Raw genomic sequence first — 57,671 nt, 5'->3', positions numbered from 1 at the left:
TCCGTCGCTAAAGCCGGAGCCGAGTTGTGCGATCGCCGACCGTCGCAGGACTCCAGTCATGACGAGCACCAGAAAGCCGGTTGCCACCATAAACCAGTGTGGGCGTTGGTGGTCGAGGCCAGCGGCTGCGATCAGTCCTGCGAGCGACACCAAGAGCACCAAGCCCTGCATGGCATTGAAACGCGTGGCCAGACGGTCGTTCTCCGTAGAGCCGGTCGATAGCACTCTCGCTGAACTTTGGGCAGCAAGTTCCATCACCACGACCAGCGACAAACCAGCAAGGGCTCCCCAAAACTCCATTCCACGCAACACTTCGCCCCGCGTCACCAAGACGGCTGGGGCTCCCACTAGTATCGCGTTGCAAGCAACCGCCACGGCGGATCGCAAGTACCAGCGGTGCTGCATGTTAACTCTCAACCGAACTGAGGAACTTCTTAATCGCTTTCTTGCGGAAGCCCAGGATGTTTCCAGCGGAGTAGAGCATCTTGATTTCTTCGTCCAGCAACCGGCCATCGGCCGCGGCAACCTGGTGAAGCCCATGAATTACCATGCCACGACCATCGTCGCTCAGCCCGTCGGCCACTGGATGAAGAGTGTTGTCGAGCGAGTCGCCAACGCACTTTTGAACCATGTCGCGAATGTCGTCGGTTTCGAACGCCTTGCCCGACATGTTGGTCATGATATCGGCAATCGTGTCGAGTTCCTGCATGTTCGCCGGACCATCGGCCAGGGCGATCACGATCATCGAGCGGAACATCGCCTGCATGAACGCAGCGTGGAACTTCTCGTTCTCTACTTCAGGATCAAGATAGCGAGCTCCCTCGTCGAATGTGCCCGAGCAGTTTTTGCACTCAAGGTACCGTCCCGCTTCGCCCATCGGAATCAGGGGAATAAAGTAGAGCGTAAAGAAACGACGTACTCGAATAATATCAAATGGCTTATCTCGTCCGCAGCGAGGGCAATGGAAGTGCCCCGATTCGACCTTTGAATTCAGCCCTCTCGTCCCGAAAATAATCATGGAAAGTTTCGACCTCTTGCAGACCATGGCAACTGTAAATGATACGGACATTCATTAACGAATCGTGCGGAATTACACAAGTACAAACAGGTATTTACCCCAATTGGGGAGTTGAGGGTCTCGTTAATTAGAACCGAAAAAGTGAGAGAAAAGTGCTAGTTTTCGGGCAGCAGCGACTCGGTGAAGTTTCAGGGAAAAATGCTTGCAAGTGGCCAGCTCGGCGGGTAGAGTGTACGTGTGTTCATAATTAGCATCTCGAGGGGCACCCATGCTTGCACGTCTGCATACCTTTAGTCTGGTGGGGATCGAAGCACTTCCGGTCGTGGCCGAGGTCGATGTGTCGGGCGCGGCGATGCCGAAGACCATTCTGGTCGGCCTGCCTGAAGCGGCGGTTCGCGAAAGCACGCACCGCATAGAGCGGGCGATGGTGAACAGCGGCTTTGTGCGCCCGCAAGATCGGGTCGTGATCAACCTTGCACCTGCCGAATTGCCAAAACAAGCGGCCTCGTTCGATTTGCCGATCGCCTTGGGCGTGCTGGCCGGCAGCGGGCAGATTGGTTCGGAGCGATTGAGCGAATACGCGGTGGTCGGCGAGTTGGCCCTCGACGGTACCATGCGACCGGTCAAAGGGGTGCTCTCGATGGCCATGGCTGCGGCGAAACTCAAAGGGGTTTGCGGAATCGTGGTGCCGTCGGCCAACGCTCCGGAAGCCGCGGTGGTGGAGGGTTTGGAGGTGATTGCCGTCGATAGCCTTACCCAAGCGGTCGGTTTCTTCAGCGGCAACATCGATATCGAACCGCAACCTTGTCGCATCTACGAGTTGTTCGACGAGCACGGCAGCTACGACATCGACTTCGGCGACGTGCGCGGCCAGGAAATGGCCAAGCGGGCAATCACCATTGCTGCTGCTGGAGGGCATAATTTACTGATGCTTGGACCGCCAGGATCCGGCAAGACAATGCTTGCCAAGCGGGTGCCGACGATTCTGCCCCAGCTCACGCCGGAGGAGTCTGTGGAGACCACCCGCATTTATAGCGCAGTGGGCCGGCTCAAAGCGGGCGAGCCGTTGCTAGCCCGACGACCGTTCCGGTCGCCGCATCACACGATCAGCAACGCAGGCCTGGTAGGGGGAGGTTCAACTCCCGCCCCGGGGGAAATCAGCCTGGCGCACAACGGGGTGCTGTTTCTCGACGAGCTGCCGGAGTTCAATCGTCAAACACTCGAAGTGCTACGCCAGCCGTTGGAAGATGGCTCGGTAACGATCAGCCGAGCGTTGACCTCGACGACGTTTCCTGCCGATTTCATCTTGATCGCTTCGCTCAATCCATGCCCCTGCGGTTTTCGCAACGATCCCCGCCGGGAGTGCCAGTGCACCGTGATGCAGATCGAGCGATACATGGGCAAGATCAGTGGCCCGCTATTGGATCGAATCGACTTGCACATCGAAGTGCCGGCGGTGCCGTTCAAGGAATTGACTTCCAAGCACGATGGGACAACCAGTGCGCATATGCGCGACGAAGTGTCGGCCGCCCGCGAGTTACAGACCGATCGTTTTACCAAGTCGGCGACGCGCACGAACGCTCAAATGACCTCGCGACAGATCCGTCAATGCTGTCCACTCGACGAAGTCTGCACGAATCTGCTGAAGCAGAGCATCAACGAATTGGGGCTCTCCGCCCGCGCGCACGACAAGGTGTTGCGTGTCGCACGTACGATTGCCGATTTGGAGCGAAGCCCCGCGATTCGCCCGGAGCATTTGAGCGAAGCGGTGAACTATCGCATGCTCGATCGAAATTTATGGCGGTGAGCTATCCCACCAAACACGAGCGCGCCGAACGCGAGCGTTAGCCAGCTGGCAGGTTCGGGTACCACGGCCTCGGTGTATCGCCAGTACAGAATGTCGTGATTGGCCCAGTCGGAGCCGGTCCCGCTCGTAAAGCCAACGTACGCCTGATCGCTTCCCCCCAGAATGGAGTTTAAGTCCATGTCAAAACTCAGCATCGGCACGGCCGGCAGTGCCGGCTCGGTCGTGCTATTGTCCTGGGCGATGTAGACATCGATCGTGTTGCCATCGTAAATCACCCACGACCACCAACGGTCGCCATCGTCGAGTTCGGGACCTGGCAAGTCGGTAGTCGCTGCGTTCGAGTCGCCGATGATCGCGGTGGGACCCTGTCCCGCGGCGGCGTGATTCACGTTGCCATTTAAATCGATGCCTATATGGCTCTGGCTTGGATCGTTATTGCCAGCATTGCCCCACGTATCGTATTCCACCCCGATGGAGGTTCCGATATTTGCATAGCCAATTCCTTGTCCCGCGGTGCCAACGGTGTTGGCGATGTTCTGGACCACGAACACAAAACCATCCGCGCCCGACTCGTTGTTGAAGTCGAACACCGGGCCGCCTGGTTCCGTGATGCGAAAACTGAAGATGCTTGAGAACTCAGCGGTCGAAACCTTGTCGAGCGAGAATGCACTCCCAGCCCGATTGCCGATGGCCGGAGTGAGTCGCAGTACCGTGCCGTCAGAAGTGGCTGCGGTACTCGCGGCAGCATTGAGTTGCAGCGAAGAAGTGTCGCTGAAGCCGTTGTAGATCACATCGGCCTGGGCCTGAAGGCATGTGAGCAGCAGCCCTAAGATCATGAAGCACGCCGCAATGGTTTTTGTCATCAGCTTTCTCCCCAGAAGCAATGGAACCGATATCACAGATGTGAGCTGCTTATGTTTTACTAGCGGGTAACAGTGTATCAGTTGTGGCCCGGATGTAAATCAGTGGATGATGTGGACGGCTGAAATCTTAGATCATGTAGCTGATTGATAAAGATCCGCTATCGAATCGCTTGCACGTTTGCGCATCTTGTTGCGTTTAAGTGCCGCTGTCACTCATGAACATGACGAGCGTACGCAACGTGCTGAAGGCTTGCGTTTCTCAGATTCAACACGACAGGTCTCCATTCGACATCTTCAGCTGTAGTTCGCGCCAAGTTTTAGTTTTCAGCCGCTTCGAGAGATTACGCATGTTAAGGTTTTCTGCAGTGCCTAAGTTCGTTGCGCGACTAGCCCGAAGCTGGATGATGCGAAACACTGGACTGGATATCATGCGGTTTGTGGCGGTCGCGCTCGTGCTCGGGCGGCACCTGCACCTGCCCGATCAGCCAAACGTGGTACTGGCCACGTGGTATCGCGGTGGCTGGGTCGGAGTTGACCTGTTCTTTGTGCTCAGCGGTTATTTGATCGCGACGCTACTTTTTAAAGCGTACGAGCGAACCGGCACGATCGATGTTCGCAAATTCTTGATCCAGCGCGGCTTGAAGATCTTTCCCGCGTTCTGGTGTTTTCTGCTCGTGATGCTTTGCGTTCAGGTGTGGTACATCCATCGACCACTGTCGCTATGGCCGATTCTGGGTGAGTTGCTCATGATGCAAAATCATGTCGGTAGAGTATGGAATCACACCTGGTCGCTGGCGGTGGAGATTCACTTTTACCTATTCCTCTCGCTGCTCTTTGCCTTGGCGTGCTACTTGCAACCGAAGCAGCGATTCGGTTTCGTGCCTTACGTGTGCGGAGCCTTGGCGGTGCTGTGCTTAGCTGCGCGGTACTACACGGTCTACGCTTCAGATCTCGACGTGCTGAGCATTCCACTTATGGGGACGCATTGCCGGATCGATTCGTTGTTTTTTGGGGTGTTAGTCGCCTATCTGATTACGTGGAAGCAACTCGATGTCCGCTTGAAGAGTCTGCATACAGAGTGGTTGGTGATTGCTGGATCGATGCTGTTGCTGCCTGCGTTTATCAGTCCTCAAGATAGTTATCGGTGGGTAATCGTGTTCGGAGTGATTCCGTTTTACCTCGGCAGCGGTCTGTTATTGTTGGCCTCGCTTCGATTGGAGACCACCGACTCGAAGCTGCTGTCGGGCATCGCAACTTTGGGGGCAGCCAGCTATTCGATTTACCTGTGGCACATGCCGATCAATCTGTGGGCAATGTACGTGGTTCCTGATCTTCATCAGGTGCACTACTGGCAAGTATATGCCAGCTTGTACTTGGTCGGATCGCTGGTGATTGGATGGTGTTTGAATCGCTGGATCGAGATGCCGGTACTCGCGCTGCGCAACAAAGTGGCTCCCCGCACAGTGACTGTGGTTCCCACTCCGGGCGTGGCCTAACGAGTTGCAAGAGTCACGGTTACTCGTCGTGCTCCAGGAGGCCGCGAGCGCGGGCCTCGGCAAGATGCATGGTGCCGACTTGCGTATCGAAGTGGTTGTCGAAATGGGTGATCTTGCCATCGCGAACCACGTAGCGATGCCAGACCCATACTGACGGGGCTGGCATACCATCGACTGCAGCAATCGCTTCGCCCCAGGCGACAACCTCGTCGCCGGAGGTGGCATAACGAATGCTGTTTAGGAAAGGGTCGTGCTGCGGAGTGAGAATCGAAAAGAAGGTCGTCAAAAATGCATCGAGCCCTTCGTGGCCATGCCAGGTGCCAGCGAAGGGGACTTGCTCGGGCTCACCCGCGCACCATAGCACAAGTTCTTCGCTGATCAGATGTGGAACTTCGGAAACGGTTGCCTGAAAGTACTTGTTAATCGCCTCGATGAACTGCTGAACGATTGAGAGAGGAGTTGCGGTGAGTTCTTGGACGCTCACCAGCGCGCGGTCGGTGCTCAGCGACTTGGCCAGCACATGGATGGTTTCGGGAAGGAGCGTTCCACCCGACTCGGCCTTTTGAATGAGGCGCAGACTGTAGCCAGACCGATTTGCCAATTCTCGCTGAGTCCACCCGCGAGACTGTCGGAGCGAACGTATTGCTTCGCCGTTGCAGGGTCTGAATCGTGGTTGATTGTTCGGTTTCGAGTCCATCCGACCTGCAGCGCGACCGTTAGAGAAGAACAAGAGCTAGATAACAGTTGCCAGAGACGGTCGCCTGAATCGTTTCCGACACGATGAAGTATCAAATCATAGGTACAATCTAGGATAACGACGAGCGATAAACCTGGAGAAATCACACTAACGTTTGTAGATGATCTCTACCAGATACATTAACAACAAAAGTTATGCGGATACCCTCAATCGAGATTCGTTTTCTTGATAACCAATCTCATCTTGCTGTGGAGAGTGCGATGCATATGGGCGGCACTAACAGATTCACTTGCAATCTTCAGAAAATGTGAAAGAAAGTTGTTCAAACTCTATCCATCGAGTATTTGTTGACATGAGCACACGCTACTGGCTACGCTTGGGCACATGAAAGATGCCCCTCCGCCCAGTTTGATGCAACAGTTTGAGAACGCGACCACCATTGCGGTCGATTATGCCTGGGGCATCCCATTAGTCGCGTTGCTCATCGGCGGTGGGCTCGTGTTGACAGTCATGTCACGCGGCATCCCGCTAATGCGGTTCTGGCACGCCATCGCGATCCTGCGAGGCAAATACGACGATCCCGACGATCCCGGCGAAATCAGCCATTTGGCCGCTTTATCGACCGCCCTGGCGGCGACGATCGGCATGGGCAACATTGGCGGCGTTGCCATCGCGATTTCGAAAGGGGGCCCAGGAGCTATCTTCTGGATGTGGGTGGCCGCAGTGGTTGGTATGTCCACCAAGTTCTTCTCTTGCACCTTGGCCTGCATGTACCGCAAGATCGACGCCGACGGCATCGCCCAGGGGGGACCGATGTACTACATCGAACTCGGGCTCGGGCGGGCGGCTAAACCGCTCGCGGTGTTCTTCGCCGTGTGCGGGTTGGTCGGGTGCTTGGGGCTGTTTCAGGCCAATCAACTCTCCGCGATTCTTCTGGAAAGCAGCCAGGTTCCGAATTGGGTGTCGGCCATCGGAATCGTTGTTTGTGTGTCGATTGTTATCCTCGGTGGACTCAAGCGAATCGCACTCTGGAGCGAGAAGTTGGTGCCTGCGATGTGTGTACTTTACGTGCTTGCTTCGCTGGTGATCTTGTTGATGAACGCACCGGAGATTCCCCATCTGCTCTTGAGTATCGTCACCAAAGCATTCGGCTGGAGTGCTGTGGAAGGAGGAGCGATAGGTTCGGTGATTATCATCGGCGTGCAGCGGGCGGCGTTTAGCAACGAAGCCGGCATCGGTACCGCGCCGATGGCTCATGGTGCCGCCAAGACCGACGAGCCAGTCCGCGAAGGCCTGGTTGCCATGCTTGGCCCGATGATCGATACGCTCATTGTTTGCACGATGACCGCGCTGGTGATTCTTTCGAGTGGAGTAAATCTGCAGAACGTGGATGGTGGTTCGAAAGAAGGCGTCATTCTCACTGCCCACGCGTTTGGCACAGTTCTCGGTCCATCGGGGCGATGGATCATCGCAACGACCACCGTGCTGTTTGCGGTATCGACGATGTTCGGCTACGCCTACTATGGGCGTAAGTGTTGTGCTTATCTAGTCGGGCCGCAACGCAGCAAATGGTACAACTATTTCTACATCGTCGCTCTCGGGCTGGCGGCCATTTGGTCGGCCGACATGGTCGTGAACATCCTCGATACGGCCTTCGCCATGATGGCGATTCCCAACATGATCGCCGTGCTGCTGCTATCGCCGCGGGTGATGGCGGCCGTGAAGGACTACTTCGCCCGCTTAGATGCCTAGCGAGGATTAGTCCAAGTGCTCTCTGAACTTAGCTACCCGACGGGAGCTACGTCGACCGAGACGTTGAGCGTGTGATTGCCGCCGCCGACAAACACGCCTTGCACCGGGCAGACGTCGCCGTAGTCGCGTCCGTACGCCACGGTAATATGATCGGTTTCGGGGATCACATTGTTCGTGGGATCGAAGTCGATCCAGGGCTCGTCGCCACTGCAATAAACGGCTAGCCAGGCATGCGAAGCATCGGCGCCTACCAGGCGAGGCTTGCCCGGCGGGGGGATGGTACGCAGGTAGCCGCTCACGTAACGCGCCGCCAGCCCTAAGGAACGCAGGCAGGCGATTTGCAGATGGGCGAAGTCCTGGCACACGCCCTGACGTTTTTCGAAGACCTCGGCCACCTCGGTGTTGACCGTGGTCGACTGTGGACGATACTCGAAATCGTCGTAGATGCGTTTGGTCAAGTCGATGCACGCTTCCACGATCGGTCGCTGTGGTGTAAACGACTGGCGAGCATAGTCGGCCAACACCTTCTCGGCCCGACAGTAGTCCGAGTCGTATGCAAACAGTCGGTTCACCGCTGGCATGACGCTTGCCGGATTACGAAGCATGCTGGCGACTTCTTCCCACGGTTTCGATTTCGCGGGGTCGGCCACTTTGTCGGGAGCGGTTACTTCGACATCACTCGCCGCGGTGACTGATAGGTGCTGGTGCGAATCGATCAACGAGAAGTAATCGACCGCATTACCAAAGTAATCGACCATGATGTCGACCATCGCTGGTTCCGGCAGTACCATCAAGCGATAGTTCTCACAGGTCTGCCAGGCGGTCGTGCGTGGTAGCAGGTGCAGTTTGTTCTGGCAAACCGGTACCGGTTCGGAGTAGCTATACTTCGTGGTGTGGGTAATCCGATACTTCATAGGACGTGTTGAGCAGCACCTTACTCTGATTCATCCGCGGGAGCCGTGGTCGACATTCTTCGCGAGGGCCCCGCGTGCACCAAGTATCGCAGCGATAGTTCTCGCGACAAGCCCTGTAGATCGCGATCGAGGGAATGGATCAACTCAGTAAGTGCTTGACGTTCACCCATCGCAAATGCTTCGCAAACCTGCACCACGTCGAGCATGCGTACGGAGTGCAACATCTTCAATATGAGTCGTTCGTGCGGCAGGTAGCTGGGCTTGCGAACATTGCCCGGCAGTTCTTCCACCTGCTGCTGAAGGGTAACCAACTGGTAAGCGATACTTCGCGGGTTCGATTCGTCGGTCACAAGCAGATCGATCACGGCCGGCAGTTGGACGTTGGCTCGGTAGCGAGCGCGGTACGTCATCAAGCTGTCAGCAATCTCGACCACCGCTTCCATGAGGTCTTGCGTGGGATTCGCTACCTCTACCAGGCAACTATCGAGTAGCTCGGTCGTTTGCAGGCCGCGTTCCAGGCGTCGGCCCAGATCGAGGAACCGATAGACGTGCGAGCGGGTCATGCTCTCGACGCTCAAACCTTGAATGGCGGCCAAGTCGGCCACCAGGCTGTTGAGTAAGTGGAGCATGTCGGTGAGATCCATTGAGCCCGAGGGGTCGGACTCGCAGAACGTTTGGTCGATGTGCACCATGATGCGCCAGGAATCGGTCGACATGCGGTCGCGAACCAGCGACGCGGTGTGCACCATGCTATCGACCTGAGTCCTCAACGAACCTGGTTGCTGGCGATCGAATACCTGACGGGGAAGGGCGGTTTCGATATCGGGCAATCGCCGACGAATGTCGTCGAGAGCGAAGCCTGGCTCGATTTGTCCCTGGGCGGCAAGCGAGCGAAGCAGAAGCCGGGCGGTGGTGTCGGAGCCGACCGACGATTCGCTGGTGAGCCGCAAAATGAACGTTCGCAGCTGGCGAGCAGCAGCATCGATTCGCTCGATGTACCGACCCAGCCAGTAAATGTTGTCGGCCACACGACTCGGCAGGTCGGCCGTGGTGCGGCGAATCACTACCGGCTCTTCGCGGGTTGCCAGCAGCGATACTTGTTCGACCGGTTGGCTGCACTGTACCCAGGCATCTTTGCTGCCGTGCGAAGTGGGAACGGGCAGCAAACCGTCGCCGGTTGGTGCCGATGTGCGTGCCAGTCCACCAGGCAGCACCTGGTAGTTGTTGTCGCTCTCGATGGCGAACGTCCGTAGTACCAAGTGAGCTGGCTTTGCGGTTCCTGCTTCCCATGTGGGGGTAGTCGAAAGCTGCAACTTCTCCTGAGCGACGTACTTTGTGGGATTCGCCTTGATCAGCTCTCGGCGCTTCTCGATGGGGAGTTGGTTGAACTCTCGTTCCTGCCCGTGACCATTGCCACGAGTGCGAAATGCTGAAATCACCACGTATTGATCGAGGTTGGCCAGCACGCGGTCGAGCGACGAAGGTTCACCACACCACCAGCTTGCGACGCCAGGAAGTTGCAGGTCTTGCTTGAGTAAGAAACTGCAAAGCCGGGGCAAAAAGGCCATGAACACCGGCGACTCCACCAGCCCGCTGCCGAGTGGATTGACGACAGCCACTTCGCCGCTACGGGCGGAATGCAACAGCCCGGCGACGCCGAGTTGCGATTCGTCGCTGAACTCCAGTGGATCGCACGATTGGCTGTTTGGCCGGCGAAGCAACACATCGATGCGACGCAGCCCGTCGAGTGTCTTAAGCCATACTGTGTTGTCCCGTACCGCCAGATCGTCCCCTTCTACCAGGTTGTAACCGAGGTAGCGGGCGAGGTAAGCATCTTCGAAGTAATTCTCGTGCTGCGGACCGCGAGTGTAGACAGCGATGCGTGGATTCTCGCGCTCGTGCGGAGCTAGCGATTGCAGTTTCTCTTTGAACTTGATGAAAAACGGAGCCAGGCGTTCGACATTGCAGCCGCGGAATGCCTCGGGCAGCATTCGAGAAATCACCACCCGATTCTCCAAAGCAAAGCCCATGCCCGAGGGGGCTTCGGTGCGGTCGGCCATCACCCACCATCGGCCATCAGGGGCACGCCCTAGATCGACCGCGTAGAAGGGGAGGAACGAACCGTTGGGAGGCGCCTGGCCGTGGAATGGCAAACGGAAGCCGGTGTGGCCAAACAACATGCCAGGGGGGAGCACCCCTTCGGATAGCAGCCGCTGTGGACCAAGCAGATCGGCCAACGTTAGCTGCAGCACCAACGCACGTTGGGCGATGCCGGCCGAGACTTGTTGCCACTCTGGTTCGTCGAGCAGTAGCGGCAGGGCATCCAGGTCCCAAGGGCGAGCGCTGGTGTCGAGATCGCCATACGCACTGTATGAGATGCCGTTCTCGTAAATCAGGCGTTGCGAGTGATTCCAACGCTTGGTGAATTCGCCGCTGGCCAGTGGATTGATGAGCGAGCAGAACTTCGCCCAGGTGGGGCGGACCTCGCCGGACGCTAATAACAGCTCATCGTGCCGGCCCGCGTGAGGCTGGTAGCCTGCAAACAGACCGCCCCGGCCACTCGCAGTGGGTACTGCGGCTGGTTGAGGTCCCGCCATGGACTGTTGTTGACTCTGCATTGTTTTGGGCCGCGCCGGCTGGTGCGGATTAGTTTCGTCCACGTCGCAAGTCGAGGGTCAACGGAAATTCCCTGCTCGGCGACGAAGGCTTTATTGTAGCAGGGCCGGGGGTATGCCCAAAGGCGAAGAATCGAGTCGCCCGGCGGCTCTCAGCTTCTAACGCATTTACCGGGAATGTCGCTGGATTCAAGCCACCAGGGTGTCCCACATGGTACTGGCAACCGCCGATCGAGCGGCCGAGCCACTCGTCGTACAGGTCGAACACCAGGGGGCCGTCGACGCCGAGCGTCGGGTGCAGGCAGCTCGGGGGCTGCCAAGCGCGGAAACGGACTCCCGCAATCGCCTCGCCTTCGGTGCCGGTTGGGTGAAGCGGAACCGTGCGGCCGTTGCAGGTCAGGATGTATCGCGGATCGGTAAGCCCTTGCACCTTCACCTGGATACGCTCAACCGACGAGTCGACGTAACGAGCGGTGTAACCGCCGCCAGGTTCTTCGCCGAGCACGTACCAAGGTTCCATCGCGCGACGAATCTCGATGTCGACGCCGCGTTGGGTGAACGAACCGATGTAGGGATAGCGGAACTCCAAGTGCGAGTCGAACCAATCAGATTCGATCGGGAAGCCTGCTTGGTTCATCTCGTCGATCACGTCGCAGAAGTCTTGCCAAATGAAGTGCGGCAACATCCAGCGGTCGTGAATCGTGGTATTCCAGCTCACCATTTCGTGCGTGTAAGGCTTCTCCCAGAAGCGAGCAACCAGCGCGCGAATGAGCAGTTGCTGAGTAAGGCTCATGCGGGCGTGGGGCGGCATCTCGAACGCGCGGAACTCAACGAGTCCCAAGCGTCCCGAGGTCGAGTCGGGAGAGAACAGCTTGTCGATGCAGAACTCGGAGCGGTGGGTGTTGCCGGTGCCGTCGACCAACAGGTGACGGAACACACGGTCCACCATCCACGGCGGCATCGTCTCGCCCGATTTCACTTGTTCGAACGCAATGTTGAGTTCGTAAATCGCATCCGAGCGGGTTTCGTCCACGCGGGGGGCCTGGCTCGTGGGGCCGATGAACTTACCTGAGAACAGGTAAGACAGCGACGGGTGGTTGTGCCAGAACGCGACGAAGCTCTTGAGCAAGTCGGGACGACGCAGCCAGGGACTGTCGGCCGGCGTGGGGCCACCGAGCACCACGTGGTTGCCGCCACCGGTGCCGGTGTGGGAGCCATCGAGGTCGAACTTCTCGGTGCCCAAGCGGGTTTGACGGGCGTCTTCGTACACGCCGGTGGTGATGTCGACCAGTTCGGTCCAGTCGTTCGCCGGATGAACATTCACTTCGATCACACCTGGATCAGGGGTGACCTTGATGTGCTGGATCCGCGCGTCATGCGGCGGCAAGTAACCCTCGAGCACCACCGGCATCTCAAGTTTCTCGCTGGTGTCTTCGATGGCCGTGATCAATTCGAGAAACACTTCGATGCGATCAATCGGCGGCATGAACACATGCAGTCGGCCCTTACGAGGTTCTACACACAGAGCGGTGCGTACCACGTTGTCCGGATCGTCGTAGCGGATATCGGCCCGATACACCAACGACTCGTCAGGAGTGCTGCTCGACGGATTGTTTTGCCAATCGTGTGGTTGGCCGGAACCGTTGCCCTCGCCATGGCGACCAGCACCACCGCCAGCAGCACCACCTCGGGCGCCGACGCCCGCGTATTGCTGCACCGGCGTTTGCCGGCGTGCGGCTTGTTGTGGGAAGCGGCTGAGCACCGTGGAATTGCCGCGCCAGGTCGACTCGGCAAACTCGGTGTGCTTGGGCAGGGCAGGGCGGGCGACCATGGGGTCGGCCTCGAAGTACTTGGTGGGGTACTCTTTTTCGTCTTCGTACATCAGCGACTGCAGGGGCAACCGGAAGCCCATCGGCGAGTCGCCGGGAATCAGGAACATATCCGCCGAACGAACAACCCATTCGCCGCTTCGCCAGGCAGGTGTGGGATCCCACCAGCAGTACTGCAGCGGTAGCACCATGCCGACCGGAGTGGTGAGGCCTTGCTCGTAGACGCGGGCGAAACGCTCGCGCTCTTCGATTTCTTCGAGCTTCGAATCTCGCAGGTCAACGTTGGCTGGCAGTCGTCGCTCGCGCCAGGCGTAGTACATGGCGTCTTCGTAGCCGGGCACCGCGTGTTCCACGTTCACCGAAAGTCGCTCGGCTAGCGTGCGGGCGAACAGCTGCGCGTCGTCGAACGTGTGACCGTAGTCGGTATCGGTGCGGGCAAACAACTCCTGGTTCTTCCAGATCGGTTCGCCATCCACTCGCCAATAGCAGTGCATCGCCCAGCGGGGGAGCGATTCGCCAGGGTACCATTTGCCCTGACCATGGTGCAGCAGGCCTTGGCTTCCGAAGCGGTTACGGAGTCGCAGCAGCATTTCGCCGGCGAGCTTCTCTTTCGTAGGACCAACCGCCGCGGTTTGCCACTCGTCGCCATCCATATCGTCAATCGATACGAACGTAGGCTCGCCACCCATGGTGAGTCGTACGTCGGCGTCGTGAAGATGGCGATCGACTTCGTGACCTAACGCTTCGATCTTCTGCCATTGCTCTTCGGTGTAAGGCTTGGTGACACGAGGATCCTCGTGAATCCGTTTGATCGACATGTCGAAATCAAACGTCACCTCGCACTTACCGAGGGCACCGGTGATCGGAGCCGCGGAAGTGGGGTGCGGGGTGCAGGCCAGCGGAATGTGTCCCTCGCCGGTCAGCAAGCCCGAAGTCGGGTCGAGACCCACCCAGCCTGCGCCAGGCAGATAGACTTCGGTCCAGGCGTGCAAGTCGGTGAAGTCGGCCTCGGGACCTTCGGGGCCTTCCAGCGGTTTCAGGTCGGCGACCAGTTGAATCAAGTAGCCCGAGACGAATCTCGTGGCAAAACCAAGGTGACGCAAGGTTTGAGCGAGCAACCAAGCCGAGTCGCGGCACGACCCGCTACCGAGCGTCAGGGTTTCTTCGGGCGTTTGCACACCTGGTTCCATACGAACCAAATAGTCGATGTCGTTTTGGAGGCGTTGATTGAGTTCCACCAGGAAGTCGATCGTCTTACGCGGGGTGCGATCGATCGAGGCCAGCAGTTCGTGGAACTTTGCCCCCGCCGGACCCTGGTTGAAGTAGGGCTTCAGGTCGCCGAGCACCTCGGTGGGGTACTCGAAGGGATACTTCTCGGCATCGGGTTCGAGGAAGAAATCGAAGGGATTGATGGAAGCCAGGTTGGCGACCAAATCGATCTCAATGCTCAGCTCTTCCACCGAATTGGGGAAGACGCACCGCGCCAGGTAGTTTCCGAACGGGTCTTGTTGCCAGTTCAGAAAGTGGTCTTCGGGGGTGACCTTCAGCGAATAGCTCTCGATCGGGGTACGACTATGCACCGCCGGGCGGAGTCGGATGACTTGCGGGCCTAGATTGATGCGACGGTCGTAGTGGTAGACGGTCTTATGATTTAACGCGACGCGGATGCTCATGAATGCTCTATCGGGGGTGGAACTTGAGCGCAATCGAGAAACCTAGAAAAGATCGTTTCTCAGTATGCTTTGATCCAACGCAGGGTGCGAAGCACCGCGCGCGAGATCGTTATGAGAGCGCTGATCTTTCCAGGTTTCCAAGACTCACGAGGTCGATTGACTTTGCGTTTGCGTTGGTTCCGCTGATTCGGTGTGCAAGCGAAAGAAATCGTCGTGAATCGCAGAGCCCAAGCCGTTCAGTTGTGATTGAAAACGGTCGATATATTCGTGCATTCCTTCGCGAATGATGTCATCGATGCTGGTGTAGTCTAGTTCCATTCTTAGTCGGCCCATACGCTGTTCCGACTGAAATCTGAAAGTTCCCATCGGACTACCCGTTATCTGACAAAGGGAGTGCTGAGCACGTACCAGGCAGAAGTGCATGGCCCGGGGGAACTCGGCATCCAGAATCAGGAAGCGGGCGACGTTTGTAGGGGTTATGCGGCCGTAGAGTTTACGATACATGGTTAGCGCGCTGGCCGACCGTAACAATGCGGACCACCGGACGACATCAAGCGAACCGCCTATCTCCTCGGCGGTGGGTAACAACAGGTAATACTGAACGTCGACAATGCGCGACGTTTTATCGGCACGCTCCATGAGCATGCCCATGCGGCCAAAGTGCCAAGCCTCGTTTTGCGACATCGTTGCGTCGGTCAGCCCCAGCAAGGTGTGGCTGGCGATCTTCACCGCGTCGCAGAAATCATTGGGATCCGATAGCGGTTGCCCTTGTCGGGCGGCCGAGCGGACTAGCAGGTAAAACGTATTAATCTGTTGCCACATCGGCACCGTGATCGTGTCGCGCACGCTGCGGGCGTTCTCACGGGCGTTGTTCACGCACGAGATAATCGAGTTGGGGTTACGCTGGTCGTAGGTAAGAAACTGCAGCACGCTCTGCCGAGTTGGCTGACCATACAGTTCCTCGAACAAGGCTTCGTCGCCGGTGGTATAAATGAGCGGTGCCCATTGATGCCCCAGGGCAGAGCCTTCGCCCAGCGTGAGGTTGTAGTTGACATCGATAAACCGCGCTACGTTTTCGGCACGCTCGATGTAACGTGCCATCCAATAAACTGCCTCTGCGACCCGACTAAGCATGCTCGCCCCCATAGGCGGCTGCATGATTCATGGACAATTGATGCGCTTCATCAGTCCGCAGAACCCATGTGTCCTTACTGCCACCGCCCTGCGACGAGTTGACGACCATGGAGCCTCGAACTAGCGCGACACGGGTCAACCCGCCCGGCATCACGTAAATGTCTTTGCCACACAGCACGAACGGCCGAAGGTCGACGTGCCTGGGCTCCAGTTGGTTGTCCACCAGCGTGGGAACCGTCGAGAGCTGTAGCATTGGTTGTGCGACGTAGTTTCGCGGGTTGGAGCGAATAAGGTCGACGTACTTGGCCCGTTCCGAGGCCGAAGCCTGAGGGCCCATCAAAATGCCGTATCCGCCCGACTCGTTGGTTGGCTTGACCACCAGCTTGTCGAGATTGGCAATCACGTGTTCGCGTTGCATGTCGTCGGAACACAAGTAGGTCGGCACGTTCGACAGGATGGCATCCTCACCAAGGTAGTACTTAATGATCTGCGGCACGTAGGCGTACACCGCTTTGTCGTCGGCCACCCCGGTTCCAGGGGCATTTGCCAGGGTCACGTTGCCGCGACGGTAGGCGTCGATCAGTCCGGGAACTCCCAAGCAGGAGTCTTTGCGGAAACAGGTGGGATCGAGGAAATCGTCGTCGATCCGGCGGTAAATCACGTCGACACGCTGCACCCCGTGGGTGGTCCGCATGTACACAAAGCCGTTGTCGACCACCAGGTCGGAGCCTTGAACCAGCTCGACACCCATTTGTTGGGCGAGGAACGTGTGTTCGAAGTAGGCCGAATTGTACACGCCAGGCGTCAGCACCACGGCGGTGGGCTCCACCGCATGGGCCGGAGCGCATTCGAGCAGGGTTTGCAGCAGTTGTTCGGGATACTCTTCCACCGGCACTACCGACATGCCTTCGAACACCTGCGAGAAAGCCCGCTTCATCACTTCGCGGTTTTCGAGCACGTACGAAACGCCAGAAGGGCAGCGAAGGTTATCTTCGAGCACGTAGATCGTGCCATCGTCGTGGCGAATCAGATCGACACCCGAAATGTGGCACCACACGCCCTCGGTAGGGGTGAAGCCCTGCATTTGCGGGCGGATGGTCTTCGCCGACTCCAACAGTTCTTTGGGAACCACCCCGTCTTTGAGGATCTTCTGATCGTTGTAAATGTCGGATACAAAAAGATTTAGGGCATGGATTCGCTGTTTCAGCCCTTGTTCCACCCGCTTCCACTCGTCGGCATCGATGATCCGCGGTAGTAGATCGAACGGCCACACCTTCTCGGTGCCATCCTCATGACCATACACGTTGAACGTGATGCCCATGTTTACGAGGTTTAGCTCCGCCGCCTGTTGGCGATCGGTGAGCTCTTGTTCGGGGATTTCTTGCAATCGAGCGACGAACTCCCGACAGGAATCGCGGGGAGTGCCCTCGGAACAGAACATTTCGTCGTAGCCAGCAGGGGCGTAATTCATCGAATAGGGCGTCTGTTTTGCGAAGGAAGACGAGTGGCGAAAGCGATCAATCTCTCCCGACTGCACAGAAACTGCGCACGACGGGGGTATTATCCGGGCAGCTTGTCGCTGGACAAACCATAAACACGGTAATTTTGCAATTTTTTATACAGCTAGCAAACACGGATTAAGCAGTGCAATATGCGTACCGCTCGGCGGTGCAAGCGTAAATGTGGGAGGTGTTTGCGGGTGTTGGCAATCACTATTCCTGGTGACGGATCGACCAATCGACGTTGTTGAAATCATCGATTTTGGGTAGCTTCGGATACCCTAACCAAAAAGGCACTCTCCCCCTTGGTGCCGCCGCCCCGCTGGCGCGACTCGATGTTCGTCTTGCGAACCGAGTTGGCCACTACCCCCGCATGGATGCAAGGGCCCGATTGGGATTTAAGGAAAAGCCCGGCGATGAAGATCCAACACCTCGCCTTCGATCGTTACGAAGGCCAAGACCCCCGTATTGCGCTCGACCTGACCAACGGACTGAACGTGGTCGACGCGCGCCAACCGCTCCTGGCCCGTCAGCTCGCCGATCTCGTCGGCCATGTGCTGTACGGTGCACGTGTTTGCGATCGCGATGCCATCGTGCACGATCACCCAGGCTATGTCGACGTGGATAGTAGTCTGGGACGTTTCCGTATGGAGCGTCACGCCGACCGTGCGAATCGCGGCACTTACACCGAGCCTCGGCTCACCGTGGCCCCGCTCGAAGGTCATCATGCCCAGCCCGGGACCGCTAGGCAGTTGCTCAAGGGCTTGTCGCCTGAAGTGGCTGCTCGCTTGTTGGTGCTGCGACGAAGCGACGACGATCAACTGCAGTGGTTGCTTTCCGAATCACTAGCCACCGAGCTGCATCGGATCGAGCGGGTGCATCCCGAGCACGTGGAGAGTCGTGACATCCCCCACGATGCGAGCGACTTGTTCACCACGCGCGATCGGTTGTCGCATCAGATTGAACTCTTGCTTGCCGAAAAACGGCGCAGCAGCGAGGCCCTCGAGGCGGCCATCAGCGAGTTAAGCCTGGAGTACGATGCTGCCCAGCATCGCCATGCGGAATGCCAGCACGAACTCGACGAAGTACTCGCCCGCCTGGCCGAACTGGAAACCCAACTGAGATACCACGAACTCTCGGAGTTCGTAGGGCGCACCGCCGACGAGGCGTACCATCAAGATCAACAGTCGCTACTGGCCGATCTCGACGAGGAGATTGCCAAGTGGCGTCGCGCCCTGGCCGAGCTTGAAGCTCGCGAAGCCCAGATTCGTCAGCAGCTCTCGCAGCGGCATCCCGATGATTCGTCGCCGCTGTTGCCGTTGGCCGACCAGCGGGCGGCGATCATGGTGGCCCACCGCCTGGTGGCAGATCTCGATAGCGAGGTCGCCCGCTACGCTCGGCCGAGCGATTCACACGCCTGCCTGTGCCGCCATACGCACGCCCGGCTGCATCCGTTGGTCGATACGCTGGGCCAGCAGATCGAGAAACTGGCCGGGCTGGTCGAGCAGTACGAAGCTGCGGTAGCCATGGACCAACTGAAGCTCGAAGCCGCGCATCTCGAGCGTTCGCAACAGGAACTGCGGGCGACGATCGATCACCTGCTCGATCGTCGGCAATCGCGGATGCGGACTTCGCGGGCACGCAACAAGGTCGAGGGTCTCGACGTGCAAGCGTTGCCTAAGGACTGGCAGCGGTTGCGCGAAGATCTGGAGAATCAGCGGGGCGATCTGACCGGGGAGTTGGAGGAAGCCGACCGCCACATCCACTCCCTGTTGTCGCGCCGTGATCGCTTGCATCATGAGCGTGCGGAACTGATGAACGATGCCAACCTGGTGCAACTGCGTCAGGATTTGGACGAAGTTACTCGGCGAATCGAAACTCACGCCCCGCGTTCGGCGTCGACCATCGGTTACTCGGTCGCACCTTGGCGGGCCTCGGACATTCTGGCCAAGCTCAGCGATGGACGGTTGCGTGAAGTTCGTCTCGCCGAAGGTGGCCGGCAGGCCACCGTGCTGAATCGTCACGGCAGCACCATTCGGCAGTCGGATCTGAACGAAGTCGACCGCCGGTTGCTATCGATCAGCCTGCAGCTGGCCGCCGTGGCCGGTGTTGCCCAGTGGGGGCTCCGCCTGCCGCTGGTGGTGGCCGATCCCTTTGCCGAACTCCCCGCAGCGGAATCGGCGATCCTGGCATTGGTGCTGCAGGACCTCGGTCGTGCAGGGCATCAGGTGCTGGTCTCCACCTCGTCGACCGCGGTGGTCGATCGACTCCGCTCGACGGGGCAAGCCATCCTGACCGTTGGTGGTCCGCAAACTCCCTCTACCAGTGAACCGGTGACCACCGGCCTGCGGGCGTTTCAGGCGAAGACCATTACCACGCCGATCGAAGTAGAAGAGGATCAAGAGGACAACGGTTGTGCGCTGTCGCTGGACGACTCCATCGACCGGTTTGCCGTGTTTGGCGAAGACACCAAGCAGCTCTTCAGTGCGATCGGAATTCACGAGATTCGCGACCTGCTCGACGCCGATGCCGACGACGTGTCGCACGCCTTGGATCGCACGGGGATCTCTGGTTCGATCGTCGAGCTGTGGCAAACACACGTGGCGATGCTGGTGTACGTACCCGATCTCACGTTGCACGACGCCCAGTTGCTCACCAGCGCTGGGGTTCGCAATCTGCAGCAACTGGCCGACGCCGATGCGGAAGAGCTACACGAAGCGATGGAAGAGTACCTGGCCAGCCCGCGGGGCGTGCGCTATCGGTCGCGGCAAGGCATGGGCCTTCGCCAAGTGTCTCGTTGGATTGCGAACGCGGGTAGCACCCGCGCACGTTGGGCCAGCACTCCCTATGCGAGTCGCACGGCCAATGGCACCACGCGAAAGGTCAGCCAAGCACCCGCACCGAACGGGCGGCGACGCAGTTCGACCAACGGCACGCGCCGCGCGGTTCCGAGTCGCAAAGAGCGGCCGCTGCGATTCCGATTGTCGCGCAAGAGCCCGGTGGTCGATGCTCCTAGCATCGGTCCCAAGACCGCGAAACGCTTGCAGAAGGTGGGCGTGCAGACGGTTGCCGACCTGTTGTCGGCCGACTGCGATGCCTTGGCCGAATCGCTCGACGTTCGCCATATCAACGCCGAAACATTGGTGACCTGGCAACACCAGGCTCAACTGATGTGCCGAGTGCCCGAGCTTCTGGCTCGCGACGTGCAGGTGATCGTCGGCTGTGGATTCACGACGCCCGAGGGAATTGCCTCGGCGAAAGCCAGCGACCTGCTGGAGTTCGCCAAGTCGTACCTCGCCACGCCCGAAGGAGCCCGTGCTCTTCGCAATGGCGAAGCACCCGACCTCGCACGCGTGAAGAAGTGGATCTACTGGGCGGAGAATCGTCGAGAGTTAGAAGCCGCTTAGCGGGGAGTTATCGGTCGGTGTGCTCACGGGACGATCGATTTCCCTGAGACTCACGCGCAACGAGCCGCTGTTTACTTTCCGCAATCGAACTATGCGACTGCTTCCGCATCGAGCAGGCGGCGCTTGGTCACGAGTCCGCCGGGAGCGGAGTAGCCTCCCAGGTGCCCGCCCGATCCGAGCACGCGGTGGCAAGGTACCACCAGTGGAAGCCGGTTATTGGCCATCACGTTGCCAACCGCCCGTGCTGCACCGGGGCTGCCAGCCTTGGCGGCCAGTTCGGCGTACGAGAGGGTCTCGCCCCAGCTCAACGCACGGCAGGCATCGACCACCGCTTGGCCGAAGCTCGTGAGGTGGTCGGTGTCGACCGGAATGTCGGCAAAGTCGCAAGACTCACCAGCGGCAAACGAGCGTAGCCGGCAACAGAGATCGCCCACCCAGTCGCTGAGCTCGTCCTGGTCGACCAGTTGCATGCGCTCGGCAGATACCACCTCCATCAACGCATCGAACGTCGGTTGCCCGAAGATCACGCGTGATAAGCGGTCGTTCGTCACGCCGACGGCCATCCAGCCCAGTTCGGTCTCGAAGGCAACCGCTTCGCAAAGCGACTGAGAAGTGGATACAGGGGCTTTGGTCTGAGGCACGGTTCGTCTCCACTTACTGGTTCGTCCCGACGAGCGGGAAAGCTACAAGTACGAGTGCGTCGGCCTCAGCAGCCAGGGCTACAGCCCGAGCAGACGATCGACGCTGGCCATCAGCCGATCCATGGGGAACGGTTTGCGGATGTAGTCGTCGACACCCAGCATCTCGGCATAAGCCTTATGGCGACTGCCTTCGTTGGCCGTGATCATAATGATGCGAGGCGGGTTTTCGCGGGTGCGGCGAAGCTTCTCGAGCACCAGGAAACCACTCCGCTTCGGCATCATCATGTCGAGGATCACCAGGTCGGGATCTTCGCGCTCGGTGATGGCCAAGCCTTGGTTGCCATCGCGGGCGACCAAGATCTCGTGCCCCTTGGCCTGCAGGGCCAGACGCAGCGATTCTATGATTTCGGCGTCGTCATCCACCAAAAGGATGCGCTTCTTCTTGTCGGATTCCGCCTTGGTGTCTTTCGCCATTTCGATTTCAACGGTTACGATTGCGGGAGTGCCGGCTGGTGTCGTGCGACCAATCCGTCCGGCGAGGATCAAACAACCATGTATATCCGTTATGGGCCCATTTGGAAACGCCCTACCGGTCTCCGTGGAAAACCGCCGAATCATTAGCCAGCCTCTGCGATTTGCAGCTTTTGCGCAATTTCACACGTAAAACCATGTGCGATTCCTCCAAAACACCTCCTCAATCGGCAGCCGCCAGTCCGCTCGAAGCACTGCAGTTGCCCTATCGACCCCAGGATCCGCAGTGTTATCGGCCTGGAATCGCACTCGTCGGCTGCGGCGGCATCACCCGGCACCACTTGCAGGCGTATTGTGACGCTGGTTATCCAGTTCGCGGATTCTTCGACATCGACCGCTCCCGGGCGACGGATCGCCGTGACCAATTTTTTCCTCAGGCGATCGTTTACGACTGCCTGGAAGACCTGCTCGCGAATCCGGATATCGAGGTGGTCGATATTGCGACCCACCCAAGTGAGCGGGTGCCGTTGATGGAATCCGCCTTGCGGGCCGGCAAGCACGTGCTCAGCCAGAAGCCGTTTGTCACCGATCTCGACGCGGGGGAACGACTCGCCCAGATTGCCGACGAGCATGGCTTGCAACTCGCGGTGAACCAGAACGCCCGCTGGGCTCCGCACTTCAGCTACATCCGGCAAGTGGTCCGCACGGGGTGGATCGGTCCCGTCGTCGCGGTGCACTTTGCGATTCATTGGAATCATGGTTGGGTGAAAGGAAGCCCGTTCGAGCAGATTCCTCACTTGGTGCTCTACGACTACGCGATCCACTGGTTCGACATGCTGGCCACGCTGATGGGGGACGAAGGTCCGGTGCGAGTGTTTGCGTCGGTGGCCTGCAGCACCGAGCAGCAGGTGCAAACTCCACTGCTAGGGCAGGTGCTGGTAGAGTACGAGCACGCCCAGGCGACGCTTGTGTTCGACGGCTGCAACCCCGGCAAGAGCCTCGATACTACCTACGTGCTCGGGGCCACCGGCAACGTCCGTTCCGAGGGCATCGACGACAACCACCAACAGGTGATCGTTGCGAACTCCCTCGGGGAGTGGCGTCCCGTTACCGAAGGGCAGTGGTTCAACGATGGATTCCACGGCACCATGGGCGAACTACTGCTAGCCATCGAGCAGCAGCGCACGCCCGAGAATCACGCACGACAAAACCTGCGCGGCCTCGCACTTTGCTACGCAGCCATCCATAGCGCTAACACCCACGAGCCAGTCGTGCCTGGCACGATCCGGCGCCTGCCGGAGTAGGCTCGCGAGTTGGCCAGTGCGTTCTTAGGCAGCCGCTTCGCCAGTATCGTCGCCCTGGATGTAGGTAGTGCCTTTGTAGGTCTGTGACCAGAACACGTAGACCACCGCGGTTACTAACATCATCACCGTGAAGAACCAGTAGTAGGTAGCTCCCGGAAGCTTGTTGGTGCCATCGCCGTTCTGGATCACCAGATTTACCACTCCGGTAAAGATGTTTCCGATCGACACCGACAGCATGCAGAACGCCATGATGAGCGACTTCATGCGTTTGGGAGCTTGCGTGTAGAAGAACTCCAGCATCGTGATCGATACCATGATCTCAGCAGAGGTTAGCACAACGTAGGCCAGAATCTGCCAGATGATATGAGGCGATTCTCCCGCGACAATTCGCGATTCAATCCATCCCGAGATGGAGAAAGCGAGCACGGTCACGAACAACCCGATACCGATCTTACGCAATGGGGTCACTTCGAAGCTCTTACCCATGACCGGATAGATCACGTAGGAAAAAACTGGGATGAGCATCATCACGAATAAGGGGTTCACCGCTTGCAGTTGCGAAGGAAGCAATTCGAGGCTAACGGCGTTGCCTCCCCAATTGATGGTGCCGAAGCTGCGATTCATGTTTTCGGCTTGTAGCACCCAGGCCGAGGCCGTTTGATCAAAGAGCGACCAGAACATAGCCACCAGTAGCAGCAGCGGGGCGAGATTCAACATGGCTTTGATGCCATCGCTGCCGAAGGTCTCGGTGAAGAAGGTATTGCCACCAGCAGGGACGTGGACGAATCGGTTGCGACCAAGCCAGAACACAAACGTCGCCAAAGCCATCAGAATGCCCGGTACACCAAACGCCCACCCCGGTCCGTATTTGACCAGCAAGATGGGAGTCAGCAGAGTCGATACCGTAGAACCCAAGTTGATGGAGAAGTAGAACCAGCTATACACGCGGGCGAGCAGATGCTGGTTGCGCGTGCCGAACTGATCGCCCACGTGGGCGGAGACACAAGGTTTGATGCCCCCTGCGCCGAGGGCGATGAGTCCAAGTCCTACGAACAAGATCCAGCGCATTGGAATCGCGGACTGAGGAATATCCATCGTCGCCAGAACGCCGTGCCCAGCACAGTACAGGAGCGATAGGTACAGAATGGTGTTGTATTTGCCCCAGAGCCAGTCGGAGATGATGGCTCCAAGGAATGGCGTAAAGTAGACAGCCGCGGTAAAAAACGAAACGCTCGCTTTGGCCGCCTCTGGGCTCATGGGATCGAGTACCCCGGTCGTATCGAGGAGGTACTTGGTCATAAAGACCGTGAGGATGGCTTTCATGCCATAAAAGCTGAATCGCTCGGCCGCTTCGTTGCCAATGATAAAGGGGATGCCAGGGGGCATCGTCTCGATATCAAATGGCGTCGTCTGTTGGTGTCCACCTTTGAGTTCAGGTGCGGTTTCGGGGCTCGTGTATGGAGAGTCAGACATCCAAAAAGGCCTACGGTGGAAGGGGCGGACGGGGGGCGGCGGCAAGGCCCCAGTGTAACCTAAACGCGACCCAAATTCCCAGGGCGCCGATCTTCGTACTCCCCGTGCAAGGTGTGGTTGAGCCACCCGTGAAACGCCGCGCAGAAGCGTCGCCGCATGAGGGACACCGTGCGATCATTCGGCGGTATTTCCCCCTCCCTTTGTCCAGGACGATCGTCCCTCGCTACGTCGAGGTGAGGAACTGGCTGCCTGGTTGGTTGGCTGGCAAGTTCAGGACAGCGGGGAAGGAGTTGGCCCCCGCCTGCACTCCAGGGGGTGAGGTGACTCGCAAATAGCCCAATTTTCACTGGAAATTGGCCACCAGTGGTGTTCTAATGAATAGGTGGTTGTGGCTGTCGGCTTTCCGCCTTCGGCTGTTGGCATTGTGATGAGAGGAGGTTTGCAACATGTGATGTTTCCGATCAACTCGAACCTTTAGCGATGCGCAGGCGAACGGTTGCTGGCGCCCGGGGTCACTGCTGCGCGGTTGGTAAAGCGGTCGTGGGGCACTCGTTGATAGCGCGTTCGAAGTGACCGGCTGAGATCTTTCAGTCGCTGGAAGCTCCCTCAAGATGACATCCCCTGCCCCCTGACCCCCGAATCCTGACTCCTCCCAAAATAGTTTCCCATGGGTGGGAATCTATTATCCAACCGATGGGGTTAGAACCCTCGCCTTCAGGCGAAACCTTCAGGTTCATATACTACTGGGATGGATAGTTACCGGACTGGAGCACATAGCCGCTTTGATTTGAAATACCATTTCGTGTGGGTCACGAAGTACCGCAAGGCGATCCTGAGAGGTGACGTCGGGGTACGGGTGCGTGAAATCGTGCGTGAGGTGTGTCGGACGAACGATATTGAGATACTGCAGGGGGCGGTCTCGGCCGATCATGTGCATGTTTTGTTGTCATGCCCTCCGAATCTCTCGCCCAGCAAGATCATGCAGTATCTCAAGGGCAAGAGTTCGCGAAAGCTTCTGATGGAGTTCCAGCATCTGCAAAAGCAGTACTGGGGGCGTCATTTGTGGGCCCGCGGGTATTTTGTGGCGTCTAGCGGAAGTGTGACTGAGGAAGCGATCACCGCGTATATCCAGGGGCAGCGGGGAACGGAGCCCAGCGACGGGGAAGATAACTTCCGCGTAACGCCTTCGTGAGTGAAGGACTTCAGTCCGTAGCTCACGAACTCTTCCCAAACCTACCGGCTTCCAGCCGGTAGTAGTTCAGTTTGGGCACATTCCGTGGAGGTGTTGATGCAACCTATTACCTCTCAACGACTTGCGACCGCCAACCACCGCAGAAATAGATTCCCACTCGATGCGTTTTGGGAAATGGGAATCTATTCGGTCGCTAAAACCACTGGTTTTACAGCGTGCGTGCAGATTCAATTTTCCCATCGGTGGGTAAATTGGGAATCTATTCGTGGGCGGTGGGAATCTATTTCGTCCGGTCGGGAAGATCGCCCTCTGCGGGGAGCTGCAGACTGGGACCGACTAGAGAACAGCTGGGGAGGGAAGCTCATGACCGGATGCCGAACCCCGACTGGTTCTCGAGTTGACTTCGTGTCGACGGCACGAACCGGACCCAGAGGAACGATTACCTACGGATTACCCTCGGACTCGTCGCCGGCGAAATGCAGTCGGAACTCATGGTCCAACCGAGAAGCTCGGAAGGTTACACCGCTTTGGCTAAGGCGAGAGTTCTCGCGCCTTTTCGGCCGCCTGCTGGGTGACGAGCGGGGCCGCATCAAGGTCGGTAGTCGGTTCGCTGGGATGCCAGAAGAGGGAGAGCAATCCGATGCCGATCAGCAGCAGAGCGATCGGCGCGAGCCAGGGCAAGTTGCGTTCGACCCGAGTTGGTTGCTTGGGGATCGAAGGAATCAGCGTGGTAGCCAAGCCAGGGCGAATCACGCCGAGTTGATCGGACAGATTGAGCAGCGCGGTGGTAAGGTCGGCCGGCGTTTGGTATCGCTGCTCCGGGCGCTTGGCAAGCATCCGCCCGACCACCGCTGCGAGCGGGGCGGGCACATCGGGACGCAGTTCGGCCAGCATCGGTGGAGGATCGCCTTGGTGGCTGAGCAACTTCTGAAGCGGAGTCCCCCCAGGGAATGGCGGCCGCCCGGTAAGCATGTAATACATGGTGCAGCCGAGCGAGTAGATATCGCTCCGCGTGTCGGCATCGCGAGGGCTTCGCGCTTGTTCGGGGGCAATGTAGTCGAACGTGCCGATCGTCATGCCGGTTGCGGTGAGGTCTTCGTCCGCGTTGGCCGGAGCGGTTGCGCCGACCTCGTGCATGCGTGCGAGCCCCATGTCAACGAGCTTCGCTTGACCATCGGCGGTGATCAAAATGTTCGACGGTTTAATGTCGCGATGCACGACGCTCCGCTGCCAGGCGTGGGTCAGTGCGTCGGCAATTTGGAGCGAGTAGCTTACCGTGTCGGAAATCGAAAGCGGGCCGCTCTGGGCAACCAGATCGCGAACGTTGATGCCCTCGATGTACTCGAAGATGATGTAGCGGAGGCCACGGTTCTCGCCTACGTAGTACACGCGAGCGATGCAAGGGTGATCGAGACGTGCAGCAGAGCGGGCTTCCATTTGGAACCGCTTGGCGGTCTCTTCGTCGCCCGCCTGATGGGTCGAAAGCACCTTGACCGCCACCGTGCGATGGAGCACGGTGTCGCGCCCGCGAAGCACCGCGCCCATTCCGCCACCGCCGACGAACTCTTCGAGCACCACATCGTCGAGCTGATGGCCGACCAGTGCTCGACCCAAGTCGTAAGGCTTCAGGCCGGAGAATGGGGTCTGGTAGTCGATCGGCGGCGACATCGAAATGGTCGTCAGATCGTCGTCGTGGCCAAAGTCTTCGGAAAAGCTCGCCGTGGGATCGTTGTCCGACCGCGCACCCTGACCGGCGACTGTGGCGTCGTCGGCCGGTGGATGCGATTCAGGAGTGGGTGTTTTGTCGGTCATTTTACGGTCGGCAGGAGACCCTGCTTGGCGGTACTTTGGGGGGCAGGTGTTCGCTCCCCTTCCATCATACTAGCCAATCGGGTCGATCGAGGCCAAATCTCCGTTGCTCCCGGTGAGAGAGATGATTTTCAGTTGGATTTTGCTGATTAAATTCGAGCATTGCATCAGGAAAATCGAAAACGCCTGGTCGGCATAGAGTTCTTCGTCGGTGAGTTCCTGCAGGGCGCGAAGCTTGATGTTGGTGACTTCATCGAGCATTTTGCGCAACTGCTTCGGATCGGTGGTCCGCATCTGCGCCCGCTCGATGTCGAGGGTTTTTTGCAGCAGCAGGTCGAGCCGATCCTTCTCAGCCTGGAGTTTTTTGTTGTGATCACGTTTGCGAATGCGCTCGGTCCGCCGCCAGAGCAGAAAGAGTCCTGCACCCAGTGCGAATAGTAGTTCCTTGGTAGCAGCCATCGACTCCATCATCGCCGCGATGGAGCTAAGCCGATCGACAGGGTTGAAATAGCCCCGCGATACTTCATGCGGTTCGATGGGGCACCAATCGAGCGCCTGCGAGCGGGGAATCAGGTTGGCAAACTTCGTTCGCAAACCATGTTCGTAGAACACTTCGAGCATCGCATTGACGAGCGTGTTCGACGCTTTGTCGGTGACCACTACCAAGCCGGCGGTGGCTAGTGTTTCCACCGGCTGCGCAGGTGTAGTAGGTGCACCGGAGAAGTACCCGGTGGGAATCGTATACGATTGCCATTGAATACTACGGTCGGCGTAACCTTGTGATTCGGGGATCGATACCAAATCGAACTTGCCCGAGTCGAGCAGACTGTTCACATCACGATTCTGTAATCCGGTGACGACAATCGCTGCGTCGACGACTCCCGATTCGAGCGGGCTGAGGAAACTATCGTGCGGAGTGTCGTCGATCGGTTCCACGACATGCACATGAAAGTGAGAGAAGAGTTCTTGGGCCGAGAGTCGCGAGCCCGAGTTAGCAGGCCCGAGATAAACCGGCGAACCTTCCAGCTGCCGGATCGACTCGATCGGAGTGCCGCGGGGAGCAACCACCAGCAACGGTTCAGGGTAGAGCGGAGCGACGATCTCCAGCGTGGCGTCGTGTTCCAGTTGGCCACCGAGGAGCTGATCGCCTTGCATCATGGCGATGTCGACTTCGCCAGCGGCAAGCAGCTGACGATTCACGACCGAGCCGGTGGTGGTTCGCAGTTCCACCTCGCGCCCGAGTTCTTCCTCGAGCAGTGGCTTGATGGCCAGCCACACCTGGTGGTACAGGCCATGCTCCTCGCCGGTGGCTACGCGTATGGTACTGGGGAGCCGGTCGCGACGCATCAGCCCGACCACGGCCGAGGTGATGACCAGCAGCACGAAGCCCCACACCAGCGCAAAGCGTAAAGTACGATTGGCGGATATCTTCACGGCGAAAACCGAAATGGATGGCAGGTGACAAAAAAGGGGCTCGATTCCAAAGTTGGATTCGAGCCCCTTTATATTAGGTCACCGATCGATGTGGCACAAACTGCCACCCTAGGTTTCGCTGGTTAGAAGACAGTTTCAAGTTCTTCAAGGGCGAGAACCAAGGCTTCGTCGGTGGAAGCTTCACGAGAGTCGAGGAAGCCGTCGACCAGCAGGTCGTTGTCAGCTTCCGGCTGAGCAAAGGCCAAATCAACCACGTTGGGCGTGCTGCCATTCACTTCCACGTCGTTCTGGGGAAGTTGGGCAACTGGCTTGCCGCTCTTAGCGAGCTTGCCAGCGGTGCGATCAACCAAGTTGCCATCGACCGTGGAGATCATGCCCGGCAGCTTCGTTTCCTGCGAGCGGCTCGTCAGCGGAGTCGCCATGGAATCAATCTGCTGGAAGACAGGACCGTACACATCGGTTACCACGGTGACTTCACTGGAAGCAACCACGTCGTCCTGCGTATCGGTATGGTGGACGATGGCAATATCGTCGAGCGTGGCCGATTCGCTGGTGTCAGCCACAGCGGTCGAAGCGTCGCCCGCACTGACTTCAGGCTGCTCTGTTTCGCTGGTACTGGCTGCAGCCACGGCAGCGTTGCCAGCGTCTTCCGACGCAGGGGTATCGCTGTCACTGGAAGTGGTGCTCGATAACGAAGCGACCACTTCAGGTTCCAAGCCTTGGTCTTCAGCATCTGCTTTGCTGCTTGCCAAAGCTGCCGGCGAGGCGTAGATCGTCTGCACTGGCAGTGATACCGATCCGAGGTTGTCACGCCAGATGGTGTAATCGGCGAGGTTCACGGTGCCATCGCCGTTGCCATCGGCTCGCAGATCCACGGTGGAACCTACCGATTGTTTCCAAACGGTGTAGTCGTCCATCGTCACCCGGTTGTCGCCGGAGTAGTCGCCTGCGAGTTGCTCGAAGAACGAGGTGGAGACGGTCGATCCCAAGATGTAGTCTTCGACTTCACCGATTAGAGCTTCGCCAGTGGGTTGGTTGAACTGCGAGTAACCACCTTCGCCATAGCGGAAGCGGGCGGCTAGGTTCTCAGCAGCTACTTCATTGGGTACTACGAAGGTAAGCTCGTTGAGTCCTTCAGAGAGTTGCAGTTGCCGCGAATTCGGCAGTGTGATTCCGGCCGCATTGCCAAACGACAGATGCTCGCCCAGGTCGTCGAAATCGCCATCGTTGTTGAAGTCGATCCAACCTTGCAGGAATAGGGCGTCGGAGCTCGCGATCACATTGATACTGATGGTCTCACCAGCCACAATGGTCTCAAGTACTTGAACACCGTCGTCAAGCGAGTCGAGATCAGCGCCCGCACTTGGCTGTCCATCGACCTCGGAAGACACACCACTGCCGAGGAAGAATCCATCGACGATCGCGTGACTAGCACCGCCAGACGTAGCAAGCGTTTGGTAAGTGTCGTCCAGATCGCCATAGTCGCGAGCAATGCTCGTGGCCGCTGCTGGATCGTAGAAACCAAAGTCGTACAGGCCGTTGTTGCCAGCGGAGTTGCCACTTTGGACCACTACATGCGGGTACTGACCAGCGATTGGCCCGGTGCCATCTTCCTCGGCATAGCCGGAAGGTGGAACCACGTGAATGGCGTAGGTGCCAGCCGCTAGTCCCTCGAATAGATAGCTACCGTTGTCACCAGTAACTACCGACAAGTCGCCGGCCGAGAGGTCGCCAGAGGCATCCATATCGAGGTAGACCGTTGCACCAGCCAAACCACCTTCGCCAGCGTTGCGTGTGCCATTCTGGTTGAGGTCGTTATAAACAAAGCCCGATATCGTGGCGTTGTCTTCGGGCGTCACTCCGAAGTCGAGGCCGGTCGAGATGGTTTCGCCCGGTTCTACGTTAATGCTGTAGAACGCTAAGCTCGGCGAGAAGGTGCCGTTTAGAGAGCCAGCAAATCCTTCTGCAGTCAGAGGATCCTTCGTGGGAATCCAGCCATCGACGTGGTCGAGCATTACTGTGTAACGACCAGCACCGGTGTAGTAAGCAAACTCCTGTGGATTGCCGAAAATATCGGTGTCGGAGTTAATGTCGGTCGAAAGCACAACACTGTACGAACCATCGGGCTGGGTGATGGTCATCGGCTCGAGTGCCTCATCGATGCCGTTGTCAAAAATACGGTTACCGTTGTAGTCGAGGTAGTCGAGTACGCCGTTCTGGTTGACATCGATGAACACCCGGAGTTGCTCGATGGTCGACTCTTGAGCATCTTGGATGTTGCTCCAGTTGAAATCGGCATACACGTTACCTTCGAGAGTGACATCGTGCGGTTGCAGGATGAAGTTGCTCTCGATGTAGTAGTTCTGCACGCTCATGTCATCTTGAATACCAACACGGTATTCATGCATGTCGTCACCGACTACGTCGTACCCTTCGGGCAGTTCGAATCGAATCTGGTAGTCATAGAGGGGAGAGTTGGTATCGGTGGTGTAATTCCAACCGACATCAAAGTAATAATTGCCATCGGCTGTGGTGTAGGTGTAGTCTTCGTCTGCGTCCCACTCGCCGTTTTCATTGCGATCGATATAGACCTTGATGCCTGAAACTGGCCGTTCGTTGTCGGTCAATAAGAACGAGTCGCCAGTTGGCATCGCGGCGCTGTTGGCAATGGCGATTTCATCGACTCCATCGAGGCCGGTCACAATCGCTTCTTCGGCATGAACACCTATGAAGTCATAATCGCCATCGGCGTTGGAATCTAAACCAATAGTGCCCTTAATTCGGCCGCCCAGGGTATTTGGACCAACCGTATTGGCAACGTGGAAATCAACACTGCCATTGAGTGTCGTGCCACTCTCCGACCAGTTTTCGATCACTAATTGCCAATTACCGCTAGTTGCGACCCCATTGCCGTCGAGATTGGCGTTGGCGGCAATTACCTCACCTGTGATGGGATCGATGGTTCCGTTGCCTTCGGTACGCTCACCCCAGTGGCGATTCGTCGTAAAGGTATAGGTCACCTGACCTGTGTCGGTGAGGCCACCATTCGTGGCTACTTTCTCCCAGTTGGTAAGTTCTGAGTAGGTGCCGTCGGGAGAGACCAAGGTCATCCGAAGCATTTCTGTAGCTTCGGAATCCATCGCGAAATCCATGGTGACTTCCACGTACTCCACGGTATAGTTCGCAGGGACGACAATCGGAATTGCTTGTCCACCCCGGGAGTTAACCGGCAATGGATCGGGAAGTTCATCTGGTGGATCGAACATCAGGTCGGCCCACAGTTGATAATACTCACCAAAGCCAGGTTGTCCGCCGACACCGCCTGGCACAGTAAACGTGTTACCAGCACCGGTGTAAGTCTCAGCCGCGGGTACAGTAATGTTAGTAAAACTTGAGCTGATGATGCTCGAGTTCGTTTGCCCTCCCAGAGTTCTCCAATTGCTGGCAAGCTCTACTGCCAGTTTGGCGTCCACCGCTCCGTGTCCATAACCATAGCTGAAGCCATCGTGCACCGTGTATCCAGCACCATTCGCTGGCAATGCAAACTGGAAATCGGTCGACTCAGGCACACCACTTAGTGCCGGTTTATTTGGATCGCTGGCGTAGGTGGGATCTATAGCTCCCTGTGGTAACCCCATCACGTCGCGGGGATCGGTAAAGATGGGGCGAGAGTTCACCTGCCAACCACCTGCATCATCACCACCGGTATCTGTAGCGTCGACTTGGTAGGCGGATCTCACCAAAATTTCCTGCACGTCGCGGAGCGTGAGATCTACACCATTGTCTTTGGCGGCTTCTACCATCAAGGCCACGACACCTGCTACCATGGGGGCAGCCGCAGAGGTGCCATTAAATTCCGAAGTGTAGTCAAGATCTGGGAACGGATCTCCATCAGAGTTCAGGCCCGAGTTCGAATTGTTGTAACCATTCTCGCCCGGTAGGTCGGTGGTCAGAATCTCATCAGTGGGAGCGGTCACTAGGATCGAAGGCCCACCTTCGGTGTAGCTGGCCGTGGTGCCGCTGTAGTTCAATCCCGAGACATTGACGACGTAAGGAGAGCCAGTAAATGCCTCGTTGGCGGCGGTATCTCCGGTTTCAGCATCGTTGCCGGAAGCAATCACGTGAATCACACCCAGGTTGCCGCGACTGTCAAATACCGAGTCGATGATACCTTGGGCTTGTCCAGGCGACATTGGTGCGAGTAGTCGGCTTGGATCCCCCTCGCCCCAACTGTGGTTGTAGATCTCAATGTCTTCATTGTTGAGTGTGAAGAGCTGGTAGATGTCGTCATCGTCAATGGTGACACCAAGCAGATCGGTGCCGAGGAACCGGAAGTCGGCCAAGTTCGCGTCGTAGGCGACGCCGACGGTGCCGATGCCATTGTTGCCATCGGCAGCAATAATGCCAGCTACCGCAGTGCCATGGAAGTCGCCCTCGAGATCGAGAATCGGGCTATTGGTCCCTTGGTTAAAGTTGAAGCTTAGCGCAGTATTGACGTTGTTAACTAGGTCGGGATGCAACTGGTAGAAACCGGAGTCTACCACGGCGACCGTTACCCCTTCGCCGGTGGCAATTTCCCAAGCGTCTTCGATGTTGAGGTCGTAGCCCCAAACGGTATACTCATTGAACTCGTTGGGATCACTTACTTCTTGACCCGTATTCAAGATGTACCACTGGGAATCGTAGTATGGGTCGTTGGTGACATTTCTGGTCGAAATGTTGGCTTCCACACTAGGGTAGAAGTACTCGATGTTCGAATTCGACTCCAGCAGGCTGATAATCGAACTACTCGAGAGATTGCCAGCCGCAGCGTAATAGGTATTGTCGAGCGCAGTCGATGCCTTCAGCATCGGCATACCGGTTTGCGACAGAAAGTTGGAGGCATTCACCGTGCCGTCAGTCTTCACTACCCACTGTGTGGCACTCTCCAACTGCGTACTGCTGTAGTTCGCTAAGTTCGAAGCGTTCGTAAACGCAACGGTAAGCATCCGCTCGGTTATGTATTCTTGTGCGTTGCTGACGACTTCCGCGTAGATCGGATCCGCCGACATCACGATACGATCTTCCAATCGTTCGAGCGAACGCAGTTTCTTGTCTCGGTTAATCCGACTCTTCTTCCACCACGATCGCTTGGATTTCTTACCCATTTGGTAGCAGCCTTCTTGATGCCTGGAAGCTAGATAGCCTCTGTAACGTTTGTCTGTTCCTGTACTTCCGATCGGAGACCGTCCTTGGTCTTTGCGCCTTCACGAGAGCTTTTGTGTACCGATCGCTGCAGAGCGAGAGCCAAAAGAAGGGAAGGATGGGTTCCGTGCGGTTATTCCATTCCTATTGATAGTAACAACAGTGAAAAAACGTGTCAAACTAAAGTGGGTAAACGGGTTAGAACGTGTAAGCGTCTCGAAAGTAGGCATGAAATCGGTTCTAATATATTGTGCCGGGTGACTCTTCCTATTTTGCCACACGCCAGGAGATGATCATGGCCTATTCGCCGCGTGAGCCAATCGAGCTAAACGAAGAGGAGCAGCGGACTTACGAGCTTCTAAAGGAGGCTTGCGACGATGACATTCGTCGCATGGCCAAGTTGTTGCACGACAAGGACGACTCGAATCTGTTTGGGCAAACGGAGTTCGACCTCCGCGACCGAGTGCATGCACTCGGAGCCAAGGCCTTGGAAACAGTCGCCAACGAGCGACAAAAAAAGGGACGGGTACGAGAAAGCTAGCTGCGTCTGCCCGACCTGCAATGGCGACGCCCGCTGCGTGAACGTTCGCTCGCGGTGGGTCGATAGCCTGCTCGGCCCACTGCAAGTGAGGCGTCACTACTACCACTGCCGCCGGTGCCGTCACGGATTGTTTCCGCGGGACAAAACGTTGGGACTCGGCAAGCGAAAGTTTAGTCCGGCCGCGGCCCAAGTGGTGAGCATCACCGGCGTGCAAACGAGCTTCGCTCAGTCGAGCGAAGTGACACTTCGTAAACTGTGTGGACTGAAGGTCAGCGAGTCGACCGTCGAGCGAGTCACCGAAGACGCTGGCGAGCGTCTCCAAACGTTACTCGCCGCAGGCGAGACGTTTGGCAACACAGAGCCGTTCGCCTGGCAACGCGACGCGCATGGCAAGACGTGCGCGTACGTGAGTCTCGACGCCACAGGCGTGCGACAGCAAGGCCCTCGTGGCGCGCAGGCCGAGGGCCGCATGGCGTACGTCGGCATGATTTACAACATAAACAGCGAGCAGGATGCTCGCTCGCCCGACCCGCATTCGGTGCGGTATTTATCGGGGTTTTATGAACTCCCGGAACTTGGGCGGCAACTGCGTCGCCAAGCCGCCGCGGTTGGGTGGGACGAGGCAGAGCAGCAGATCGCGATCTCGGATGGCGGTGCTGGTTTAGAAGAGTTCTTGCGAGTGCACTTCCCGCGTGCGGAGCGGATCCTCGACTTCTGGCACGCGAGTGAGTACCTGGTGGAATTAAGCCAGTCGCTCTATCCGGACGACGAGGAGCATCGCACTGCTCAGTTGGCATCGTGGTGTCACCGGCTGAAGCACCAAGGAGGCTTGAGCATCGTGTGGATGTTGCAGTCGCTGGAGAAGACCAACTGGTCTTCCGCTCAACGCGAAGCTTATACGACCTGCCTGCGATACTTCCAAAACCACCAGCACAAGATGAACTACCCCCGCTACGTGGCCCACGGCTGGCAGATCGGCAGCGGCCCGGTCGAGAGCGCGTGCAAAACCGTCGTGGCGGGGCGCTTGAAGCAAAGCGGCATGCGCTGGAGCCAGCACGGCTCAAACGCCGTGTGCCACCTCCGCGCCCTCTACCTCAGCCAACGCGGCTGCTGGGAAGACTACTGGCAAAAGTACGCAGCTTAAGCAAACTGCCCACAATTGTGACGCTTACACGGTTAGAACGATTTTTCGCTTCGCAATCGTCCCATTTTCTCTTCGTTGAACTCCACCAAGCTGATAGCAGACCGCGGAATGGCGCGAAACTGTGCCAATTAAAAAAACATTGACGGTTTTGAGGAGAAATATGCTTTTTCGGGTTCAATCGGTCCGATAGATCTTGCAGCTATCCTTCTCGCCACAGGGGACCGAGGAGGAGGCCCATTTAGAGGACTCCAAACAAGTGGAAGTCCAGCACGATTCATTGCATGGTAACTGGCCAGAGGTACTGGCCGTTGGCCAGCTTCGAGGGGGGAAACTTGATGAACTCGGCACCTTTTTACGGACGTCGCGCCGCCTGGGCTCTTGCCGTGGCTCTTATCCTGCAGGCTGCTGCTCACGCACAGGTGCGGCAAGCCATTTACAACGGAGGCGATCAAGCCCAACCGGCTGCTCGCCAGGCGAATCAACTACAGCAGAGTAACGACAGTTGGGTCGACGCTTACGGGAATCCCGTGATCGTCCCTGCGTCGTACTGCGGACAAGGCTGTGCCCCGATGGCATGCCCTCCGGGCGGCGGGCCTGGCATGTTTGCTGGCGGGTTGCCGTGTGGTAATCCCGGCGGTGGACCTTACGGACCTGGTGGCCCATTTTGTGCGGGTATGGGAATGGATCCCTACGCCGCAGGTGGAGTGAACCTCGGCATCGACCAATGCGGACCGCACTACTTCGACTTCTCGGCCGAAGCGGTCTATTGGAAGAAGGAACGATCTTCGGACCCTACGGTCAATTTTGCCACGATTGGTATTAATGACATCAGCGCTGGTGTGGCTGACGACCTGTTGCTCAACACCGACGATCTCGACTTCGACTGGGAACCAGGTATGCGACTGACTGGTCGTTACGACCTGGGGGCCATGTCGATGCTCGAAGTGCAGTACTCGGGGCTTTATGAATGGGGAGCCATTGCTGGACTCTCCGGTTCCGACGATATCTACTCGGCTTTCAGCAACTTCGGTATCGGTATCGATACCACCGGCGATGGCAATCCCGACCAGGCGGTTGGTGGTGTCGGTCTGTCGTCCACCGAGCAAGCCTCGGCGGTTGAGCTGGAACTGCTGAACGAACTGCACAACGCCGAAATCAGCATTCGTCGCTACTGGGTTGGTGCCAGCCCGCGGGTCACTGGTACCTGGATGGCTGGTTTCCGCTACACCCGTTTGACCGAAGACCTGAACTACGGCACCAGCGGCACCAGCGGCAATGCCTTCTTCGCGACTGGAACCACGAACGATTTGTGTGGTTTCCAAGCGGGTGGCGACATGTGGATGACCATTCGCCAGGGCTTCCGAGTCGGTGCCCAGGGTAAGGCTGGTATTTACAACAACCGCATGGAAAGCTTTGCGACCATCACCTCCACTCAGTTGGCCCAACCGCTGGTCGAGCGAGTGAAAGGGGATCGTGCCGCCTTTATCACCGAAGGTAACGTGAGTGTGGTCTTCGATGTGATGCCGAACATGTCGCTGCGGGCTGGTTACGACGTGTTGTTCCTCAACACCGTAGCCTTGGCTGCAAACAACTTCAACTTCGACAATGCACCGCTGCTGGGTGGCACTCGCACTCCAGTGCTCATCGAAGAAAGCTCTTCGCTCTATCACGGTGCGAACGTTGGTTTGGAATACGTATGGTAACCACAGCTTCGGTGCTCCGGCACTAGCGGTTACCCTTTGCTGACTGCGGCAAAATTGTCAGCAAATTGATATCGGGGGGAGGGACGCGCGAACCCATGGCGGCGAGTTCGGTCTTATAGCCGGATTCGCCGCCTCGCGCCATTTCTACAGGGCACCAGTGGCAGCGTTTCGTTCCAAGACCACTGATATTGGGTGCCACTTCGCAGTTTTTGTGCCTTTCCTGCAGCGGAAATATCGACTGTAGGCAGCTACGGATTGCGAGGTATAATAGAGGTAGAGGGGTACAAGGCCCTCGCGGCGCACCTTGCTTTTGCAACCAGCCTACTACCTTCCCTACGCCCATCCGTATAGGAGCTACCACCTTTTGCCAACTGACATCGATCGTAAACAAGGAGTTGACAGCGAAACTGCCGTCCTCGTTGGCGTCGAGCTTCCTGGAAACAACCTCACGGAAGAGCCTCTTGAAGAACTTTCTGGCCTGGCCGAGACCGCAGGCGCCGAAGTCGTCGCACGACTCACGCAGCGCCGCGAGACACCTGATAAGACTACTTATCTCGGCAAGGGCAAGCTGGATCAACTCACGCAGTTGGTCAAAGCTACCGATGCAGACGTTGTGATCTTCGACAACGATCTGTCGCCCGCCCAGGTTCGCAATCTCGAGCAGGCTTTGGGAGTGAAAGTACTGGATCGCACCGAGCTGATCCTCGACATCTTCAGCACCCGCGCTCAAACCCACGAAGCCCGCCTGGCGGTAGAGCTAGCTCAGCTAGAATACGCGCTGCCACGGTTGAAGCGGATGTGGACCCACTTGTCGCGTATGAAGATGGGTGTCGGCATGCGTGGCCCGGGTGAAAAGCAATTGGAGACCGACCGCCGGTTGGTCGAAAAGCGAATCGTCGACCTGCGTCGCGATCTCGATAAGATTCATCGTCGCCGAGAACGCGAAGTCGATGGCCGTAGCGACCATATGACTGTCTCGCTGGTCGGCTACACGAATGCTGGCAAGAGCACGTTGATGAACCGCATCACCGGCGCCGGAGTGCTTGCTCAAGACAAGCTGTTCGCAACGCTCGACACTCGCACTCGCCGGTGGACGTTGCCGGGCTGGGGACCGGTGCTGCTCAGCGATACGGTGGGGTTCATCCGCGAGTTGCCTCACCGGTTGATTGCTAGCTTCAAGGCAACGCTCGAAGAAGCTCACCAGGCCGACCTGCTGTTGCACGTGGCCGATGCCAGCAATCCTTCGGTGCTCGACCAGATTTCAGCAGTCTACGCAGTGCTTGCCGAGCTAGGTATCGAGCAAAAAGATACGCTGCTGGTGCTCAACAAGGTCGACCGTATGGAAGATCCGGCCGAGCTGACCAAGTTGCTCGATCGCTATCCTTCGGCCATTACCGTCAGCGCGGTCACCGGCGAGGGCGTGGAGCAACTTACCAAAGGGGTGAGCGACGCGTTGAGTGCAGGCTTTGTGGATGCCGATATCACTTTTCCGGTGCAGAATGGCCGCCTGGCAGCCTTTATTGCCAAGAACGGCGAGATCCTCAGTCGTACCCACACGAACGAGGAGACCACCATTCATTGCCGAATGCCGCGAAAGTACATCGGCCGCATTGATGCCGCCGAGGCGACGATCCAAGAACGCAAGCCGACGATCTCCGTAGGCGACCGCGGTAATACAACCCTTGGTCGCGAATCGGAATCTGTGGACGAAGTAGCCTAATGGCACGACGCGATCCTGGCAGTTTGAGAGCCCTTGTGACCGGAGCTTCGGGAGGAATCGGCCGGGCGTTGGCCATCGAACTCGCTCGTCGCGGCGCGCGGTTGCTCCTGATGGCTCGCAATGCCGAGCGACTCGCCGAAGTCGCGGCCGAATGTCAGACAGCCGGCGGCGAAGCCCATATCGTCGCGGGCGATGTCACGCAGTCCAGCGATCGGTTGGCCGCGCTTGCTGCAGCGACCGAACACTATGGCGGGCTCGACCTGTTGGTCAACAACGCTGGCGTCACCAGCAGCGGCGACTTCGCAGGCAGCTCGCCCGAGATCATGCGGTCGATCTTCGAGGTCAACTACTTTGCGGCCACGGAACTCACGCGCGAAGCGATTCCTCTGCTGCGCGAAGGCAACACGCCGATGATTGTGAATATCGGTTCGATTCTCGGCCACCGTGCGATCCCCCTGACCGGCGAGTACTGCGCGAGCAAGTTTGCCCTCACCGGGTGGACCCAGTCGCTGCGGGCGGAGCTTGCCAGCCAAGGAATCGACGTGCTACTCGTCTCGCCCGGAACGACGAACACCGAGTTTCATCAGAACGTCGTGAAGGGACGCAGCAAGCTGCCATGGGCCGGCATGAAAGGCGTATCGGCCGAGCACGTCGCTCGCGCAGCGGTGCAGGCCATCGCTCGCGGCAAACACGAGATCGTCCCCAACTGGCGCGGCTGGTGGATGCTGGTAGCGCACCGCCTGGCTCCGACGCTGCTCGACCACGTGATGGCTGCCATTGCACGGAAGGCAAAGTGATTCATGGCTCTCGCTGTTCTTTACGACGATGGTCCCGTGTTGGTGGTCAACAAGCCGCCTGGGCTGCTCACCCAAGCACCGATTGGCATCGATAGCCTGGAGCTCGAGGTCAAAGAGTTCTATCGCGAGCGCGAAGGCAAGTCGCCCAGCGAGAACATCTACCTGGGCATCATCCATCGACTCGACCGCCCTGTGACCGGAGCCATTGCTTTTGGACGACACGTTCGGGCGACGCGCCGCATGGCGGCGCAGTTTCAGGAGCGAACGGTCAGCAAAACGTATTGGGCGCTCGTCGAAGGCGACGTCACTCCCGACGAAGGAACTTGGGTCGACTACCTGCATAAACGCCATGGCATGGCCCAGGCCATCGTGGTGCCGGAAGACGATCCTCGCGGCAAGAAGGCCATTTTGCATTATCGCGTCCGTGGTCAAATCGACGGAGCGACGTGGCTGGAGATTGAACTCGAAACCGGGCGGACCCATCAAATTCGCGTACAGAGTTCTTCTCGCGGGCATGCGGTGATCGGCGACACGCAGTACGGAGCGACCACTCCGTTCGGCCCCGCGTACGAGGACCAGCGCGATCAAGCCATCGGGCTGCACGCCCGCACGCTCGGCTTTCGCCATCCGATGCGCGACGAGCAGGTAACCGTCGAAGCCCCGCTACCTGACTATTGGCCAGCGATTCTGTAAGCAACAGCCAACGGGTTCGTTGGCGTGCAGCGTGCTTATTGCCAGTCGGTGTGAATCCCGCTACCGCTCAGTAGCCGAGCGTCTTCGCTAGGGTGATCGTGGTCCCAATCGTACTCGATGGCACCCTCGCCCGAGGGAATCTCGTAGTCGTACTCCACGACTTCTTCCACCTGCTCGACGATCTTCTTCTTCGGGGCAGGGCGGGGGGCGATGGTCGCCGAGTAGTAGAGGTCGGGCTCAGGCTCGGGGTCTGGTTCGGGCTCCGGCTCTTCGGCTATCTCTTCGACCACCGGTTCAGGCTCGGGCTCAGCGACCTCTTCGATCGCTTCTTCCACGACTTCCTCCTCCAGCACTTCTTCTTCCACTGGCTCGTCGTCGAAGATCTCGCCAAAGCGGCTTGGCAACCGGCGGCAATCGGCCGACAGCTTCTTGAAGATGTTCAGGATGTGCTCATGGCAGGTGAACACCAGCAGTTGATGACCCGCAGCGGCGAACTCGGTAATCACCTTCGCGGCCACCGCGGCCCGGCGTTCGTCGTAGTTCACTAGAACGTCGTCGAGAATCATCGGCAACTGAATGCCCCGGCGGGCGAACATGGCGACCAGTGCCATGCGAACGCTGAGGAACAACTGCTCGCGGGTGCCTCGGCTCAGCGACTCGACCGCTAGCGAGGAGCCATCTTCGCGATCGACGAACAAGATGTCGTTCGCCAGCGGAGTCCAAACTCGAGTGTACATGCCGCCGGTGAGTTCGCGGAAGTACTCCGTGGCTTCTTGCAGTGTTTCTGGCTGGCGGTGCAGTTCGTACTCGTGCCGCACGCGTTCGAGCATCTGGCTCACCACCGCCCGTTCGCGCCACGACTCTTGGGCGCGGGCCAGGTTGGCTTCGACGATGCCAAGCTCGATTTGCTTTTCGGTAAGCGTGGTGTCGTCGGCCAGCAACCGTTGCTGCTCCTTCAACTGCGCCCGCTGCTTTAGTAGGTCGTCGAGTTGCTTCTCTGAGGCTTCGTGCTCGCTGGCCAGTTGTTCCCACTGCTTGTCGAGCGTGTGGACCACTTCGGGAGCGAACAGCGGGGCGAAGTCTTCTTCGCTGCCGAGCTTGCCGATGGCCGCGACGATCTCCCGAGTCAGGGCCTTCTTCTGCTGCTCCAGGCGTTCCACTTCTTCCAGGTCGGCCGCAATCTGGCGATACGCGGTTTCGTGATCCACGCCGGCCTTCTCGAAGATCGACGAACGCTTGCGAGTAAGCGAAATGGCCGTCCGGGCGTGCTTGCCTTCTTCGGCCTTCAGCTCCTTGGCTCGTTCGCGAAGCTTCTCGCGATGCTCAATGCGAGCTTTCTGTAGGCGGCTTTCCTGCAGCAGGTGTTCCAGTTGATCGAGCGGCTCGGCATCTTCCACGATCAGGCCCGACTCTTCGGCCAGTCGCTGAATTCGGGCGACCACGCGGTCGAACTCCCGCTGGCGGCGAGCCATGTCGTCGGCGCGGCTCAAAGCCTTTTGCTCGAGCTGGGCCAGTTGTTCGTACTGACCTGCGAGCAGGTTCAGTTCCTTGGGCGAAAGCTCTTCGGGCAGGCCGAGGGCCTTGAGTGCCCCGCGCCATTGCTTCTTGCTCGTCTCTACGCGAGCCTTGGCCGACTGGTAGGCCGACTCGGCCGCCCGGCTCGCTTCGGTCGCACGGCGGCGTTCCGACTCCACCGGCAGCAAGTCTTCCAGTTCGGCCAGGTGCTTCTCGGCAGTTTGCAGACGCAGCACGATCGAGCCTTCGGCCACCGGCAGGTCGGACTCTAGCGACTCTCGCTCGGCCCGAGCTGTTTCAAGCTGACGATGTAGATCTTCCAGTTGACGATAGATTCCGTCGAGGTCGTCGGAGGTTTGATTCTCCCGCGCCCAACGTAGCGCGGGGATCAAACCACTGACGATGGCGAGCAACAGACTCGCCTGACCAAATTGCGGTCGGCCCTCGGTCATCTGCCAGATGACGAAGGCCGCCACGGCTCCAAACACACACGCGCCCCAGGCCACGTACAGGCGCAGGGGCATTACTTGTCCATCCAGCAACTCGCGAGCTTGACCCTCAAGCTCAATCGCACTCCTTCTTGTTTGTTCGATCTTCTGCTCGACGTTCAGTCGGCGTCGCAGGCTGGCAACCAGTTCCCCAGCGTCCTGCAAGTTGGTCGGCAGGCCCATCCGCTCGCCGGCCGTGTTGGCCACGGCCAGTTGCGAGGCAAACTTCTCTTCCTCGCCGCGATAGGCTTCGTACTCCAGTTCGGCTTCTTCCAACTGCTTTTCGGCCGCTTCCATGGCCGCGTGTTGGGGAGCCAGCTCCTTGATTTGCTCGCTGGTTAGTTCCAAGCGACGATTGCTGTCGCCGAACCACTGCTTCGCCAGGCGGCTGGTTTCGCTTTCGAACCGGGCGGCCAGTTTGTCGGCTTCGGCTTCGAATTCCGCACTCTGAGCCGCCAGCGATTCGAGCCACTCTTGCTGCTCGGCCAGGCCTTCGACCCGGCAGCAGTTCGCAGCCAGCACTTCGTTGATGCCAAGCTCTTCGGCTTCGTCGCGAAGTTGATGACGCTGCCCCTTGAGGATGTCGCGTTGCCGTTCGTGCTCTTCGATGCGATCGTTTAGCTCGTCGAGTTCGGCAATCGCGTTCCGCTCCAGCGGATACAACCCCGCCATCGAGGCAATGCGGGCTTCGGTCTCGACGCGTTTGCCCCACTGCTCGCGAATGCCCATCGCGACTTCCACCCGGCGGGCGCGGTGTTCGCGCTCGCGGACTTCGTTTCGCACCGTGGCTACCTGCTGGTCGATCTCCTCGATCTCCAGCCCGCGCTGGCACCACACCCGCGTTTGTCCGGCCAGTTCGGCGATTTCGCCTTCGAGCCGCTCTTTGTCTTCGAGTAGCGTAGCGCACTTCGATTTGCCATCGGCCGAGTCGAGCAGCTTTTTCTGCGACGCCCGCAAGCCGACGATCACGTCGTACAGCATGATGCGGTCGAGGCCCGAAGTCAGGCGGTAAATCCACTGCGCGGCGGCGCTGCCACCCAAGGTACCGAGGTGTTGGATCTCGTCGAGGCCGAGTGCGAAGACGTTGTTGAACGTCGCTTCGTCGACATGTTCAATCGCTTCCCGCAGCAGGCGATCGCCTTGCTGGTCGCCATCGGGCATTTCGATAATCACCCGGCCCGTGTCGCTCTCGCTACGATCGGCGTAGCGGCTCACGCGGAACGGGCCATCGTCGGTCACCACGCCGAGCGCACCGCCGGCACGACCGCCGTTGACCGGGGGCAGATACACCGACCGGCGCTCGGGCGACACCCCGTAAATGACCGACCGCAGGAATTGCATCAGCGTGGTTTTACCCGCTTCGTTCCAGCCGTGCAGCACGGTGACTTCGGGCGACAGACGACGCAAGTCAAGGTCGTGCCATACACCGAAGCCATCGACGTTGATGTCTGTGATACGCATGAAATTAAAACTCAGCAGTGCGGGGGAGTAGTCGGAGGGCGGCTTGGTTGTGGGTTACGCGTTGGCCGATTCCAAAGTGTTTGTCGCAGCGGGCGAGGTCAGTAGGTCGATGCCCAGCTTCTTGGCGTTTTCGAGTACCAGGCTGCGGTGGTCGTTTTTTTCGAACTTGGCGGTCGCTTTTAGCGAGTCGTTGGCCAGCGGCAATGGCAGCAATCGTTCGAGTTCCAGCGACTTGCGACCATCCTTTTCGTATTCCGCATGCTGACGCAGGAAGTCGCCGAGAATCGTCTCTTGGTCGTACCACTCTTCGGGCACGGTCGCGGGGGCCAGGCAGCCGATGCGAACCACCCAGCAAAGGGGCGACCGTTTTGCGGTTCGCTTGCGAAGCCGTTCGACCAGCGCGTCGCATTCGGTTCCCGGACGCAATGTGGTGATCAGCGGGCCGGTGCCGCGGACGTGGAACGAGACCAGCAGGTCGGTGCCTTGCGACTTTTGACGCAGCTTGTCGAGCCGTTCGTCCATGCGTTCTTCGAGTTGCTCGAGCGTCGTGCTGGCGGTCACCTCTACCGACTCGTCGACCCAACGAATGATGTCGGTCGAAATGAACTTGGTGCTCGCTTTGCCATCCACCACGTGAATCAGTGTGCAGCCGCAGGGGCCCGACTCGCTCGGCGAGCGACCTTGAGGCGTACCGGAATAGTGGGCGATGCCCGGTTCGTTATCCACCGTGGCTCGACGGTGACGACCACCTAAGGCCATGTAGTGCACGCGGTCGCCTTCTTTGCCGGGCGAGTCGTTGGTGCTGTAGGCCACGCCGGCCGTGAATAAGCCGCCCGCGTCGCGGTGAAAGCCACTCGCGTCTACCTTGCCATCATCCTGACTGCTGATGCCTTGGATGCGGGCGATTGTCTTGCCGTCGCGTTTGAGTTCGAGTTGTTCCACGCGGCTGGTGCCGAAGCGATGGACGTTCTCGGGCAGCTTGGCCACCAGGGGCCATTCGTCGGGGCCGTCGGTCACGCCGCCAGCCCAGTAGACTTGCACGTTGCGAGCGTTGAGTCGCTCGAATTGTTCCTGCAGGAAGACGATCGCCCGCGGGCCACTACGCTCGAGGTCGACAATGTCGCCAGAGAGCAGCAGGGCGTCGGCCCCTTCGACTAGCGTGGTTTCCACCACTTGTTGGGCCGCAAGATAGGCCGCGTCGCGAGCCAATTCGCGCAGGTCGTCTGTCACACTGGGGAGCCCGGCCAGGGGGGCTTCCAAGTGCCAGTCGCTCGAGTGCACGAAACGTATTTCAGGCCGCTGCATCAACGCCTCCCTGCGTCAAAGTTGGTCCGTTCTGGTTGGTCAGCGCCGCGGCATCACTGGTCGGGCCGGCGGTCGTCTGACATTTGCCAACTGAACAATCTACATAGTTTCGCGAAAACGGCCAACTTCAGATTGCCGGCTCTGCTAGCATTTTTTGCCAACCCAATCTGCAGGTTTCCGTGCCGAGCAGCCCACGAAGCGTCCCCGACTCATCTCACAATCGAGACGTTTTGTATTGGTAATTGGCCACCTATGGTGTTCTAATGGATAGGTATTCGTTCGCTGTCGGCTTTCAGCGATCGGCTGTTGGCTTTTAAGTAAGTGGAGGCTGAATGATGTAATGCTTTGTCTGATAGATCGAACTGCTGGCAGTGCGCAGGCGATCGTTCGTGTGCGCCCGGGTTCGTTGCTGCGCGAATGGTAAAGCGGTCGTGGGGCTGCGTCGCTGGAAGCTCCTGGTCCCACGCTACGGACTCTCCCAACTCCCAACTGCCCGGACCCCTGAATCCTGACTCCTCTCAAAATAGTTTCCCATGGGTGGGAATCTATTCTGGGTAACTATCGCGGAGGTGTTGATGCAACTCATTGCTGGCAAACGACTTGCGATAGTTTCCCACTGCAAAAATAGATTCCCATCGGATGCGTTTTGGGAAATGGGAATCTATTCGTGGTCGAAAACCACTGGTTTTGTAGAGTGGGCGGAGATTCAATGTTCCCATCGATGGGAACATTGAATCTATTCCGCCCGAGCGATTCGCTAGCTGTCAGACGAGGGTGACAGGGCATCGTGTTTTGTAATTTGGTCGCGGTTACCCGACGAGTCGTCAAGTGTGCTAGAATCCTCCGGTTCGCCAATTCGGTTCCTCGAAAGGATATACGTATGTTGCTTCGCGCTGCTCTCGTGACGGGATTGCTTCTGGCTGGTGTTTCGCGGCTTGGTGCCGAGGAGCCTACGTGGCCGCAGTTCCGTGGACCCGACGGACAAGGCAACGTGGTCGGAACCGCTCCGCTGGAGTGGAGCGAGCAGCAAGGAGTCCGCTGGAAGACTCCGTTGCCGGGCCGCGGGTGGTCGTCGCCGGTGGTCGAGGGAAATCAGATCTGGATGACCACGGCCATCGAGAAGCAAGGCGATCGCAGCAAGATCGAACGTGTCGGCGGAACCCCCGCTGGGCAGTTGGATCAGGCCAGCGCGCTGTCGTTGCGGGCGATCTGCGTCGATCGTCGGTCGGGCGAGTTGGTGCACGACGTCGAACTCGTGCACGTGGAGAATCCGAATCCGATTCACGCGCTCAACAGTTACGCGTCACCGACTCCGGTTGTTGAGCAGGGTAAGCTCTATTGTCATTTCGGTCGCTACGGAACGGTGTGTCTCGACACGCAAACGTTGGACATCGTCTGGCGACGAGTGTTTGAAATCGAGCATTATGTTGGGCCTGGCAGCTCGCCGGTGATGTGCGACGACCTGCTGGTGCTCACCTGCGATGGTGCGGACAAGCAATTTATTGTGGCGGTCGATAAGCAGACTGGCAAAACCGCGTGGCAGCAAGATCGTCCCCCGCTGCGGAGCACGAACCCCGACACCTGCAAGAGTTATTGCACCCCGCTGGTGGTGGAGAACGACGGGACCAAGCAGATTGTGATTCCCGGCGCGCAGTGGATTATTGCTTACGCCCCGGAGGATGGGCATGAAATCTGGCGGCACGACCACGGCAGCGGGTTCTCGATTGTCCCCCGCCCAGTGGTCGACGACGACCATGTGTACTGCTGCACCGGGTTCGGCAGCACAAAGTTGCTGGCGATTCCCTACAAGAGCGAAGGGGACGTAAGCGACGCCGATTGGGTGCACTCGAAGCAGGTGCCGACGCAACCTTCGCCGCTGCTGCACGAAGGCCGGCTGTACCTGGTGAGCGACAACGGTATCGGGCAGTGCATCGATACCGCAACGCAAAAAGTGCTATGGAAGCAGCGGATGCCAGGCAACTACTCGGCATCGATCCTGCGAGTCGACAATCGGCTGTACTACTTCAGTCGCGAGGGAGTCACCACGGTGATTGATGCCAACAGTCCGAAGGGGGACGAGTTGGCCACCAACCAGCTCGATGGCTCGCACATGGCCACCCCGGCGGTGGTCGACGGCGAGTTCATCGTCCGCACGGCCACGCACCTGTACGCGATTGGCCAATAAGGCCAACGATTAAAACGTAGCAGCCAGGAGCTTGCATTCAGCGACGGTTACTTGAAGACCGCAGGGTCCGACTCTTTGAAGTTGGCCGCAGTGAAGCCGTTGTTCAGCTTGATTTGGCTATACATATAGAGTTCGGTGAGTTCCGGCTTGCCGTTCTTGTCCTGCTTCCAGTCGTACGCTTCGTAGCGGACGGGGATGCGGAGTTCTTTGTCGACGTAGATACGAGCCTTGTGGAACTTGAATTCCTTGCGAGGAACTGGGTGAATGATTTCGACCATCACGGTAGGACGCTTGTCGAGCTTGGCGTCGAGGTACGTTTTTACCTCGCACTCGCCATATCGCATGTCGTCGTTCGCGATCTCGATCATCTTGTCGGTCAGGTGGCTGATGCCGGCCATGGTGATCGGGTGGCGATTGCCGTCCATGGCCCGAGTGCCGTTGGGGTCGAGGTGCAGCACGCCGGCCAGGCTGAGCATGCCATTCCCGCGAGCGAGCAGTTTGTTGTCGTTCTGCCCTTCAACGTACAAGCATTCCTGGCCCTTTTTAGGACTGCGGAACACCAGGTGCACCGCAAATGGGTCTTGCAACACACGCATGTCGATGTAGCTGGTGTCTTGCATCACGCCGTCGATGCGTTCCATCTTTATGAACAGGCACTTGTAGTCCTGCACGTTGGTATCGATGTGGTCGCGAACGCGCTCCGCAAAGCGCTTGGCGGGAGCCAGCGGATGCTCGCCGGCCTGCTGGGTAAGATCAAAGAACTCTTTGTCGGCAGCGGCCTTCATCGCCTCGGCGGAGATCGCATGGGCCGAAACCGGCTTGGCCGGCGTCTCGCGGGCCACCCGAAAGATTGGTTCGGTGATGTTCGTGCCACGCTGTTCTTGTGCGTTGGCAAGCAACGGAGCAGCGGTGAGCAAAGCCAGGATGGCGGTCAGGTGTTGTGGGGCGAGTTTAGCACTCATGTTCGGGATCTCCCTTCGCGTTCGCGCTGGGACAGCGTGTGGGGTGGCGAGCTAACGAGTCTTGGGTCTCGTTCTATGACAATGTTTTGCGATGGTGTCGAGAGCAATCGTGCCTGTCGGCGGGGGGCTTTCCGCAGGGCTCCTACGAGCGACCCTTCGGCTAAGCCTGGGGTGGGATTAATATATTACCCCATAGTACCCGCCGGTCCAAATGACTAAATATCCGATTCCTCAAGGGAGACGCAACCGTTGGAGTCTACGCAATCCCCCGAAATTATCCGTGTCGCTTCCATGCCATTCGACGAGAATACCTACCTTATCGGCGTTGCCGGACGGGAGGATTGCGTCGTAGTCGACCCCGGAATGGAGGCCGACAAGATATTTGGCAAACTTGAACGCTGGCAGCGGACACCCGTGGCCATCCTCAATACGCATGGACACATCGACCATATTGCTGGAAACGCAGCGATGAAGCAGCGGTGGCCCGACTGCCCGCTGATTATCGGACATGGCGATGCGTATAAGCTGACCGACCCCATGGCAAATCTCTCAGGGCTTTACGGTAACGGATTCGTCAGCCCCGAAGCCGACCAGACCCTCGCCGAGGGAGACACCTATGAGGCCGCCGGACTTAAAATGCGGGTTTTGGAGACTCCCGGGCATTCGGCAGGGCACATCGTGTTTGTGATCGACGACCCGGAAACGCCCATCCTGATTGGCGGCGACATGCTGTTTTGCCAGGGAATCGGCCGCACCGACTTCCCCGATGGCGACTCGCAGGCGATGGAGAAGTCAATCCGCGAGAAACTCTACACGCTGGCTGATCCGACGATTGTCTATCCTGGGCATGGTCCCGAAACGACCATCGGCTTCGAGAAACTCAACAACCCTTTTATTCGTGGTAACAGCGACGCGATCCAAGATTAGATACAGCGACTGGCCGGTCGTGCTGTCGCGCTCGCAGGGCTAGGTGCCAGGTGCGAAGGTCTGGCTTTGAATGTTACTGCCCGAGGAGTCGTCGTCGGTCAGGATTGGTTGCTTAGGAGGCGTGGCCTTCTGCATCGGCAGTTCCATCGTGAACTTGCTGCCGCTGCCAGGTTCGCTCTCCACGCGGATGGTACCGCCATGTTCCTGCATGATCTTCTGACTAACCGGCAAACCTAACCCCGTGCCGCGGCCACCTTTGCCGCTTACAAAAACCGTAAAGATGTTTTCAATATCGTCAGGTGCGATGCCAATGCCCGAGTCGGTGACTTCGATGAAAGCTTGCTTTTGCTTATCGTGCCACTTCGTCGTCACGGTCACTTCGCGGCGGTCGCAGTCGTCGCATGCATCCACGGCGTTGGTCACAATGTTCAGCACCGCGCGATGGATCGCCTCGGGATCGAACATCGAGGTTGGAATGTTGTTGTCGGGGCGGAAAATCAAAGCGGTGCTTAGCTCGGTTGCTCGCACCTGCATGAGTTCCACCACGTCGGCGACCACGTCGTTGAGTTCGGCCGCGACCGGTTCGGGCTCACGTTCCTTACTGTAGGTGAGCATGTCCATCACCAACCCAGAGATCCGCTGTTGGTTGCGTTCGACAATTTTCCAGCCCTTTTGCAAGGTGTCCATCATGCGAGCCATGTCGTCGGGATCCATCTCTCCGGCTTCCACGGCCTTCGCGTGATCCTGCATCGCAAGTTCAATCAGGTAGCTACCACCCCGAACCCCTTGGAGGATGTTCTTAATATGATGCGATAGCGACGCGATGGTTTGTCCGACCGCTGCCAGGCGTTCGGCCTGCACCATGGCTTTGTAGTACGAGGTATCCTCGACCGCGAGCGCAGCTTGATGGGCGATAGCGACCATCAGCTTCAGGTGTTCTTGCGTGAACTTGGTGGTAGTTCGTTCTTGCAGCATCCGCTGCGGAGAAAGCGACGTATCGATGTAGATCACGCCGACCACGTCGTAGCGACCTTGCATCGGAACGCAAATCGCTTCGCGAACGCCGAGCTTTACGATGCTCTGGGCAGGGTCCCAGCGTTGGTCGTCGCGAGCGTTGCTGGTGAGCACCCCTTCATTGCGCTCGACGACGTAATCGAGAATGGTTTGACTAATGGTGATTTTGTCTTCGGTCTGCACCCCGCGCCGATGGCGGCGAACTCGCGGCGACAACGACCCGTTGAGTTCGTCCTTGAGCATGATGCAACCGCGGTCGGCGTCGACCCACTCGAAGATCATCTCCATGATGCGAGCGAGCAGTTGGTCGATATCGAGCGTATGGCTCACCGCCAAGGCGGTGCGATACATGATCTGCAGGTTGCTGCGAGCCCGGGCGAGCCAGGGGCTGGCTTGATCGTCGGAGGGAGCCGACAGCAGGTCGCTACTATCGCTTTGCGACACCGCGTGCAGAATGCGAGATTCGTCGTCCTTGTGGTCGGCCGCAACGATGTTGATCTGTTCGCTCAGGTCGGGCCGCTCCAGCGGAGTGCCGGTGTAGAGCAGCAGGGTTCGCCCGAGCTGGATTTGATCGCCGCTGGTGAGCAGGTGCTCGTTCACCGCTCGGCGGTTGATGAAGCTGCCGTTGGAGCTGCCGAGGTCGCGGAAGCGGTAGGTGTCGCCTTCGCGCTCCAGAATCGCATGCTCGCGAGAGACTTCGGTATCGTGCAACTGGATCGAGTTGCTTGCCACCCGACCAAGGGTGACAACTGGCCCATCCAGGTCGTAACGCGACCCTTGATCTCGGCCCTGAATGACAAAAAAATTCGGCACTTCAGCCAGCCAGCAGTGTGGGGGACAAGGAGTGGGACAATGGAGCCACACCCTGCGAGCCACCCTTAGGCGGCGCGGCGTTGCTCCAGAACGTCCTCAATTCTACGGATCAAATGCCGGTAGTGGTAGGGTTTTGGTAGCAGATCCGAGGGGTTCTGTGGTACTTCTTGCCCGGCAATTTTACCGAGTAAAACGATTGGGGTGTTGTTGCGGCGGGCAGCGGCGGTCAAAGCCCGGGTGGCTTCGCGGTTGCTGGTCGAATCGCTGTCGGTATCTAGCACAATCAGTTGCGGCCGATGTTGCTCCGCTAGCGATAGTGCATCGCACGCACGCGACGCTTCAATGGTCAGTGCGCCAGTGCGGGCGAGCAGTGCTGTTAGCACTTCGCGAGACTCTGACGATTGGTCGACAATCAACACGTGATCGGATGGCATGGCAAACTCTACCGATAACCAGGCGTAAAGCCCGCGCTGGACTTCGCGGACGGGTAACTCAACGGGGGGGAGAGGTTCTCATTGGCAAGCTGTTTGCCGGGCGGGATGGGAAGCATAGAGATCGGCCGCTTGTGTGTCAAAAGCGAATTTCATACGAACTTCGTAGAAACGAACATGCGTGCAAGCGCATGGTGTGCTATCCTCCTTTCATACAACTGTGGGGCACAGCGTTGAGACATGGATTGAAAGCGGAATTTAGCGTGGATAGCCTAGTTTTAAAGTGGTTTCTCGTGGGGGGAGTGCTTGCGGTCGCGGGGGCGAGTGCAAGCACGCGAGCGCACGAATCCACAGATCTCGAACATCGTTTTGCGCACGTTGTACGCTACCTGGCCGACGATCGAATGGCCGGTCGCGGCATGGGATCTCCGGAAATCGACCTGGTTGCCGAGTATCTGGTTGGTCAATTTCATCAGAAAGGGCTCGCAGTTCGGTACCAGCCGTTTTCGTACGTGCAGCACTCGGAACAAGGCTCCGCAAATCACGCAGTCTTCGCAAACGACGCGAAGCAATCGCGAATCGACTGGAAGGTGGATGTCGACTTTCGTCCGCTAGCCATTGGAGGAGCGGGAGCAATCGATACACCCCTGGTGTTTGTTGGCTACGGCATCACCGCTCCGGAGTTGGACTATGACGACTACGCGGGCGTCGACGTCCAAGGGAAAACGGTTATCGTCTTGCGGCACGAACCGCAGCAGCACGATCCCTACAGCGAATTCGATGGGCTGAATCTGTCGAAGCACGCTCCGTTCATGCGAAAGATAAAGAACGCGATCGATCATGGGGCAGCAGCCGTGGTGTTCTGTACCGACCTGCATGAAACGCAAGAGATGCGGCGACGGTACGAGATGCGCATCGACGCGCTGAACGATAAGCTGTTGCAAGAGCAGAACAACTTTAATGCCCAATCAGCACCCACACCGAGCCAGACGAAAATCCATGGCCAACGCATGGATTCGATGCTCGACCGCGAATCGCGGCTGAAAGCAATGGCGTTGGCCGTAAATTCGCACCTGCTCCCTTTTGATCAAGCCGGACAGGCGGTCAGCGAGCCGTTTTTGCCGGTGATGGTAGCGACCCGCGATGCCCTGGAGCAGCTTTTTACCGCAGCAGGCCGGGGAAGTCTGGCGGAGCTCGAAGTTTCCATCGACGACGACCTGCAGCCCCGTAGTTTTGAGCTTTCCGGCTGGCGAATGGTGGCCAATGTCGACATTACTCGGCAAGAGGTAACGGCCATGAACGTGGTCGCAACAATCGAAGCGGAAGGGCCCCACGCGGACGAAGCGATTGTGATCGGTGCCCACTTCGATCACCTCGGACGCGGCGGCGACACCGCTTTTAAGGGCCAAATTCATAACGGAGCCGACGACAACGCTTCCGGCGTGGCCATGATGTTGGAACTCGCCAGGCACTACGCCTCGCAGCCCGAGCCACCTCCCCGCCGGCTGGTGTTCGTCGCTTTCACCGGCGAAGAGCGCGGGTTGATGGGGAGTCGTTTCTACGTGGATCATCCAGCGGTACCGCTGGAAAACACGGTTGCGATGTTCAATTTCGACATGGTCGGGCGGCTATCCGACAATCGCTTGATCATGAGTGGTACCGATACGGCCAAGGAGTTTTCGCAGCTCGTTCGCGACGTGAATAACTACCACAGCTTTGATTTACAGTGCGTGCCCGGCGGGCTTGGCCCGAGCGATCATGCGAGTTTCTACACGCGTGGCGTCCCTGTATTGCACTTCTTTACGGGACTGCACAACGATTACCACCGTCCCAGTGACGACGTTCATTTGGTCGATATTGCCGGCATGCGACGCATCTATGGGTATGCTAGCGAGCTAATCGATCAGGTGCTGTATGCTCCCGAACGCCCTCAGTATCAGCAGACCGATGGCCCTTCGAGGCCGTGATTTAAAGTCTCTTTCGTCCTTTTGGGATTGCTAGCAGTAAACCGGCTTGAAGGTGGGGCTTCAAGTTGTTGTTGGTTTTCCAAAAGTCTTCACAAATGGTCTTGCCTCGTTTGGCGGATCTCGGCACAATACCGCCCGCTTGACTGTCCGGCCGGACCAACCTCCGTTTCGGTCGATTTTTTTCGCATTGGTCATGGATGACCCCGTATCCCAGCAAGGAGTGCTGACGTGAAGACTCTGACTTTGGCCGTCGCGGCCGCCCTCGCGTTTGGAATTGCTAACAGCTCGGCCGTAGCTCAAAGCACCCCAACTTCGAAAGCCGCCCAATACGGTGTGGCTGTTGTCGACATCAGCAAGATTTTTGAAGAGCATCAAGCTTTCAAAGCCCTCATGGAACAAATGAAGGCCGACATGCAAAAAGTGGATGCTCAGATGAAGGCGAAGCGTGACGCCCTGATCAAGATGGAAGAAGCTCGCAACAGCTTTAAGCCCGGTACTGCTGAATACCGCCAGAAGGATGATGAACTGGCCCGCGCCAAGGCTACGTTTGCTCTCGAGATGGATCGTTTGAGCAAGAGCCTGATGGAGCGTGAAAGCTCGGTTTACTTCCAAACCTATCAGCAGATTTCGAGCGTGATCGGTCAGTACGCCAAGCAGCAGAACATTGGTCTGGTGCTCAAGTACAGCAGTGCTGAGCCTGATCCTTCGAGCAGTGCCGATATTCTGAAGCACATCAATAAGCCTGTGGTTTATTCCGATGGTATCGACATCACTCAAAACGTGTTGGCGATTCTCAATCGTGGTGCTTCCAATGGAGCTTCTGCGACAGCACTTCGTCCCGGGCAAACCCGGCCTCAGTAAGGCTCCCAATTCACGGGCGGTCGGGTCTCCAGGGTTGCTGGAGACTCGGCCAAGTGAATGGTGATTGTGTGCCTTGTTGAAGTCCGAACTGTTGTCCACCTCGGACAAGTTCCCCGCCTGGGAGATAACCTGCGATGATACCTCTGCGCCATCAGCGCACCGTTGCTCGTGCCGCCTCTGTTGAAGGTTTTGGTTACTGGAGTGGCGAAGATTGCCGAGTAGAGTTTCGGCCTGCCGCCCCTGGTAGTGGAGTCACTTTTGTGTTGGCTCCCGCGAACGGTGCCCCCCCCACTCGATTTCCGGTGGGGCTCAGTTTCCGCGAAGACCGCCCTCGTCGAACCGTGATGAAAAACGGCGACAAGAGGGTGGAGATGATTGAACACGTGATGGCCGCTCTTTTCGGCCTCGAAATTGATAACTGTGAAGTCTGGGTGACTGCCGAGGAGATGCCTGGCTGCGACGGTTCGGCCGCTGCGTTTGTCGAGGCTCTCGATATGGCTGGCGTGGTGGTGCAGTCGACGCCAACGCGTCCGCTGGTGGTCACGCGAGCTACGCGAGTGGGCAACGAGCACAAGTGGATTGAAGCTCAACCCACCAATAGCAATGGGCTCTCCATCGAGTTCCATCTCGACTATGGCCCCAGCAACGCGATTGGGCGGCAATCGTTCGCGGCGGAAATCTCCCCCGAGCAGTTCCGCTACGAACTGGCTGCGGCCCGTACGTTTGTGCTACGCGAAGAAGCCGACGCCTTGGTGGCGATGGGCAAAGGAACTCGGGTGACTCCTCAGGATCTGCTGATCTTCGATGCAGACGGTCCGATGGAGAACCCGCTGCGATACCCCGACGAATGTGTTCGGCACAAGGTGCTCGATGTGGTTGGCGATCTGGCCTTGGCCGGTCGTCCGATCGTTGGGCACATCGTTGGTTACCGTAGTGGTCACCAGCTAAATGCCGAGCTTGTGGAAGCATTGCTTGCCCACGAGCAAGAAGTCGGTCAGCGGAAATCCGCTTGAAACAACATCGTTCCAAACACATCTCGCTCGTCCCCAGCCCCCTGAAGAACCATGGCTACCAGCATTGCGAACACCGCCTGGATTGACCCTCGCGCAGAGATCGACGATGAAGTCGAAGTGGGACCATTCACTATGATTGGCCCGCACGTCAAGGTAGGTGCCGGCACCAAGATTATGAACAGCGTGACCCTCATGGGACACGTAACCATTGGTCGCGACAACACGATTTACCCGCACGCCGTGATTGGTGGCGAGCCGCAAGACATTAGTTACGCCGGCACCGACACCAAGGTGATCGTGGGCGATGGAAACATCATTCGCGAAAACGTGACCATCAACCGCGCCAGCGAAAAAGAAGATGGCATCACCAGCTTGGGAAGCAACAACTTCCTGATGGCTGGTACTCACATTGCCCACGACTGCAAGGTCGGCAGCAACATTATTATTGCCAACGGGTCGATGCTCGGCGGACACGTTCACGTGGCTGACTACGCTTCGATTTCCGGCGGAGTGGCCGTGCATCACTACACCACGATCGGTAGCTACAGCTTCATCGGTGGTTTGAGTCGCGTGTTGCACGACGTTCCACCTTACATGCTGTGCGAAGGCTCGCCCGCCCGCCCGCGATGCATCAACATCGTCGCGCTGAAGCGGAATAACTTCGATGCCGAATCGATCGACGCCCTGGCCGAAGCCCACCGCTTGCTTTATCGCTCGAAGGTTGGACTCGACGCGGCTCGTGAAGTACTGCGAGGCAACGATCGGTTGCTGCCTCATGTGAACAATCTGTTGGCCTTCATCGAAGGGCAGCAGGAAGGACGGCACGGTCGCGGACGCGAAGTGCGTCGCGCTGCCGCCTAAACGGACTGCCGGGAACGATCTCGCCAGGTCGTGAGTCCATTCCCCCCCCAGGACTCCCGCCCACGGCCCGATGGTTTCCACCGTGCGGCATGCCCCGTGTGGGTGTTGCTGCAGCGAATCGCTGGCTGCGATGGATGCGATTAGCTCCATCCATCGCTTCCAGCGGATTGCCTGCTCGCGACGACTGCACGTGGTAAATGTCGAAACTCGCGTGATGATGTCCAGCGACAAACGTCGCGGATGCTCCTCATGTGAATTTCGCTATTTACTCCGTCACCCTAACGGCAAAGAACCATGGTTCCCCTCCGTACTGCAGTTATCGGTACCGGCCACCTCGGTCGGATTCACGCTCGGCTAGCAGCCGACGCTCCCCACATCGACCTGGTTGCCATCGTCGATGTCTCCGAAAAAGCCCGCCAGGAAGTCGCCGAGCAAACCGGCGCCCGGGCAGTGGCTAGCTATCACGAAGTGCTAAACGAAATCGACGCCGCGATTGTCGCTACGCCGACCGTGTTGCACCACAAAGTGGTTCGCGAACTGCTCGAAGCTGGCAAGCACGTACTCGTCGAGAAGCCGATTACTACCACCGTGGCCGAGGCCGACGAGTTGGTGGAACTGGCTCGCGACAACGGCCTGGTCTTGCAGGTGGGGCATGTCGAACGTTTCAACCCTGGCTTGGAGTGCGTCGCCGACAAGCTGGAAGATATCCGTTACATTCAAGGCATCCGCGCCAGTGGATTCACGTTCCGCTCGACCGACATCGGCGTGGTGATGGACTTGATGATCCATGACATCGACGCGGTGCTGTCGCTCGTGAAGTCGCGTCTGGTCAACGTGTTTGCCTTCGGCGTCGCCGTGATGGGCGAGCACGAAGACATCGCCCAGGCGCAGTTGCACTTCGAAAATGGGTGCATTGCTCAGCTTACCGCTTCGCGCGTGAACTACGAACCCGCCCGCTCGATGCAGGTGTTCTCGTCGACCATGTTCGCGAATATCGACTTCGCAGGACGTAAGGCGACAACGGTTCAGCCGCATCCTAGCTTGTTAGCCGGAGAGTT

39 protein-coding genes (2 of these 39 only partly in view) are annotated in these 57,671 nt (G+C 58.3%); 19 read left to right on the top strand and 20 right to left on the bottom strand.

Going from position 1 to position 57,671, the window contains the following annotated elements; all coding sequences use genetic code 11:
• Positions 1 to 405 carry the 5' portion of a methyltransferase family protein gene (locus Pan181_RS16820; RefSeq protein ID WP_197528438.1) on the bottom strand. It extends 234 nt beyond the left edge of the window, so only the first 405 of its 639 coding nucleotides appear in the window; the start codon lies at positions 403 to 405; the stop codon falls past the left edge of the window.
• A gap of 1 nt (position 406) precedes the next feature.
• The gene (locus Pan181_RS16815; protein WP_197528437.1) at positions 407 to 1,018 is read right to left on the bottom strand and encodes a TerB family tellurite resistance protein; all 612 of its coding nucleotides are present in this window, start codon (positions 1,016 to 1,018) and stop codon (positions 407 to 409) included.
• A gap of 268 nt (positions 1,019 to 1,286) precedes the next feature.
• Here Pan181_RS16815 and Pan181_RS16810 point away from each other — a divergent pair, with 268 nt between their 5' ends.
• A complete protein-coding gene (locus tag Pan181_RS16810) occupies positions 1,287 to 2,825 on the top strand; it encodes a YifB family Mg chelatase-like AAA ATPase (protein ID WP_145248380.1) in 1,539 nt (512 codons plus the stop codon).
• Here Pan181_RS16810 and Pan181_RS16805 read toward each other — a convergent pair.
• Entirely contained in the window at positions 2,792 to 3,688 is an 897-nt protein-coding gene (locus Pan181_RS16805; RefSeq protein ID WP_145248378.1) for an L-type lectin-domain containing protein, read from the bottom strand. The genes Pan181_RS16810 and Pan181_RS16805 overlap by 34 nt on opposite strands.
• 401 nt (positions 3,689 to 4,089) lie before the next feature.
• Here Pan181_RS16805 and Pan181_RS16800 point away from each other — a divergent pair, with 401 nt between their 5' ends.
• Positions 4,090 to 5,184: an acyltransferase family protein gene (locus tag Pan181_RS16800; RefSeq protein ID WP_231943623.1), complete on the top strand. Its 1,095-nt coding sequence runs from the start codon at positions 4,090 to 4,092 to the stop codon at positions 5,182 to 5,184.
• A 19-nt stretch (positions 5,185 to 5,203) separates the two neighbouring features.
• Here Pan181_RS16800 and Pan181_RS16795 read toward each other — a convergent pair whose 3' ends face one another.
• Positions 5,204 to 5,881 (bottom strand): helix-turn-helix domain-containing protein, encoded by a 678-nt coding sequence (locus Pan181_RS16795; RefSeq protein WP_145248374.1) that lies wholly within the window; start codon positions 5,879 to 5,881, stop codon positions 5,204 to 5,206.
• A gap of 384 nt (positions 5,882 to 6,265) precedes the next feature.
• Here Pan181_RS16795 and Pan181_RS16790 point away from each other — a divergent pair, with 384 nt between their 5' ends.
• Positions 6,266 to 7,633 carry an alanine/glycine:cation symporter family protein gene (locus tag Pan181_RS16790; protein ID WP_197528435.1) on the top strand — a complete coding sequence of 456 codons (1,368 nt, stop codon included), beginning with the start codon at positions 6,266 to 6,268 and terminating at the stop codon, positions 7,631 to 7,633.
• Between the two features lie 32 nt (positions 7,634 to 7,665).
• On the opposite strand, the gene Pan181_RS16785 is transcribed toward Pan181_RS16790, so the two are convergent.
• From Pan181_RS16785 to Pan181_RS16765, 5 genes are all read right to left on the bottom strand, one after another.
• A complete protein-coding gene (locus Pan181_RS16785) occupies positions 7,666 to 8,547 on the bottom strand; it encodes a transglutaminase family protein (protein ID WP_145248372.1) in 882 nt (293 codons plus the stop codon).
• Positions 8,548 to 8,567: 20 nt separating this feature from the next.
• Entirely contained in the window at positions 8,568 to 11,144 is a 2,577-nt protein-coding gene (locus Pan181_RS16780) for a circularly permuted type 2 ATP-grasp protein (RefSeq protein WP_197528434.1), read from the bottom strand.
• A gap of 49 nt (positions 11,145 to 11,193) precedes the next feature.
• On the bottom strand, positions 11,194 to 14,664 hold the full coding sequence (locus tag Pan181_RS16775; RefSeq protein ID WP_145248368.1) for a transglutaminase family protein: 3,471 nt from the start codon (positions 14,662 to 14,664) through the stop codon (positions 11,194 to 11,196).
• A gap of 144 nt (positions 14,665 to 14,808) precedes the next feature.
• Positions 14,809 to 15,765: an alpha-E domain-containing protein gene (locus tag Pan181_RS16770; protein WP_231943621.1), complete on the bottom strand. Its 957-nt coding sequence runs from the start codon at positions 15,763 to 15,765 to the stop codon at positions 14,809 to 14,811.
• 25 nt (positions 15,766 to 15,790) lie between these two features.
• Positions 15,791 to 17,269 carry a circularly permuted type 2 ATP-grasp protein gene (locus Pan181_RS16765; RefSeq protein ID WP_145248364.1) on the bottom strand — a complete coding sequence of 493 codons (1,479 nt, stop codon included), beginning with the start codon at positions 17,267 to 17,269 and terminating at the stop codon, positions 15,791 to 15,793.
• A 444-nt stretch (positions 17,270 to 17,713) separates the two neighbouring features.
• Here Pan181_RS16765 and Pan181_RS16760 point away from each other — a divergent pair, with 444 nt between their 5' ends.
• Positions 17,714 to 20,704, top strand: coding sequence for a DUF4332 domain-containing protein (locus Pan181_RS16760; protein ID WP_197528433.1), 2,991 nt, complete (start codon positions 17,714 to 17,716; stop codon positions 20,702 to 20,704).
• Between the two features lie 89 nt (positions 20,705 to 20,793).
• On the opposite strand, the gene Pan181_RS16755 is transcribed toward Pan181_RS16760, so the two are convergent.
• A complete protein-coding gene (locus Pan181_RS16755) occupies positions 20,794 to 21,345 on the bottom strand; it encodes a methylated-DNA--[protein]-cysteine S-methyltransferase (RefSeq protein WP_145248360.1) in 552 nt (183 codons plus the stop codon).
• Between the two features lie 78 nt (positions 21,346 to 21,423).
• Entirely contained in the window at positions 21,424 to 21,819 is a 396-nt protein-coding gene (locus tag Pan181_RS16750; RefSeq protein ID WP_145248358.1) for a response regulator transcription factor, read from the bottom strand.
• 194 nt (positions 21,820 to 22,013) lie between these two features.
• Between Pan181_RS16750 and Pan181_RS16745 the strand changes: the two genes are divergently transcribed.
• Positions 22,014 to 23,120, top strand: coding sequence for a Gfo/Idh/MocA family protein (locus tag Pan181_RS16745; protein ID WP_145248356.1), 1,107 nt, complete (start codon positions 22,014 to 22,016; stop codon positions 23,118 to 23,120).
• A gap of 24 nt (positions 23,121 to 23,144) precedes the next feature.
• Here Pan181_RS16745 and Pan181_RS16740 read toward each other — a convergent pair whose 3' ends face one another.
• The gene (locus tag Pan181_RS16740) at positions 23,145 to 24,593 is read right to left on the bottom strand and encodes a POT family MFS transporter (RefSeq protein ID WP_145248354.1); all 1,449 of its coding nucleotides are present in this window, start codon (positions 24,591 to 24,593) and stop codon (positions 23,145 to 23,147) included.
• Positions 24,594 to 25,341: 748 nt separating this feature from the next.
• On the opposite strand from Pan181_RS16740, the gene tnpA reads away from it, so the two are divergent.
• Positions 25,342 to 25,785 carry an IS200/IS605 family transposase gene (tnpA, locus tag Pan181_RS16735; RefSeq protein WP_145246807.1) on the top strand — a complete coding sequence of 148 codons (444 nt, stop codon included), beginning with the start codon at positions 25,342 to 25,344 and terminating at the stop codon, positions 25,783 to 25,785.
• A 531-nt stretch (positions 25,786 to 26,316) separates the two neighbouring features.
• Here the strand turns inward: tnpA and Pan181_RS16730 are convergent.
• The 3 genes from Pan181_RS16730 to Pan181_RS16720 form a co-directional block, all read right to left on the bottom strand.
• Positions 26,317 to 27,597 carry a serine/threonine-protein kinase gene (locus Pan181_RS16730; RefSeq protein WP_145248352.1) on the bottom strand — a complete coding sequence of 427 codons (1,281 nt, stop codon included), beginning with the start codon at positions 27,595 to 27,597 and terminating at the stop codon, positions 26,317 to 26,319.
• A gap of 69 nt (positions 27,598 to 27,666) precedes the next feature.
• A complete protein-coding gene (locus Pan181_RS16725; protein WP_145248350.1) occupies positions 27,667 to 29,028 on the bottom strand; it encodes a TAXI family TRAP transporter solute-binding subunit in 1,362 nt (453 codons plus the stop codon).
• A 122-nt stretch (positions 29,029 to 29,150) separates the two neighbouring features.
• Positions 29,151 to 34,175, bottom strand: a complete 5,025-nt coding sequence (locus Pan181_RS16720; RefSeq protein WP_145248348.1) for a S8 family serine peptidase — start codon at positions 34,173 to 34,175, stop codon at positions 29,151 to 29,153.
• A gap of 332 nt (positions 34,176 to 34,507) precedes the next feature.
• Between Pan181_RS16720 and Pan181_RS26185 the strand changes: the two genes are divergently transcribed.
• From Pan181_RS26185 to Pan181_RS16695, 6 genes are all read left to right on the top strand, one after another.
• Positions 34,508 to 34,753: a hypothetical protein gene (locus tag Pan181_RS26185; protein ID WP_197528331.1), complete on the top strand. Its 246-nt coding sequence runs from the start codon at positions 34,508 to 34,510 to the stop codon at positions 34,751 to 34,753.
• Between the two features lie 37 nt (positions 34,754 to 34,790).
• Positions 34,791 to 35,897: an ISKra4 family transposase gene (locus Pan181_RS16715; RefSeq protein ID WP_231943587.1), complete on the top strand. Its 1,107-nt coding sequence runs from the start codon at positions 34,791 to 34,793 to the stop codon at positions 35,895 to 35,897.
• Between the two features lie 383 nt (positions 35,898 to 36,280).
• Complete coding sequence (locus Pan181_RS16710; RefSeq protein WP_197528432.1) at positions 36,281 to 37,600, top strand: Lpg1974 family pore-forming outer membrane protein; 1,320 nt, start codon at positions 36,281 to 36,283, stop codon at positions 37,598 to 37,600.
• Between the two features lie 364 nt (positions 37,601 to 37,964).
• The gene (hflX, locus tag Pan181_RS16705) at positions 37,965 to 39,320 is read left to right on the top strand and encodes a GTPase HflX (RefSeq protein WP_231943620.1); all 1,356 of its coding nucleotides are present in this window, start codon (positions 37,965 to 37,967) and stop codon (positions 39,318 to 39,320) included.
• On the top strand, positions 39,320 to 40,117 hold the full coding sequence (locus tag Pan181_RS16700; protein ID WP_145248344.1) for an SDR family oxidoreductase: 798 nt from the start codon (positions 39,320 to 39,322) through the stop codon (positions 40,115 to 40,117). The genes hflX and Pan181_RS16700 overlap by 1 nt, the downstream gene beginning before the upstream one ends.
• A gap of 3 nt (positions 40,118 to 40,120) precedes the next feature.
• Positions 40,121 to 40,810 (top strand): RluA family pseudouridine synthase, encoded by a 690-nt coding sequence (locus Pan181_RS16695; protein WP_145248342.1) that lies wholly within the window; start codon positions 40,121 to 40,123, stop codon positions 40,808 to 40,810.
• Positions 40,811 to 40,845: 35 nt separating this feature from the next.
• On the opposite strand, the gene Pan181_RS16690 is transcribed toward Pan181_RS16695, so the two are convergent.
• Both Pan181_RS16690 and Pan181_RS16685 read right to left on the bottom strand, forming a co-directional pair.
• Positions 40,846 to 44,274 carry an ATP-binding protein gene (locus Pan181_RS16690; RefSeq protein ID WP_145248340.1) on the bottom strand — a complete coding sequence of 1,143 codons (3,429 nt, stop codon included), beginning with the start codon at positions 44,272 to 44,274 and terminating at the stop codon, positions 40,846 to 40,848.
• Between the two features lie 54 nt (positions 44,275 to 44,328).
• Positions 44,329 to 45,579 carry a metallophosphoesterase family protein gene (locus Pan181_RS16685; protein WP_145248338.1) on the bottom strand — a complete coding sequence of 417 codons (1,251 nt, stop codon included), beginning with the start codon at positions 45,577 to 45,579 and terminating at the stop codon, positions 44,329 to 44,331.
• Positions 45,580 to 46,459: 880 nt separating this feature from the next.
• On the opposite strand from Pan181_RS16685, the gene Pan181_RS16680 reads away from it, so the two are divergent.
• Complete coding sequence (locus Pan181_RS16680; RefSeq protein ID WP_145248336.1) at positions 46,460 to 47,764, top strand: outer membrane protein assembly factor BamB family protein; 1,305 nt, start codon at positions 46,460 to 46,462, stop codon at positions 47,762 to 47,764.
• A 47-nt stretch (positions 47,765 to 47,811) separates the two neighbouring features.
• On the opposite strand, the gene Pan181_RS16675 is transcribed toward Pan181_RS16680, so the two are convergent.
• Positions 47,812 to 48,726 carry a DUF1571 domain-containing protein gene (locus Pan181_RS16675; protein ID WP_145248333.1) on the bottom strand — a complete coding sequence of 305 codons (915 nt, stop codon included), beginning with the start codon at positions 48,724 to 48,726 and terminating at the stop codon, positions 47,812 to 47,814.
• Between the two features lie 291 nt (positions 48,727 to 49,017).
• Here Pan181_RS16675 and Pan181_RS16670 point away from each other — a divergent pair, with 291 nt between their 5' ends.
• The gene (locus Pan181_RS16670) at positions 49,018 to 49,653 is read left to right on the top strand and encodes an MBL fold metallo-hydrolase (RefSeq protein WP_145248331.1); all 636 of its coding nucleotides are present in this window, start codon (positions 49,018 to 49,020) and stop codon (positions 49,651 to 49,653) included.
• A 39-nt stretch (positions 49,654 to 49,692) separates the two neighbouring features.
• On the opposite strand, the gene Pan181_RS16665 is transcribed toward Pan181_RS16670, so the two are convergent.
• Together Pan181_RS16665 and Pan181_RS16660 are read right to left on the bottom strand one after the other, a co-directional pair.
• Positions 49,693 to 51,480 carry an ATP-binding protein gene (locus tag Pan181_RS16665; RefSeq protein ID WP_145248329.1) on the bottom strand — a complete coding sequence of 596 codons (1,788 nt, stop codon included), beginning with the start codon at positions 51,478 to 51,480 and terminating at the stop codon, positions 49,693 to 49,695.
• Positions 51,481 to 51,545: 65 nt separating this feature from the next.
• The gene (locus tag Pan181_RS16660; RefSeq protein ID WP_145248327.1) at positions 51,546 to 51,914 is read right to left on the bottom strand and encodes a response regulator; all 369 of its coding nucleotides are present in this window, start codon (positions 51,912 to 51,914) and stop codon (positions 51,546 to 51,548) included.
• Between the two features lie 260 nt (positions 51,915 to 52,174).
• Between Pan181_RS16660 and Pan181_RS16655 the strand changes: the two genes are divergently transcribed.
• From Pan181_RS16655 to Pan181_RS16635, 5 genes are all read left to right on the top strand, one after another.
• On the top strand, positions 52,175 to 53,878 hold the full coding sequence (locus Pan181_RS16655; RefSeq protein WP_197528431.1) for a M20/M25/M40 family metallo-hydrolase: 1,704 nt from the start codon (positions 52,175 to 52,177) through the stop codon (positions 53,876 to 53,878).
• A gap of 228 nt (positions 53,879 to 54,106) precedes the next feature.
• Entirely contained in the window at positions 54,107 to 54,739 is a 633-nt protein-coding gene (locus tag Pan181_RS16650) for an OmpH family outer membrane protein (protein ID WP_197528430.1), read from the top strand.
• Between the two features lie 134 nt (positions 54,740 to 54,873).
• Positions 54,874 to 55,752, top strand: a complete 879-nt coding sequence (lpxC, locus tag Pan181_RS16645; protein WP_145248321.1) for a UDP-3-O-acyl-N-acetylglucosamine deacetylase — start codon at positions 54,874 to 54,876, stop codon at positions 55,750 to 55,752.
• A gap of 51 nt (positions 55,753 to 55,803) precedes the next feature.
• The gene (gene lpxA, locus Pan181_RS16640) at positions 55,804 to 56,613 is read left to right on the top strand and encodes an acyl-ACP--UDP-N-acetylglucosamine O-acyltransferase (RefSeq protein WP_145248319.1); all 810 of its coding nucleotides are present in this window, start codon (positions 55,804 to 55,806) and stop codon (positions 56,611 to 56,613) included.
• A 294-nt stretch (positions 56,614 to 56,907) separates the two neighbouring features.
• A protein-coding gene (locus Pan181_RS16635; RefSeq protein ID WP_145248317.1) for a Gfo/Idh/MocA family protein crosses the window boundary here: on the top strand, positions 56,908 to 57,671 show its 5' portion. 304 nt of this gene lie beyond the right edge of the window; 764 of the gene's 1,068 nt are visible here — the first part of the coding sequence; it begins with the start codon at positions 56,908 to 56,910; its stop codon lies beyond the right edge, outside the window.

The organism is Aeoliella mucimassa (assembly GCF_007748035.1).
GTDB classification, from domain to species: domain Bacteria; phylum Planctomycetota; class Planctomycetia; order Pirellulales; family Lacipirellulaceae; genus Aeoliella; species Aeoliella mucimassa.
The sequence above is the reverse complement of the archived record's forward strand: the minus strand, read 5'-3'. Positions and strand labels throughout refer to the sequence as shown.

Bases quoted from the DNA above. Each gene is read 5' to 3' on its own strand.
- Pan181_RS16815 (WP_197528437.1), bottom strand. From the start codon at position 1,018: ATGATTATTTTCGGGACGAGAGGGCTGAATTCAAAGGTCGAATCGGGG.
- Pan181_RS16810 (WP_145248380.1), top strand. From the start codon at position 1,287: ATGCTTGCACGTCTGCATACCTTTAGTCTGGTGGGGATCGAAGCACTT.
- Pan181_RS16805 (WP_145248378.1), bottom strand. From the start codon at position 3,688: ATGACAAAAACCATTGCGGCGTGCTTCATGATCTTAGGGCTGCTGCTC.
- Pan181_RS16800 (WP_231943623.1), top strand. From the start codon at position 4,090: ATGATGCGAAACACTGGACTGGATATCATGCGGTTTGTGGCGGTCGCG.
- Pan181_RS16795 (WP_145248374.1), bottom strand. From the start codon at position 5,881: ATGGACTCGAAACCGAACAATCAACCACGATTCAGACCCTGCAACGGC.
- Pan181_RS16790 (WP_197528435.1), top strand. From the start codon at position 6,266: ATGAAAGATGCCCCTCCGCCCAGTTTGATGCAACAGTTTGAGAACGCG.
- Pan181_RS16785 (WP_145248372.1), bottom strand. From the start codon at position 8,547: ATGAAGTATCGGATTACCCACACCACGAAGTATAGCTACTCCGAACCG.
- Pan181_RS16780 (WP_197528434.1), bottom strand. From the start codon at position 11,144: ATGGCGGGACCTCAACCAGCCGCAGTACCCACTGCGAGTGGCCGGGGC.
- Pan181_RS16775 (WP_145248368.1), bottom strand. From the start codon at position 14,664: ATGAGCATCCGCGTCGCGTTAAATCATAAGACCGTCTACCACTACGAC.
- Pan181_RS16770 (WP_231943621.1), bottom strand. From the start codon at position 15,765: ATGGCACGTTACATCGAGCGTGCCGAAAACGTAGCGCGGTTTATCGAT.
- Pan181_RS16765 (WP_145248364.1), bottom strand. From the start codon at position 17,269: ATGAATTACGCCCCTGCTGGCTACGACGAAATGTTCTGTTCCGAGGGC.
- Pan181_RS16760 (WP_197528433.1), top strand. From the start codon at position 17,714: ATGAAGATCCAACACCTCGCCTTCGATCGTTACGAAGGCCAAGACCCC.
- Pan181_RS16750 (WP_145248358.1), bottom strand. From the start codon at position 21,819: ATGGCGAAAGACACCAAGGCGGAATCCGACAAGAAGAAGCGCATCCTT.
- Pan181_RS16745 (WP_145248356.1), top strand. From the start codon at position 22,014: ATGTGCGATTCCTCCAAAACACCTCCTCAATCGGCAGCCGCCAGTCCG.
- Pan181_RS16740 (WP_145248354.1), bottom strand. From the start codon at position 24,593: ATGTCTGACTCTCCATACACGAGCCCCGAAACCGCACCTGAACTCAAA.
- tnpA (WP_145246807.1), top strand. From the start codon at position 25,342: ATGGATAGTTACCGGACTGGAGCACATAGCCGCTTTGATTTGAAATAC.
- Pan181_RS16730 (WP_145248352.1), bottom strand. From the start codon at position 27,597: ATGACCGACAAAACACCCACTCCTGAATCGCATCCACCGGCCGACGAC.
- Pan181_RS16720 (WP_145248348.1), bottom strand. From the start codon at position 34,175: ATGGGTAAGAAATCCAAGCGATCGTGGTGGAAGAAGAGTCGGATTAAC.
- Pan181_RS26185 (WP_197528331.1), top strand. From the start codon at position 34,508: ATGGCCTATTCGCCGCGTGAGCCAATCGAGCTAAACGAAGAGGAGCAG.
- Pan181_RS16700 (WP_145248344.1), top strand. From the start codon at position 39,320: ATGGCACGACGCGATCCTGGCAGTTTGAGAGCCCTTGTGACCGGAGCT.
- Pan181_RS16695 (WP_145248342.1), top strand. From the start codon at position 40,121: ATGGCTCTCGCTGTTCTTTACGACGATGGTCCCGTGTTGGTGGTCAAC.
- Pan181_RS16690 (WP_145248340.1), bottom strand. From the start codon at position 44,274: ATGCGTATCACAGACATCAACGTCGATGGCTTCGGTGTATGGCACGAC.
- Pan181_RS16685 (WP_145248338.1), bottom strand. From the start codon at position 45,579: ATGCAGCGGCCTGAAATACGTTTCGTGCACTCGAGCGACTGGCACTTG.
- Pan181_RS16680 (WP_145248336.1), top strand. From the start codon at position 46,460: ATGTTGCTTCGCGCTGCTCTCGTGACGGGATTGCTTCTGGCTGGTGTT.
- Pan181_RS16675 (WP_145248333.1), bottom strand. From the start codon at position 48,726: ATGAGTGCTAAACTCGCCCCACAACACCTGACCGCCATCCTGGCTTTG.
- Pan181_RS16670 (WP_145248331.1), top strand. From the start codon at position 49,018: ATGCCATTCGACGAGAATACCTACCTTATCGGCGTTGCCGGACGGGAG.
- Pan181_RS16660 (WP_145248327.1), bottom strand. From the start codon at position 51,914: ATGCCATCCGATCACGTGTTGATTGTCGACCAATCGTCAGAGTCTCGC.
- lpxC (WP_145248321.1), top strand. From the start codon at position 54,874: ATGATACCTCTGCGCCATCAGCGCACCGTTGCTCGTGCCGCCTCTGTT.
- lpxA (WP_145248319.1), top strand. From the start codon at position 55,804: ATGGCTACCAGCATTGCGAACACCGCCTGGATTGACCCTCGCGCAGAG.